Raw genomic sequence first — 57671 nt, 5'->3', positions numbered from 1 at the left:
GTCGTAAAAACGCAATAGTAGCGCTTCTTGTTGGCGTTTGGGAAGCAATGCAATTTGCTGGGCAAGCTGGTGTTGCTGATGCCGGTCTATTTCCTGCGATACGATGAACAGTTCTGCCGATTCAACGTATTCATGAAGGTATTCCTGATTATCGGTGAGTTCGGTATGGCGTGCTTGCCGGTTCAAGTATTTTAACAGCTTAGTTTTGAGCGATTTGAATAGATAAAACTGAATATTAGACGTTTCTACGTCGCTCAATGTAGCGCGGTAATTCCAAATATCTTCAAAAACATCGTGAATCGCGTCCGTTAGCAGTTCATCATCTTGACAGTGGCGTTTGCCAAATTTGTAAAGTAGCTGAACATAGGCGTCGTACAATTCACCCAACGCGTAGCTGTCACCGGCTTTTAGCCGTGCCCATGCCGTAGCGGTTATTTTTGGGTGTTGTTCAGCGTGCATTTTGGTACTAGCTTACGGGTGAGTGTTTTCTTTGGAAAACAAAACTAGAATATATAAACAATAGATTAAATTTGTTTTTAAAAATTTTATAATATTGCTAAAAAAGTACAAAATAATCTAAACAAATGAAAAATAATAAAGCGGCCGCTTGGGGAGCGGCCGCCTGAGGGGAATGAATGGATAAATAGGTTTATTTTAAGCCCAATAAAAACCCGATGGTAAAGTTGGCGTCCCAATCAAAAACGAATTGCTTACAACCCGTAGCATCAGCGATGGCCTTATAAATATTGCCGCCTGCTTTGGCTTTGGCTTTGTCGAGTTTATAGGCTTCGGCTGCTTTCAAAACGGTATATCTTTCTTTGCCATTTCGTACTTCTTTGGCCAAGTCGTAAGGAACGCCCCCGATAATAAAACAGATTTCTCTTTTGGAGGCAGGGACTTGTTTGGCCTTAGCACCCACTTCATCATAAACAGCGTCGTCACTGATGCCTTTTTCGTAATATTTAGCTCCGTAAGATTCTAAGCTTTTAATCCCTGAGTCGGTCGTCCAAGCAATTTTGGTGTTGCCCGAACCGATGTCAGCGAAGAAACCGCGACCGCTAAATGACTGTGGCAAGGCGCATTTCAGGCCCAAGGTGCCTTCTTGCTCGGCGGTTACGGTGTTGACCATGTATCCCATGTCTTTCAATACTTTGATGATTTTTTGGGTTACATCCGCTTTTACGGCTCCCGAACTTACCACAAAGTGAATGTCTTTGCCGCTCACGCCGTGGTCAATCATGTTGCCGATATATTTCTTTAAACCCACCCGGATGTCGTAGTCAGAGGCCATATTTTCGATGACCATGCTGTTGCCAAATTCCGCTTTTTCGAGTTTCCAGTTTTTATCTTTGTCGATATTGACCACAAACGAATTGAAACCACTGGCACCCAATTCGACAACTCCTTTGAGTTTACCGTCAACGGGCTCGGGGGCAGTGTACGAAAAAGCGGAGGTTTCCGAAGCAGCCGTTGATGATTCGCTGCTTGCGGTGTTGTCGTCAGAGGCCACATTGTCATTGGCGGCACTTGCGGGGCCTCCTTCGGGAGTTGTGGAGTTGATGGAGGTTTCATTGGTTGCTTTGTTGGGGTCGGGCCCAAAGAAATAATATCCTGCCCCCAGCGCTCCTGCGATTAGCAGAATCAAGGCTATTTTTCCTGCTCCTGTAAGATTCATAGTGTTTGATTGGTTTTGTTTTAGGTAAAAATAAGAGGTGAATGATTAAGCAATATATTGTTTGATGCCGTTTTCGATGAGCGAAATTTCATTGGCTACGCCCTCTTTGGCGGTTATCGTTGCTTGAATTTTTTGTTCAATTTCGACAAATTTATCATTGAACTTTCCTTCAATGCCGTTCAACGCGGTCAATTTCTCGGCTTGGGCTTTTTCCAAATCGGCGATTTGTTGCTTCAATTTACCGAGTTGCTGCTCAATATTGGCCACTTCGTTGTTCAGCTGTTTTTGCTCGTTGCTTTTTTCGGCGTTGAGGGCTGATTTTTTTTGTTCGCCCGCACTGACCGTGGCTTCAAAAGCCTTTTGGAGTTCGCTTTTATAAAAGTTGGCCGATTCCAACAAAAACTGTTGGTTGCAGTTGGGATTCAACAATTTAGCGCCTTCGTAAGCAGTTTTAAAATGCTCAACGGAAGGGTTTGTGCTGGTACGAAGCAGCATCAACGAAAATTCGTAGAAATCAAAACCTGGCTGATTCTTTTCTTCCAATATTTTCCGAAAACGATTTCGTAAATCATCCACAAAATCGCTCGAAGCAGGTGGGGTGGAAGCCAAGGTACTTGTGCTCGTTGCGGGGGCGGTCGTTTTACTTGTCGACGTGGCCGGTTGAGCTGGCGCGGGCGTTGACGCTGGTTTTTCCTCCGTTTTTGTTTCGTCAATGACCACAAAAATGCCCGCTAAATCGCGTAGCCATCCACCCATTTTACTTTTTTGAGGTTCTTCTGCCACAGTTGTGTATGTTTGAAAAGTTAAGAATTGGAGTGTATGTTGCGGAAAGTTATAAAAACCCCCGTAAACATAGTGTAAAGGTAGAGAAGAAATTATTTGCAGGTACGGTAGGACTAGAAGAGCGGTTTAAATTGAGGCCCACCAAGGAGAATTTTAGGATGAACTGTCTTTTAAATACATTGAAGTAAGATGTACCTTTTTTAGCCTGCTTATCCCTATTGCTAAAACATGATTAAATTAAACAAACTCGTTTACGCTTTCGGCGTGCTTGTTCTTTTTACCAAAATGGCATTCAGCCAAGCGGTACGGCCCAATGTCATCATCATCTACGCCGACGATTTGGGTTACGGTGATGTAAGTTGTTACGGAGCCAAAAAAATAGCTACCCCCAACATTGATAAACTCGCCAAAGCAGGCATACGCTTTACCAATGCTCATACGACCTCCGCTACTTGCACACCGTCGCGGTACTCAATGCTGACGGGTGAATACGCTTGGCGCAAGCCGGGCACGGGCGTAGCCACGGGCGACGCCGCCGCGCTGATTCTGCCCGGACGCAGTACGTTGCCGCTGGTTTTTCAGAAAGCAGGTTACAAAACGGGCGTGGTAGGTAAGTGGCATTTGGGCCTCGGACCGCAGGGCGGGCCCGATTGGAACGGCGAAATCAAACCGAGCCCGTTGGATATTGGTTTTGATGAGTCGTTTATTATGGCTGCTACTGGCGACCGCGTGCCGTGTGTCTACGTTGAAAACCGTCGGGTGGTGAATCTTGACCCTGCCGACCCCATTAAAGTAAGTTTTAAGGAGCCCATTGGTAATGAACCCACGGGGCGCGCCAATCCTGAACTACTAAAAATGAAACATTCGCACGGGCATGATTTTACGATTATCAACGGCATCGGCCGGATTGGCTACATGACGGGCGGAAAATCAGCGCGGTGGAAGGATGAAGACATGGCCGATATTTTTACCGAAAAAGCCGTTTCATTCATCGAAAAACACCAAGCCGAGCCTTTCTTTTTGTATTTCTCTACCCAAGATATTCACGTACCGCGCGTACCGCACGAGCGTTTTACGGGCAAAAGTGGCATGGGGCCGCGCGGCGACGTTATTTTGCAATTGGACTGGACGGTGGGCGAAGTCATGAAAACTTTGGACAAACTAAAGCTGACCAATAACACTCTTGTCATTTTTTCTAGCGATAATGGCCCCGTGGTGGACGATGGCTACCAAGACCAAGCCGTAGAGTTGCTCAACGGACATACGCCTGCAGGGCCATTGCGCGGCGGCAAATATAGCGCGTTTGACGCGGGTACGCGCGTGCCGTTCATTGTGCGGTGGCCGGGGCAGGTGAAAGCGGGAGTTTCCAATGCGTTGGTGAGCCAAGTAGACTTATTGGCTTCTTTTGCGGCATTGACGGGGCAAAAATTTGACGCAACCACCGCCCCCGACACCAAAGATTACTTGTCGGCTTTTTTGGGTAAAGACAAGAAAGGACGTGATTATTTGATAGAACACGCGGGTACTTTTTCCTTTATCAAAGGAGACTGGAAATACATTGAGCCGAGTAAAGGCCAAAAAATGAGCGTTCAGACCAATACTGAGCTTGGCAATGACCCGCAGCCGCAGCTATATAATCTGGCCAAAGACATTGGGGAGAAAAATAATCTGGCTGAGGCTAATCCTGAAAAATTGAAGGAATTACAGGTGGAATTGCAGGAAGTGAAGGAGAAGAAGAGATAATTGAATTGGGGAATTTAATCCTCATTTTTTTCAATAAAAGAAGTTATGATTGGATTTTGTGGCAATTTATTGCTCAAAATGGAGGTAAAAAAGGTGTTTTTTATTTACGGGTCAAAAACAGATAAACCAACAAAAGCCGACTTCGAAAGAAGTCGGCTTTTGTTATGGGAAACCTTAGTGATTAAACTTTAATTTAACATTTTTTGGATGATGCGTTCGCTACCGTCAAAAGGATAGGTAATCAGCTTGCTGTTTGAATCTCCCTCAAAAAAGTATCTGTTTTTAACAAGTTGCCCATTGATATTTTCCCATTTTACCGCCCATCCATTTTCTTCTTCGAGTCTTTTAAAACGGCCTTCTACCAGTGCATCTACGGCTTGCAAATAGGCCGCAGATAATTGCGAATTGTACATATACGAACTAGCGAACAGGACCAGTACGCCATCAATGAAAGTGTATTGTGCAGGGATAGAACTTTTTACGAAATAGGAACTTATTTGTTCTTTAATGGCTGATAACTGAACTCTATAACCGTCGGTGGTACGGCCGTAACTCACGAATACAATACCGGTACTGTCGGTAAGAATCTGTTTGAGTTTCGATTCAGCAATGTAATCCTCAAAAAGTTTAAAAAGAACACGGTCTTTGATAGTCACTTGAGGAACAGATTGCGCACAAACAGGGAGGTGGAATAAAACCCCAAAAAAGAATAACAGGTTGAATTTCATGGATTTAAAAAGTTTTGGTGCAGCAGGTAGTATCATTTGATGAAAGTGCCGTTATAGATTCCCCCTTCGATGTAGGTGGTTGCCTCTTTGATGTTTTTGGGCGCAACCACCCGCCGCCCTCTCTTGGGCGTGTAGTACCCTTTGGTGAGCCGAGCAACGGCTTGATGAAACGCCTTGGGATACTGAAAGCTCAACTCAAAGCCCGACCGTATCAGCACCAAGGCCCCGTCGATAAGGGTATAACAAGCGGGGATGAGCTGTTTTTTAAACATAGTGGGGGGGGCTTGGCGGATGGCCATCAGATGCAAGGGCCGGTCATCAAAACGCCCATCGTCAGAAAGCACTACGATGCCCAAGGTATCGGGCAAAAAACCTTTGTTTCGTGACTCCTGAATGTAATGCCGGATTTTTTGTTCGAGTTCGGGATTTTGGAGCGTCACCTGAGGCACGGGCTGAGCAGCTCCCCGCAACACTATCAGCATCAGGAGACTCAAAAAAGCACATTTCATAATAGGATGATTCATTTGAAAATGAGTTATTGACAGTTTACTCTGGGGGGCAACGCATGAAGCGCACCCCGAAAATTCAGAAAGGCCGAATAATTTAAAATTAACTGCCTGAATTTTGGGGTACGCTATCTTGGCTACAACGGGCAAAACAGTAGTAAGTTATCACTCTTGCCAAGTTATTGATATATGGGAAGAGGTTTAGTTTGCTCACTTATGAAAACCTCAGACGGTCGTCAATGGACAATGTTTTTGGTATAATCTCCTCTTTCATGAAATGTCACAATCAGGTCATTGGCACAATTTCCTAAACAATGACGACCCGTGTTGATAATCTTTTTCCCAAATACGGTAATGTACTGTGTTTTGGCAGGTGGCCGAATGTAAAGTTTGTCGTAGGTGACTTCTTCCAAACAGGCCAATAACTCAGGGGTGGGCGTAGTTTGTTTCTTTGCAAAAGAGGTTGGCGTAATACCATCATAGAAAAAAACCAAATCTCCATTGCGCCATGCGTATTCTGTAGGAGGATTGTCTTTGTAGCTGTCGTCGATGACGGCCATCATGTACCAGCATTTTTCTCCCTTTTCGTTGACAAACCGCCTGATTTCCACAATCCCTTTGTTGTTGACAAACCAATGATCCCTGACGCAAGACATAATATATTGGCTGATAATCACTCCTTCCTGTTCATTGAGAGTATATTCCTGACAAGGTTTTTGTGTATATCCGGCAAAAACGATCATAGAAAGCAGAAGGGGAAAAATGATTTTTTTCATGGATAGCGTTTTACCAAAGCAAAGTCTTTGGTATATAGGAAGAAAAGAGATTTTTTTACTTTGAATGAAGTACTCTTGAATAGTAATAATTCCTGGTTAATCCTGCGATATCGTCTTTAACTTTGCCGAAAAATAAATGTGCTCATCGTACATTTTAAATATTCTCCCCAGAGATTTCTCAGCTTCTTTACGCTCTTGAAAGGATAAATTTTGTAGATTTTTTTCATCATTCTGTTTCATTAACAGAACCTTTTCTTCACTCTGGGTAAGCATTACATTTACGCGCTTAAGAGCAGTCTGACTATATTCTCTGATTTTTTGTTCAGACCAAAAACCTTTAAGCTTTGTCAAAGCTAAATAGAGATGTCCTGCATGTACTCCCTGATTACGATGTAAAATGTCGGTATAAAATGCTATTTTCTCCAATGCTTTTACTTCAGTACTGAGTAATAATTTAAAGTCCTTCAAAATGACTTGGGCCATATGTTCTTCCCAAACAAATCGCGTTTGCGGGTCGGTAATAGTAGGATAAACAGCCACAAAAAGCGAATCCATTTGCTGCCAAGTTTTTTTTGCTTTTTCTATTTCAATATCTGACTCCAGCATAGGCAATCCCCTGCTTTTCAAGTCCATTAATGCTCCCACTGAGACAGGTTTACCTTCATGAGGTGGAATAGAATAAGTAAGTAAGTCTATTTCAGAAGCAATACGTGCATTTTTGTTCAGCACTCTTGCATCATTATGAGCTTGCTCATTACATGACACTTGTATATTTGATAAGATAAACAAAAAGAAAAAGTAATATTTCATTGCTTCAAAGTATGTAGTTAAATTTTTGCAAACTTTTTTGAAGGGGATGTTTTTAGCTGAAATATTAGTTAACAAATGAACCTTAAGTTGAAAAACCATAACACATTTCTCTCCTATATCCTCCACTTGTGTATTCCCAACGAGTCATATCACCTATATAATAGTAGGCTACAGTTCAGGGATCCATAACATTATAGAGATAATACCCGGCGTTCAATCAAGATCCGCACCCATAGTACCAAACTGAAGCGGGGCTTTCTCATTTTCTAATTATGCGCAATAGTCAGGGGCAAATCTCTGCAAAATATTTTTATCGCGCCTCCACCCAAAGTTTGATTTTTCTCCACCCTAGGGTTGATTTTTCTTCTCTTTAAAACCAATGTGAGCCATTTTGAGCAAGTAGCGCCGAAAACCGTCTTTTCCATTTAAGCCCAATTTTCGGATGATGTGATTTTTGTGGGTCTTGACAGTAGCGATTGAGCGGCATATCTCTTCGGATATCTCAGCATTTGTTTTGCCGTTTATGGCCGCACCAAGAACTAAAAGTTCTTGGTGCGTAAGGCGTGTATTGTTACGGAGAAGAAATATTTCTAATGCATCTAATTCTTCGAAGTTTTCGGGTTGTTGTTTGGCTGTCATGTATTTGGTTGTTGTTTATAGAATGTTCTTTTAAACACCAAATCAACCATTTGTCAGTCAACTTTATTTATGAATCCGGGGGATGGGATATCATTCTGACAAACAGCTTTTTGGGCTAGGCTGTCAACATTGTTTATCAGAAAGTAGGGTGAGATGCGGAAGCGTCGTATTGTCGGTGCGGTAAGAATACGATACGCCTTAGCATATAGTGTGCCAAATATACAGTTAGCCTGTGGAGAGTTACAAACAATAACCTGAAAAGTTACCAATCGGTTTTGGAGGCGGCAGGGGCTCATTTTACCCCTAAAAAAACAAAAGCCGACCTCTTTCGAAGTCGGCTTGGTGGTTGGAAACCTTATCATTAAACTTTAATCTCAACATCAACACCACTTGGCAATTCGAGTTTCATCAAAGCATCTACGGTTTTGGCGCTTGAAGAGTGAATGTCAATCAGGCGCTTGTAGGTGCAAAGTTGGAACTGCTCACGTGATTTCTTGTTCACGTGGGGTGAGCGAAGTACCGTGTAGATTTGCTTTTCTGTAGGCAATGGAATCGGGCCGCTAACCACAGCACCCGTTGATTTCACCGCCTTTACAATGCGGTCCGCCGATTTGTCCACCAAGTTGTGGTCAAATGACTTCAGTTTGATACGAATTTTTTGATTCATTGTGATAAGGTGGCTCTAATTGTTTTGATAATATCCCGTCGAAAGAGCCATTAACTCCGACAGGAAATATTTTTAGGTTGGCAGTAAACAGAATACAATCTTCAGAACTGCTGACTATAAACTGTTTACTGCTAACCGATTTACTATCCTTTTGATTTTGCGATCACGACTTCAGCCAAGTTGTTTGGCAGGAACTCGTAGTGCGAGAAGGTCAAGTTGGCAGTAGCACGACCCGACGACATGGTGCGTAGGTCGGTTACGTAACCAAACAACTCCGACAAAGGTACATCAGCTTTGATTACCTGTGAACCAGCGCGCGAGTCCATGCCTTTCATGATACCACGACGACGGTTTAAGTCACCCGTGATTGGACCAGTGTATTCTTCAGGAGTCAATACTTCAACGGCCATGATGGGTTCAAGTAATTTTGGACCTGCCTGACGAGCGGCTTCTTTGAAACCAAGTTTTGCGGCCAATTCAAACGAGAGTGAATCGGAGTCAACATCGTGGTAAGAACCGTGGAAGAGACGCACTTTCATGCTTTCCAACTGGTAACCCGCCAAAGGACCGTTTACCATTGCGGCTTCAAATCCTTTTTGAACTGGTTGGATAAATTCGCGTGGAATAGCACCCCCAACGACTTCGTTTACGAATTGTAAACCTTTTTTCACTTCCTGACCTGGCTCGTGGTCGTCGCGTGGCCCGAGTTCAAATACGATGTCGGCAAATTTACCGCGACCACCCGTTTGTTTCTTATAAACTTCACGGTGCTCAACACTCTTGGTGATGGCCTCTTTGTAAGCTACCTGCGGTGCACCTTGGTTTACTTCCACCTTAAACTCACGACGCATACGGTCGATGATGATTTCTAAGTGAAGCTCACCCATCCCTTTGATGATGGTTTGACCAGTTTCTTCGTTTGATTCAACCTGGAGGGTTGGATCTTCTTCGATGAGTTTACCGATGGCTTTCGAGAAGTTGTCCTGATCTGCGGTTTTCTTAGGCTCAATCGCATAACCGATTACTGGCTCAGGGAAAATCATTGATTCAAGGATAATTGGGTTTTTCTCATCAGAAAGGGTATCGCCCGTTTTGATGTCTTTAAAACCTACTACCGCACCGATGTCACCTGCCTCCAAACGCTCGATGGCGTTTTGCTTGTTAGCGTGCATTTGGAAGATACGAGAAATACGCTCTTTGTTTTCTGAACGGTTGTTCAATACATAAGAACCTGCTTCCAATACCCCAGAATAAGCACGGATAAAGCACAAACGACCTACGTAAGGGTCGGTAGCAATTTTGAACGCTAAAGCTGAGAAAGGCTCGGTAACGCTTGGTTTACGAGCGATTTCTTCGCCAGTGTTAGGGTTAGTACCTTTGATGCTTTCTTTATCCAACGGTGAAGGCAACAGCGCCATCACGTAATCAAGCATGGTCTGAACACCTTTGTTTTTGAAAGAAGAACCACAAAGCATTGGAACCACTTTCATGGCAATAACGGCTTCACGCAAAGCTGCCAAAATCTCATCTTCGGTGATAGATGTTGGATCCTCGAAGTATTTTTCCATCAAGGTATCGTCAAACTCCGCAACGGCTTCCAATAGTTTTTCACGCCATTCGGTTGCTTCTTCCAACATATCGTCAGGAATAGGTACTTCTTGGAAAGTCATTCCTTTGTCATGCTCGTTCCATACCATTCCGCGGAAGTTCACCAAGTCAACTACCCCTTTGAAGTTATCTTCAGCACCGATTGGCAATTGCAAAGGCACTGCGTAGCTACCCAGCATTTCCTTTACTTGCTTACAGACGTTCAAAAAGTCAGCTCCTGAGCGGTCCATTTTATTAACGAAGCCCAAACGCGCAACGTTATAATTGTTGGCCAAACGCCAGTTGGTTTCAGATTGAGGTTCAACACCATCAACGGCACTGAACAAAAATACAAGACCATCCAATACGCGAAGTGAGCGGTTTACTTCTACGGTAAAGTCAACGTGGCCTGGCGTATCAATAATGTTGATGTGGTATTTTTCGTTTCTATACGTCCAGTCTACGGTAGTAGCAGCTGAAGTAATGGTGATACCGCGCTCTTGCTCCTGCGCCATCCAGTCCATCGTAGCAGCACCGTCGTGTACTTCACCGATTTTGTGGCTTACCCCTGCGTAATAAAGAATTCGCTCCGTTGTGGTGGTTTTCCCAGCATCAATGTGAGCAGCAATCCCAATGTTTCTTGTGAATTTTAAATCACGTGCCATGGTTTTTGTGATTGTTATTAAATCTGTTAAGTCTAAGTTCCTTGATTTGTGATGATATGCAGAACGCTTTTTGCCTCAATATTAGGCATATACGCACAAATTACGGTACCATTCTGAAAATCAGAGCGCAAAATTAGAAGTTTTACATCGGAAAAGCAAACTTAGATTTATACAAATTTGCAAATTGAAGGCACAGTTTTTAGTAGTTGAGCAAAAGTTTGGGGTTTTTAGCCAAAAAGGTGCGGGGGGCGTTGCTCACAACCCCACGGTAGGCAGTCAGATGGTCTATTTCAAATACCCTAATAATGTAGACTCAAGCACTTGGTTGGGCCGTGTTTTCTTTTCCTGAAAGCGTATGAGTTTCAGGAAGGGGAGTTTTTTAAAAAAATATGATTAGCCTTTTACGTAAGCTAGTTTTTCTGCCACCTTTCCGTTTCGAACTTTAAAAATATCGACTCCTCTCAAATGCCAAGGCTTTCCATCTTTCGTTTTGCGATAAATCCACCTGACCACACAACGGTCATCGTGGGCGAATGTCTCCTCCGCTTCAAAAAAAGCGTCTGGGTTATTAGCAAAAAACTTTCCCCAATACGCCCTCACGGCCTCAGCCCCGACCAATCGGGTACCATCTGGTTGCGGATTGGTATTCTCAAAAATACAGTCTTCTGTCATCGCATTCATCACGGCATCAACATCGTGACGATTAAACGCGGCATTGAACCTTTCCACTGCGGCAAGTGTGAGGTTTGTCGTATTATTTACTGTTTCAGTGCTCATCCCTTTTTGTGTGTCCTTTTTGCTAAAACTGGTTTTACATGAAGTAAAGAGGAAGGATGCCAAGATAAGAAGTTTCAAAATTTGATTCATTTTATGGATAGTTAAAATGTTAAAGAACTTAACAATCACCACTGATTCATGGCTAAATATCCTGAAAAGAGCATCTATACAAAGCTAAAAAAAACAATAATATTTTCCAAATATAAAATGGAGTTAACTGTTTGATAATCAAATGAATTTTATTATTTGGGTAGATTTATAAAATCTCACTTGAAACTTTTCAATAGTAATTAGCACACCTTCGGGATATTTTCAGTAGGGTGTCAGAAAAAAGAAGTCTTTTGGGAAGTTCGGACTTAGAATGAGTGACTTATACGACCCTAGGCTAGGTTTTAGCATTAGAAACAAAACGAAGGTTTTAATAAAATAAGTTAGGGACGATTTGGTATTATTTTTGTTCGTTAGTAGGCTACAAGAAGTATTGTTTACCCTATGATTTTATTGAAGTAATGAAAGACTATTCTTTTTTCGGCCCTTTAGGAAGGGCTGTATGGATTTTGGCATTGTTATTATTAGATAGTCACGCTGCCTGCGGACAGGCCGAAAGTCGCTGGGAGATAGGAGGATGCTTGGGAGCAGTTGGATATTTAGGAGATTTAAATCAACAGGATCTTATGTCAAAAGAATTTAATTTCAGCTATCAAGGATTTGTTCGTAAATACATAAACACAAGTAATTTTGCCTTTCGTTATAATCTTCAAGTTGGTAAATTCAGCGGTCGCGACAGTAATTATCCTAATCGCGCATCCCGAAATCTGAGTATCGACACCCGATTTGTTGAAAATGCTTTTTTGATCGAATGGGATTACTTTGACATCAATCCTATTTATTATCGCCAATATTATGGTTATCAGCCTGTCTATACGCCGTATTTTTTTGCTGGCCCGACGGTTGTCTATACCAATCCCCGTCCCGATTTTACCCAGACCTACTCGCCCTATGCGACCATTTTGGAAGGAATCGAGCATGATAAAAATGCCCGATATGCACACTGGCATTTGGCATTTGCGTTTGGAGGAGGGATGAAATTTGACCTGTCGCCGAGCGTCAATTTGGGAATAGAAGCATCTTTTAGAATTGCCACGAGCGACTACGTCGATGGGATAAGCAAGGCAGGAAATCCAAATAGAAATGATGGCTATCAATTGATTACCATGACTGGAACGTATCGGCTCGGAATTCGTCGAAAGAGCATACGACGAAAATGGCGTTGATGGGTCTTAAGTTATGCTATTTTGTTGTTATACTTGCTGGATGATTATCGTTTTCTATCCTTCCATTTTTATACTTAAAAACTATGCCTTCTTTATTTACGCGTATTGTTAATGGTGAGATACCCTGCCATAAAATTGCCGAAACCGAAGACTTTTTGGCATTTCTTGATGTTTTTCCCTGCGCTCCGGGCCATACCCTCGTGATTCCAAAACAAGAAATAGATTACATTTTTGATTTGGAAGATAGTCTGTATGAAGGTTTAATGAAATTTTCGAAGCAAATTGCCGCTGCCGTTGAGCAAGCTGTTCCTTGCAAGCGCATTGGCGTGGCCGTTATAGGATTAGAAGTGCCTCATGCCCACGTCCACCTGATTCCGCTCAATAGCATGGCAGATATGAACTTCAATAATAAGCTCAAAATGAGTCAGGATGAGTTGGCGGAGATTGCTGCGAAAATACGGGAGAAGTTGTAGGGGATGGATGCTGGGGGAGTTTTTTGCAAAACGCCAATGGGTTTTGAGGGTTAGACAGGTTATTTGTCTGAACGAACATACCTACCACTGTTACCCCCCGTCTCACTGACCAATATCTCTGCGGCTTATTTCCGCTTGAATGCCTTTCAGGTTTTTTGAATAACTGGAACCAATAATCAAAGCAAAAATTAGCAAACCCACCGTGAGGAAAAAACCTCCTTTGTGCGTAGCGGACCAAATAGCGATACCAACTGCAAAGCCGACAAATAAAGCAGTTGGTATTTTTTGCGATTTTATTTTTTTCTCTTCTGACACTAATTCTTCAAGTGTCATTTTAGAATAGTCTTTATTACCGAGCAATTTTCCCATTTTGTTGTTAATGTCAATGTGTCTACGTTCCAACTTGTCATTAGACGCAATATTACTATGTTGTTTTGGGCTGATAATCATTTGGTTGCCCTATGGCATCATTGCATCACAGCGATTCAGATTTAAGTTTACAAGTATCCTTAAATCTTTCGTTCTCTGCAAGAAAAATCAGGTTATTTTACAAAGCAGTCTATTTTTTGAGAGTGGTGTCAGATTCTGATGTAGCAGAAAAAATTACGTTTTAAGTCCTCTCATTTACAATCTGCGTACACAAAAGTTCGGCTGTTGGTTGCTACGCCCGAACCATCTGAAAATCGGGTAAAGGATTGTTCCGTTAACGGAAAGCCGTTTTCATTGTAAGTATACGTATACGTAGTCTCACTGAAGGATTTTCCTGCCACATAGTCAATGCGTTTGCCCGCATTGCCGCTTGCACCTGTTGTAAAAAGTGGAAATTTGATGTAGTCGGCATAGTAGTTCAGTACGCTGAATGACCAGCCTTTAAAGGAATCGTAAACGGATTTTCGGTTGTCGTAGCCGCTCAATTCGATACGGTGGAGTTCTTGGCCAGTTTGAATATTTGTTGTGACTGTTTCCGTAATATTTCCTTTGGCGTCTCGTTTAATCGTCGTTTGTTTCCCCATCGAATCCGTCACTTTGGTGATTCGTAGGTTGGCGTCTGTTTCAAAAGACAGGGTATAATTAACGTAAGCGGGTTCGATGGTCTTGTCTACCGTGAGGCGTGTTAATGCCCCGTTGGGAGCGTATTCCAAGGTTTCTTCGACCGCCCCGTCGACTACTTTCACCAATCGATTGTTTTCGTAGGTATATCGAGCCGTACTTACGGGTTTCAACAGCCCGTCGGCGGTGTTTTTGATGGATACATTCACCCCCTCCGGCAACCCCGATGCGCCGTATATGTATTCCAGTTTATAGGTATTGTTTACCCCAGTTTCACTGCTGATATTGCAAACTGGGGTCGGTACGGGGATGGGAGCAGGCGCTTGATTTTTGCCGCAGGCGAAAACAGTAAATAGTGATAATAGGATAAGTCTCTTCATTGAGCGAATAATTGGCGATGTTGCTAGGCAGTGCATTGGATGAATAACATACGTAACAACGCTGCCGAGTAGTGTTTTCGTTTTCAGGAAAAAAAATATACACAAACGTTCAGTAAGTGTACCTTGGTGTAAAACGTAACACCGAGCCACTAAACTACTTTAAGACAGTTATATTTTTAGAATAGAGAACTCCACGCGTCGGTTTTGTTTACGACTTTCTTCACTGGTATTGGGGGCCACGGGGCGGGTGGGGCCGTAGCCTTTGGTTTGGATGCGTGCGGCGTTGATATTTTTAGTGGTCAAGTACCGTTTTACTTCTTCCACCCGGTCTTTAGACAATTGGACGTTGGCTTCAAAATCACCCACGTTGTCGGTATGGCCTTCGAGCAAAATTTCCATGCTGCTGTTTTCGGTCATCATTTGCGCAATACGGTCTAGTTCAGGCAAGGATGAAGGAAGAAGGTCAAACTTGCTTTGGGCAAAACGTATGGTGTTGAGGGTTACTTTTTGTCCAATTTCGATGGGGGTCAAAGCGATTTCGCGACGGATTTCGCGGTATTGTTTTTCTTTGGTCAAATCTACAATCGTCCCTGCTGCTTGGTAGCCTTTCCGTTGCGCTGTGAGACCATACTGTTTCTGGGTATCCAACACAATTTTAAAATCACCCACCGCGGGGTCATAGTCAATGCGCTGAGGTGGTTGTTTTTGGTCCAAATCCTCCACAATCACTTCGGCGGCCACGGCCTGTTTGGTCTTTTGGTCAATCACGCCGCCTTGAAGCATAACCGTGGGGATAGGCCGCACAGATTCGGGTAGTTTTATGCGAAAAATATCAAATTCCCCCAGCGAGTTTTCGGAAGAACAGAAATAAGCATAGGCTCCCGAGGCAGGAATGGTAAAATGCGCTTCGTAATCAGAAGTATTGAAAGCAGGGCCCAAATTTTCAGGCTCCGACCATTGGGTCCAACTATCGTCTAGCCGGCGGCTTACGTAAATGTCCATCTCTCCGTAGCCACTGCGGCCGTTGGAGGTAAAATATAAACTCTTATTATCGGTGGCCAAAAAGGGCGTAAATTCGTCATCGGCGGTATTAATGCTGGCGCCCATGTTGGTGGGAGCTGACCATGTCCCGTTGGTTTGTAGAAAAGAAACATAGAGGTCGGCACCGCCTTTGGTATTGGCATCTTGCAAAGACAAGACCATCACTTTTCCGTTTGGACTGATATAAAATCCCGAAAAGGGATGCTCATTTACATAACTTTGAAGGCGTACTTCCTGCGGAAAAGTCCACCCGTTTCGGTTTTTACGGCTGACCGATACCCCCTTAGACAACGTACCGTCGGGGCGGTAAATATTCATCAGCAAAGCGGTACGGTCGTCGGGAGAAATATAACAAATGGAGTTTTCGCGAATGTTGTTGACTGGAGTGCCCATGTTACGGGCTTTTTGCCATACCCCGTCTTTTTCTTCGGCAAACCATACATCATAATCTTCGCTATTTTTTAGATTTTCGGGATGGTCGAAGCGGGTAAAATAAATGGTTTTGCCATCGGGAGAAATTACGGGAGCAACCTCATTTGCTTTAGAGTTGACATTGGCTCCGAGGTTTTCTTTTTTCAGTTCTTTTGGAACATTTTTTGCCAAATTAATGGATGCTTCAATGGGGGTTTCTGAGGCTGATATAGCGATGGCATCAATTTCATTCCAATTTTTAACGCGCTTCGTATCGAGTACTATTTTCAGCGAAGCCACCTTGTATTCGGTGAGTTTGGGGAGCCAAACCCGTAACATACCTGCGTTGCGTTGGGTAGTTTCAGGTTTGCTTGTATAGATATTGTATTCTTTGTTTTGAGAATCGTAGGCAAAAATGGTGGTGATGCATCCCGCTCCGAAATTCTCCGCAATGGCAATTTGCCGAATGGAAAGCGGGGTTTCAAAACCTACTTTTATCCATTCCACGCCATTGTCGGGCTGTTCGGGACGCCAGGCAGAGGCCCCTGTTTCGCCCTGGGGCAGTTTATTGGGTTTCCCCAAGACCTGAACGGCACGGTATTGTTGGCCATTGCCAGCTGTATATTCAGACGAAACACCGACTATTTTCGAGGCCCATTGTTCGTTTTGGGCGGATGCCCATAAAGCCATAATTATTAAGAAAAAACACTGAATCAGAATACGCATAGCAACACTTTTTTTTAAGTCTTGCATTATTCGTGCCAATCGATTACCTTATTTAGTTTAATTTTTACAAAGGCAAAGAAGGGACACAAGGGTAAAATGATGGATTAGTATATTTTTGAGAGATTATAAAAGTTCAGTAGAAGGGTCCCAGTAAACGTTTTTGAAATCCCTGATTTTGTCGTTCTCCACCCCGATTCCTTCCTTTTCCAAAAGCTCTTGCATGGCCGTTGGCGACCCAAAAAAAAGTTTCCCTGAGAGAACTCCATTTCGGTTTACGACCCGGTGTGCGGGCACGTCGGGCATTCCGTGGCAGGCGTTCATAGCCCAACCTACCATTCGAGCACTCAATTTAGAGCCCAAAAACTTTGCAATACTGCCATATGATGTCACACGTCCCACGGGGATCTGTCGAACTACGTCGTAGACATCATCAAAGAAGTTTTTAGATTCCAACGGTTTAATTGTCCGATTTTAAAGATGTAAGATTACTGGTTCTCAATTTTATTGACCAATTCGTCGTACCACTCACTGCCGTACTTGGTGATGAGCGGGTCTTTCAGGAACTTATAAATCGGCACGCCTAACTCGCGTCCGTTGTGGCAGGCGGGGTTGCAAATATGCCAACGGTCGTAGTTGAGCGCGTCGAAATGGTCATATTTCGTAATTCGAATAGGATAAAGATAACAAGAAATGGGCTTCCGAAAATTAATTTTTCCGTCCAAGAAAGCCTGTTCAATACCGCATTTAAGGATTCCTTTTTTGTCGTATATGGCGTAGGCGCATTCTTTCCCATTGACCGTGGTCGTGACATAGTCGCCATCTAAATCCTGCTCGTAAAGCCCGTTTTTTTCAATGGCTTCAATGCCTTTTTTGTTCAAATAGGGCTTTACGTGGGGATAAACTTCTTCAAGTAGCGCCAATTCATCCTGCTCAAGGGGAGCGCCCAAATCACCTTCCACACAACAAGCACCTTTGCATTTGGATAATTCACAAACGAAAAAATGGTCAGCTATGTCGTCGCTGATAACGGTATTATCAATTACTATCATTGTTTTTTTATCTTCAGTTGTTGCCCGAGTTTAACTCCTGTATCAGGCAACCCGTTCCATTCTTTGATTTGGTCTACTTTGACTCCGTATTTCTGAGAGATGCTAAACATTGTTTCGCCTTGGGCTACGGTATGATTCGTAAACTCTTCAGCTTTAGGTTGTTGAGTAAGGGTATCACCTACGGGTCGGATGGTTAGCTTTTGGCCGCGGAGTAGCTTTGCATCCTGCGGGAGATTATTCCAATATAAAATATCGTTGACGGTCACGTCATACATCTTTGAGATGCTGTAAAAAGTTTGCCCTGGTTCTACGACGTGTTTAATGACTTTTCCGCTTGCTGCTGGTGCTGAAGGTGGCGTCGTCGTTTTTGGTTTAGGCGTTTCGGTTTTTGTCGTTACAACAGGCTCTTCTTTCACTGTTTCTTTAGGTGTAGAAGGAGACGTTGTATTCTTAACCACTGGTTGCTGTTTTGCGGTGGTTTGCGGTGCGGGTTGGGTAGCAGTAGTTTTGTTGGCTGGTTTGTTGGCCGAAGTTTGTCTTACTGGCTCATCGTCGTTGATAATCACTACCCGGTCGTCATCACTTGGGTTAAAAGAGGGGGCTCTTTTATTGGGCTTTGCTGGTTGTGCCGTGGTTGAGGTGCCCTGTTTAGGCAGATTGGCCGCATCCGTTACTTCTACTCCACCCAATGATGGCTCGTTGGCCGTAGACTTAGTAGGGGGCGGGGTATCGGCCATCTTAGGAGTGTACACTTTGCGCTCTGATGGATTTTGTGGTATTTTATTGGAAGCAGTCGGGGCTGCGCTTTCCCGGGTATTCTCCTGCACGGCGGGACGAGGCTGCGATTTTCCACTGCCCGGAACCCATTCATCCTGCGGCATATCTACGACTTCAACTGGGGTGTTGCGAGGCCGTTTTTTGGTTAGCCAAAGTACTCGGCCCGTTTGTGGCCGTTGATTACGATTGTCGATGCGGTTGTTTTTGACAATGTATTTTAATCGAATTCCGTACACTTGCGAAACTTTCCAAAGAGACTCGCCTTCACGAACAGTGTGGAAAGGAACAACGGCGCGTTTGCCTTTTTTTGCTAGATAATAAACGTCTCCCGGAACAATGGGGTCACGCTCCGACATTTCGTTGTATCGTAAAAAACTGCTGAAACTGATTTTTGCCTTTCGGGCTAAGGATTCAACGTTATCGTTGCCTCCCGCCATAATGCCCGGCAAGCCATTTATTTCGTACAATAATAAGTCATTGCTGTAGCCTTCGGCGCGTACTAAGACTGGAAAACCAATGTCTTTTTGGGTAAAATTATCGCGTTGATTGGGCTTTTGAACCGCCGAGAGGCGAGCACGAGTAGCAGAAAGTTGCTCGTTATTTGCGGGAACAATCAGTGTATAATCTCGGTCAGTCGGAATTTCGTTGGCATTAAGCCAGCGGTTTTCGTTGCGCAATGTGGCTTCGTCGATGCTTAACTCCGAGGCAATATCCCGTAAGGTTCGGCCTTTGGCCTGTGTATATTCTAGCAATACCGTTTGAATAGGAGACCGATAACGGTCAATGGCGGATTCAACGGCGATTTTATGCGCAAAAAAACGCAAAATATAACGGTCTGATTTACCATCTAATGTAACTTCCTTGGCATACGACCATTCGCTGGGGATGTTTTTGCTGATTCCTCCCGCGCCCAAATAATAAGAGTACAACGAAGCAACCCAGTTGTTGAACTGTGTATTGCTTTTTTTGAGATAGCGCGCTGCTGCCCGGGTAGAAGCAGTAATGTTTTTGCGCTCATCAATCATATCGTCGACGCGCAGACCGTAATCAACAGCGGTTTCTTTTTTGAATTGCCAAAATCCAACGGCATTGGAGGCAGAAACGGCATCGGGTTGAAGGCCACTTTCCTGCAAGGCCAAAAATTTGAAATCGGTGGGAATATTTTCGTCAATCAAAATCCCTTCAATGAGGGGAAAATACATCACGCAACGGTCGAGCTTTGACTCCCAATACTTGCGGTTGCCGAGGAGCGCTTTCACGTCTGATTGGATGATGGCGCGAGCATCATCGTCAATCTTAACGTTCATTCCAGCGAAGCCTACGCTGGATGGAACCGTAGGAACGGCAGGTGCCTGCGCCACGATGGCGGAGATGGCAAAGAAAGAAATGAAGGTGATGAGGGTTAAGGTACGTTTCATTGCTTTGGAATCGCTAAAAGTTAATGTTTCCACACGATCATTAGGCCGTCTCGAACTGGCAGTAGCACATTGCTCACCCGCGGGTCGTTGTGGAGTTTCTGATTAAAGTCTAAAAGGGCCTGAGTATCCTTATCTATTCGCTTGTCTGTCTGAACAATTTTTCCGCTCCAAAGGACATTGTCGGCGATGATGACTCCGCCCGGACGGACTTTGTCAAACACCAAATCGTAGTACAAACCGTAATTGAGTTTATCAGCATCAATAAAGACGAGGTCAAAGGTCTCGTTCAAGGTTGGTATAAGCGTGGCGGCATTGGCAATGCGGAAATCAATTTTTTTTCCAAAGGGAGATTGGTCAAAAAAAGACCGTACAAACGATTCGAGCTCTTCGTTGACGTCAATGGTTATCAAAATGCCATCATCGGCCAATCCCTCTGCCAAACATAAGGCTGAATATCCAGTATAGGTGCCGATTTCCAAGATTCGACGCGGTCGAAGCATGGTCGAAAACAACGACAAAAGACGGCCCTGCAAATGTCCCGAAAGCATTCGAGATTGAAGTACTTTTGCGTGGGTTTCCCGGTTGAGTTGCGCCAGTAAGGGGCTTTCGGCTGACGTATGGGCCAGCGAGTATGCTTCTATGGCTGCAGGAATAAAATCCATTCAGTGAGTATTATTTCAACAAATATAAACGAAAAAACGGCTAAAAAGATATATTTGGGCCGTTTTTATCGCTTAAAATGCTTCTTTATAGTGACTTATTTGGAATATATTTTATCGTTGATCTTCTCGTTCGTCACTCACTTTCTGGAACAAAGGTCAGGGTGCTCCATTGACTCTCATCAAACATCTCCTGGGCAATATCTTGCAATTGCGGAGCCGTTACCGCCTCAATCTCGGCAAATATTTCCTGTAATGAATCTACCTTGCCCGTATCCAGAATGCTTTTGGCCATCATCAACATAAAGCTCTGATTACTTTCTTCCGACATGGCTAGTTGGCCCATCAGTTGCTCTTTCAAATTGCGCAATTGAACGGTCGAGAGTGGTTTTTCACGCAGAAGGCGAAGTTCCCGATTTACGAGTTGCATGGCACGCTCTAGGTTGTTAGGCTCCGTACCGAAGAAAACACCCAGAAAACCTGTGTCCAAAAATGGCGCATAATTGGCCTCAATGGAATAAACCAAACCGTATTTCTCGCGCAAAGTCATGTTGAAGCGGGAGTTCATGCCTGGCCCGCCGAGCAGGTTGACAAGCATAAAAAACGGCAGACGCTTCTCGTCCATCAACGCGTAAGCTGGGCGACCCATGGCTACCTGCGCCTGTGTCATGCCACGGGGCGTTTGGATGATTTGAGGTACATAAATTTCGGGCGACGTACGTACTCGCTGCGTGGTGCAATGAGGCAAGTCGTAGAGGTATTTCTCGGCCTGTTTTACGGCTTTCTTAAAAGGTAAATTGCTCACCAATGAAACCACAATGCGCTCAGTATCAAGATTGGCCGCAATAAAAGATTGCAAATCATTGCGGTCAAAAGAGCGTACCGTGTCCGACGTTCCAAGGATATTTTTACCCAGTTGGTGATTTTGAAAAACTACTTCATCAAATTCATCCTGAATGGCATCTTCGGGCGAATCATGATACATGGCCATTTCTTCCAATATCACACCCCGCTCTTTCTCGATTTGTTTTTCGGGAAAAATAGAATGAAACGAAATATCGGAAAGCAACTCAATCGCTTTGTCGCTGTGCGAGGCGAGCAGCGAGGCATGAAAGCAAATTTTCTCCTTGGTCGTGTAGGCATTCAGCTCCCCGCCAACGGTTTCGAGACGATTAATGATGTGGTATGATTTACGTTTTTGGGTGCCTTTAAAGGCCATGTGTTCCCAAAAATGCGCTAAACCTTGCTGATGCGGCAACTCATCGCGGCTACCGATGTCGAGCATGATGCCCCAGTGGGCTATCTGAGTATGAGGTACTTGTTTGTGTACGACACGGATGCCATTGGGCAGCGTGTGTAAGTTATATTCTTCCATTCGTAAGTTTTGTCACTATACAAAGATAACAGTTTTTGGTGGATAGAGGTTTCAGACGTGTATATTCCGACTATTTTTGCGTTCATAAAGGTCTATTTTAATCTGTAAATTTGTAATGATTTCTCCGCGTAAAGTATCAATGGAAGAGCTTAATCGCCTTTCGGCCGATGAATACCTGCTTGCTCCAAAACATTCCTTTGTCTTTGTGTTGGATGATATTCGTAGTTTAAACAATGTAGGCTCAGTGTTTCGAACCTCCGATGCCTTCAGGGCGGAGAAAATCTATCTTTGTGGATTGACAGGAACGCCTCCTCACCGCGATATTACTAAAACGGCCCTGGGGGCAGATAATACGGTGCTGTGGGAACATGTGTTGGATGTGTTGGACTTAGTAGCACGATTGAAGGCGGAAGGCTACAAGGTGGTGGCGATAGAACAAGCAGAAGGAAGTACAAAATTGCAGGATTTTATGCCCGAATTGAACCAAAAATATGCATTTGTGCTTGGTAATGAGGTTTTTGGGGTAAACGAAGAAGTGGTAAGCCAAGCCGATATTTGTTTGGAAATTCCCCAATTTGGCACCAAACACTCCCTCAACGTATCGGTAAGTGCTGGAATCGTGGCGTGGGATTATGTCTCAAAAATGCTAAAATCTTAACATAAAAATAACCTGAAATTTTTGTTTTAACGGAAATTTAGTTATGTATTTGTAGATTTTTTACTTTACAATAAAACACAATATCAAAATCCCCATGAAATCAGAAAAGAAAAAAGCCTCAAGCGAAATTGCCCAAAAAATTGCCGCCGTCGTTGTAGGGGAAACTGTTTCTAAAAAGATAGCTAAAGCGGTGAAGAAAGCCGCGGAAAAACTGGCTAAGAAATTAGATAAAATTAAGAAAAAGGAGGCGAAAGCAAAAGAAGAAGAGGCAAAAGACGCAGCAAAAAAAGTAAAAAAAGCTGCCGAAAAACTGGCAAAAGACGCTGAAAAAGCTGCTAAAAAAGCAGACAAAGGCAAGAAGTCAGATAAAGATAAAAAAGCCGATAAGGACAAGAAGTCTGATAAAGACAAGAAGTCTGATAAGGACAAGAAGGCCGATAAGGACAAGAAGTCTGATAAGGATAAAAAAAGTGAAAAAAAGGATAAAGGTGACAAAAAAGATAAGTCATCAAAAAAAACGCCTCATGAAGTAAAAGAGGTGTCGGCACCTGAAGCGGTTGAAGCCCCTGTTGAAGTGAAACCAGCGCCTAAGCCAAAAGCACCCGTTAAAAAGACTGTAGCGGCTCCTGCCAAGAGAACTTACGTTCGTAAGCCAAAAGCTGAGTCGACCGATACGCCAACTCCTCCCGATACTATCGGCGCTTAATTTACTCTTCCTTTTTTGGCCTCATGGTAGGCTTAAATATCGGTTTAGGCTTGGGTTTTATCCCGTCTGAATCGATATTTTTAATTTCTGGGGTTTCTTCTGATTCTGAAATTTCGGGCGCTACGCTCTCTTCCGCAGATGGAGCCGTAGGTTTTTTCGGCACAAAAACGGGCTTAGGTTTGGAGGGAGCAACGTCGTTTGCTGGTGTACTGTCTACGGTGGTCTGCGCCTGTGAACCCTCGACTACTGGTTTTTTGGGCTTAAAAACAGGTTTTGGCTTTGCCTCGGGCGCACCGCTGACTTCTTCTTTTGGTTCATTATTTGCAGCTTTTTCAATAGCAGGCTCCTGATTTTCTACGGTAGAAGTAACCGGTTTTTTTGGCGTAAAAACAGGTTTAGGTCTAGCAATAGGCTCACTGTTTTCAGTGGACGCCGCATTTTCAGCGGTAGCTGTAGAATCGTCAACAAGAGGTTTTTTTGGTTTAAAAACGGGTTTTGGTTTCGGCGCTACTTCGCTGTTTTCGGCCGAAGTTGAGCTTTCGATAACGGGCTTTTTAGGGGCAAAAACGGGTTTTGGCTTGGGCGCTACTTCGCTGTTTTCGGCCGAAGCTGAGCTTTCGATAACGGGCTTTTTGGGTGCAAAAACGGGCTTCGGCTTGGGGGCTATTTCGCTGTTTTCAGCACTTTCCACCTCTACCTGTGGACTTTCAGGAACGGGCTTTTTGGGGGCAAAAGCGGGTTTGGGCTTGGTTGCAGGGGGGGCAGGTGCTTCAGCGGGTAGGGGAGTGGCTTTTTGTTTTTTTAACTCTTCTTTTTCGAGCAAGAATTGTTCATAAAGTGACTTTTTCTCAGCGGCCAGTTCGGGAGTTAGATTCGAATAGTGATAGTTCATGTCCCGCACGTCAAATTCGCTGTAATCAAACGTTTTGGTCATGGTCAGGCACTCCGTAGGGCAAACCGTGGTGCAAAGTCCGCAGTAACAGCACTTGGCCATGTCGATGTCAAATACCGCCGCATAAAGACGAATAGGCGAGCCGTCAGAGGCTTTTCCTACTTCCTCAGTGGCCTTAATCGGCTCAATGTCAATACAATCTACTGGGCAAACTTTGGCGCATTTGTCACAAACGATGCAGTCATCCATCTCGTTGTGGAGACGGTACCGGCCATTGTCGGGGATGGGCATGGTTTCAAATGGGTACTGAAGCGTCACCATTCCAGTTTGTTCCTGAAAGTAGTCATTTTCTCGGATACTGTGATTGCCGCGCCGCTTGCGCGCATCCCATAAGTGTTTGAGCGTGAGCTTCATCCCCGCAAGGGTGGTGCGGATGCCTTCGTTGATATGTTGGAAGTAGGCGTTCACTTTTATTTTGTTAGCCTTCAAATAATAATCAAAATTCTAAATGTCAATTGGTGAGGTTTATTTACCAAATCGTTTAAACCACTCCAACAGCCGGTCTACATCGGCGCGCAAAAAAAGCTGGGTGCCCTCGTTCATGGTTGCTGCCGAGCCGCACGCCACGCCCCAGCGTAACATTTCGGGATACGAAAGTCCTTGCGTGAGTGCCCACGTCATGCCCGCCACCATGCTGTCGCCTGCACCGACGGTACTGCGCTTCTGCACGGGTGGGGCGGGGACGTGTTCGCAAAGGTCTTTGGTCACTAAAATCGCCCCTTTGGGCCCCATTGAGACAATGACCACTTCGCATTTGCCGTCGCCGATGAGCGTGCGGGCGGCATCATCTACGTCGTCCATTTGGAGGTTGGTGGTTCCGACCAGCGCTTCAAGTTCGCCGATATTGGGTTTGAGCAAAAACACACCTTCGTCGCACGCGGCACGGAGCGGCTCACCCGACGTGTCGAGCACGAGCCGAGCACCGATTTTGTTGGAAATAGCCGCTACCTTTTCATAAAAATTGACGTCCATTTTAGGTGGCAAACTGCCGCTGGCTACTACATAGTTAGCCCCAGAATGTTCTAAAGCATCCAAAATTGCCTGTGTTTCGGCTTCCGTGAGTGCGGCCCCCGGCATTCCAAAGCGGTATTGGGCGTTGGTAGATGTTTCGGCAACAACGAAGTTTTCCCGGGTCCATTCGTTGGTTTCGATGATTTTGGCGTCAATTTGCTCTTGTTTTACCAAATCTGCCAACAATTGCCCCGACGCACCGCCCGCCGTAAAGATGGCCAATGATTTACCGCCCAGGCGTCTGATGGCTTTGGACACATTGATGCCGCCGCCGCCTGCATCAAAACGAGGAGGGTCACACCGAAGTTTTTGTTCGGGTATCAGACGGTCAATGACCGTACTTTTGTCGATGGCAGGGTTGACGGTGAGGGTAGTTATGTTCATTTTTTTAGCTGATTCCATTCATCAATTTGTTTCAAAACATCCAAGCGTCCCTGTTTCGACACCGATGAGGTTACAAAAAATAACGGTAGTTCGTCCCAAGTTTCTAGTAACTTCTTTTTATAATCAGACAGGTGATTTTGCAGTTGAGTGGCAGTTAATTTATCTGTTTTAGTAAAAATAAGGGCAAAAGGTACGCCATTGCTACCGAGTTTTTCCATGAACTCCAAGTCCACTTTTTGGGGTTCAATGCGGCTGTCGATGAGGACAAAGGTACAAATCAGATTTTCGCGTTGGAACAAATAATTATTAATCATTTCGCCCCAGATTTTGCGGTCAGTCTGGGAAACCTTGGCGTATCCATACCCAGGCAAATCAACCAGATACCAAGAGTCGTTGATTAGAAAGTGGTTGATTACTTGGGTTTTACCAGGCTTAGAGGAGGTTTTGGCAAGGTCGCGTCGTTCGGTGAGGGCGTTGATTAACGACGATTTGCCCACGTTAGAACGTCCAATGAACGCATACTCCGGACGGTCGGGTTTGGGACATTGCTCGTTGTTGGCCGAGCTTTTGACGAAAACGGACGTTTTGATTTTCATGCTACAAAATTACGAAGAAACTGGGCGGTATTGCTCAAATTTCGTAAAACTCAATCGGTAAATCATCGGGGTCGGCAATAAAAAAGAATTTCTTTTGGGTCAGCTCATCCACTCGAATGGCTTCACAAGCCACGTTTTTTTGTTCTAAATAGGCGTGGGTTTGGTCAATATCCAATACACTAAACGCCAAATGCCGCAACCCCGCTGCTTCGGGCCGTGATGGACGCGCTGGTGGATTCGGAAACGAAAACAGCTCAATCTGATACAAGCCATTGACGGCCAAATCTAATTTGTACGAATCGCGTGCTTCGCGGTAGGTTTCAGCTATGACCGTTAGGCCGAGAATTTGGGTGTAAAAATGTTTTGAACGCGTATAATCACGACAAATAATGGCGACGTGATGGATATTTTGAAGTGATAGCATAAACAAAAAGGTATAAACCGATGGTTTTGTAAAGTAAACTACTTTTGTTCAATGCTCAAAGGGTTGGATAAAAGGGGGGACGCTAAGAAATAAAATTTGGTACTTGTTCAAAAAAAACTCTTCGTGTTTTCGTTAAATCTATCCCTGATAGGCGTAGTTTTGACGTATTGAAAATAACATATCATTTACCTCCATGCCCAAACGCATTATTTATTGGTTTCGAAACGATTTGCGCCTGCACGATAACGAAGGCTTTTTGAAAGCCATTCAGGACGCCGACGAAGTGATTCCGATGTACGTTTTTGATACGCGTCAGTTTGAACAGATAGATCCGCTCGGTATTCCTAAAACAGGTACTTTTCGGGCGAAATTTTTGCTTGAATCAGTCCAAAATCTTCGCGATAACCTTCGCAAAAAAGGTGCAAATCTGGTCATCAGAATGGGTAAACCCGAAGTAGTCATTAGCGAATTTGCGCGTGATTTGGACGTGACGGCCATCTATACCGCTAAAGAAGCAACGCAGGAAGAAACCGACGTAGAAACCTCCCTTTCAAAAAAACTCAAGGTGGATAATATTGATTTTGAGGTTTTTTGGGGCTCTACGCTCTATCACCCACGTGATTTACCCTTTTGGGTGTCTCGTTTGCCCACGGTGTTTACTGATTTCAGAAAAGCGGTGGAAGGACAATCCGTGATTCGTCCGATTTTTCATGAACCCGTGGCGCTGCGTATCCCCGAAGGATTGGAGTTTGGTAAGATGCCTGAAATCTACGAGTTGATTTTGTTTTCGCAGCTCCCCGAAATTGACCAACGGGCGGCGTTGGCGTTTAAAGGAGGAGAAACGGAAGCTCTTCATCGTCTTCATCATTACCTGTGGGAAACTGGCCTGATAAAATCCTACAAAGAAACCCGGAATGGCCTTTTGGGGGCTGATTACTCATCAAAATTTTCGCCTTGGCTGGCTTTGGGGTGTTTGTCGCCCCGCCAGATTTATGAAGAAATAAAGAAGTATGAAGCCAAAAATGGGGCGAACGAGTCGACCTACTGGCTCATTTTTGAGTTAATTTGGCGCGATTATTTTCGCTTTGTGGCCCTAAGGTACGGCACTCGCCTTTTTAAAACCTCAGGGATTCAATACAATCTCGAATTGCGGTGGAATCATCGTCGTGAGCTGTTTGATAAATGGGTTAACGGTCAAACGGGTGTTCCATTTATCGACGCCAACATGCGTGAACTCAAACGGACGGGATTTATGTCAAATCGTGGACGGCAAAATGTGGCGAGTTTTTTGGCCAAAGATTTAATGGTCGATTGGACGTGGGGGGCGGCTTATTTTGAAAGCCAACTGATTGACTACGATGTGTGTAGCAATTGGGGGAACTGGAATTATGTGGCGGGGGTGGGAAATGACCCGCGCGAAAACCGTTATTTTAATATCCTAACGCAGGCTAATAAATACGATAGTAAAGGGGCGTACGTAAAAACGTGGTTGCCCGAATTGGCTGCCGTTCCGGCTGAGTCGGTTCATAAAGTGTGGACGTTGACGCCCGAAGCGCAGAGCCAGTACAATGTCCAACTGGGAGAAAAATATCCGCTACCGATTGTGGAAACTAATAAGTGGTTGCGGAAATAAAAAAGAACGTCGGCGAGCAGCTCCACTGTGGGTGCCAAACCTCGCCGACGTTGTAGATTCCCTATACACTCAAAATTACCTCTTCAATCAAGTCACATGCCTCGTGGAGTTGAGCTTCGGTGATAACGAGGGGAGGTGCAAAACGAATTTTGTTGCCGTGGGTCTGCTTGCAGAGTAGGCCTTTTTCTTTTAATCGAAGGCAGATTTGCCACGCCAGCGGGCTTTCTTCGTCAGTATTGATAACCACCGCGTTTAGTAGACCTTTGCCGCGTACTTCCTGAATCAAATCTGTTTTATGTTGTAATTCTCGCATCCTTTCGCGGAAAACTTCGCCTAATCGCTCGGCATTTTCGGCTAAATGCTCGTCTTTAAGTACCGAGAGGGCCGCTACTGTCACCGCAGCTGCGAGTGGGTTGCCGCCGTAGGTCGAGCCGTGCTGGCCAGGTTTGATGGTCAACATGATTTCGTCGCTTGCCAGTACGCAAGAAACTGGGTACACACCGCCCGAAAGCGCTTTTCCCAAAATTAAAATGTCGGGTTTTACATCTTCGTGGTCGCAGGCGAGGCGTTTCCCCGTGCGGCCGAGTCCCGTTTGTACCTCATCGGCAATAAAAAGTACATTGTATTTTGTACAAAGTTCACGCACACCACGCAGATAGCCCTCGTCGGGCACTACCACGCCCGCTTCGCCCTGAATCGGCTCCACCATAAAACCCGCAATGTTGGGGTCAGCCTGAAAGGTTTGTTCCAACGCCGCCAAATCATTGTACGGAATAATGATGTAGCCTGGCAAAAACGGACCGTAATCGTCGGTGCTGTCGGAGTCGGTAGAGGATGAAATAGCGGCCATTGTACGCCCCCAAAAGTTGCCAGCGGCATACACGGTTTTGGCTTCGTTTTGGGGAATGCCTTTGACCAGATACCCCCATTTGCGGGTGAGTTTGAGGGCAGTTTCTCCGCCTTCTGCGCCTGAATTCATCATCAGGACTTTATCGTAACCAAAATAGTCGCACAAGAATTTTTCACATTCACCGAGGACTGAGTTGTAAAACGCCCGCGACGTGAGCGTGAGTTTTTGGGCTTGGGTCACGAGGGCTTCCACAATGCGCGGATGGCAATGCCCCTGATTGACGGCGCTGTAGGCCGACAAAAAATCGAAATACCGTTTGCCGTCGATGTCCCACACAAAAATACCTTCTCCGCGCTCAATCACGACTGGAACAGGTTTATAATTGTGCGCTCCGTAGCGTTTTTCGAGGCCAATTAAATAGTCTGATTGGGTGATTTCTGCCGTCATGGGAGTCGATTGGTTTTGTATTTTTGACAATTTTCAAATTTGTCAAAAGTAAAATATAACTTATTTTCAATCAGAAATAGGTCATATTTATTTAAAACAGTAAAAATTAAAAGCAATTTTCATAAAACATTGCGGCTTTTTTTCTTGTTTTGACACTTGAATATTTTCAAAAAACCACTTACCAAAAACCTGACGAGTAAAACGTCAATCAACAAATCTACAACCATGCTTAAATACCTGACATTTCTGTCTTCTTTTGTGGCGTTGACGGCCATTGCGCAAGACCGAAGACCTACCACACCCACCACACCTACTACTCCTGCATCTCCGCCTCCCGCTGCGGCTCCCGCACCAGCTAAGCCTGGCCCTAAAGCCTACAAAGAAGTAATCACAGACAAAAGCAAAACCACGAAGGGATTATTTATCGTCCATAAAATTGATGAAAAATACTTTTTTGAATTGCCTGATTCCCTGTTGGGCAAAGAAATGATGGCCGTAACGCGCTTGTCGCAGTCGAGTACTACGCCTGGTTCGGTGGGCTTGCCAGCCTACGGCGGTGAACTTCTTAATCGTCAAGTAGTGCGGTTTGAGAAGGGGCCTGAAAACAAAATTTTCATGCGTGCTGTGGCGTATATTAACGTAAGTGAAGACGCTAACTCGCCCATTTATAAGGCCGTACGCAACTCCAACGTTGACCCGATTGCGATGGCGTTTGACATCAAGGCTGTTCGCAAAGATACCTCAGTGGTGATTGAAGTAACAGATTTCTTCAAAGGTGAAAACGCCGTAATTTCTATGTCGCCCGTGGTGAAGCAGGCGTACAAACTAACCACCATTCAGACCGACCGTACCTACATTCAGAGCATCAAGTCGTTTCCGCTCAATACAGAGATTAAAGTGGTAAAAACCTACGGAGCCATTCCGCCGATGCCTACACCTGCTTCGCCCGTTCCGAGCCCGATACCTTCGGTCAATTTGCCCGCTTCTTCCATTGCGGGGGCTGTCACGATGGAGTTGAACACTTCGTTTATTGCGCTTCCTGCCGTGCCGATGAAGCAGCGTTTGTTTGACATTCGGGTAGGTTATTTTGCCAACGGCTACCGCGTATACGGTGAAAACTCGCAGCGTACGGAAGACAAAACGTTTGTGGTGCGGTGGCGTTTGGAACCCAAAAATAAAGAAGACGAAGCGCGTCAGCGTCGGGGAGAATTGATTGAACCTAAAAAGCCAATCATCTATTATATTGATTCTGCAACGCCCGAAAAATGGCGTAAATACCTCAAAATGGGCGTTGATGACTGGAATGTAGCGTTTGAAAAAGCAGGTTGGAAAAACGCCATTCAGGGTGTGATATTGGACGAAAAAGACACGACCATCAGCTTAGAAGATGCCCGAAATTCAGCCATTCGTTATTTTGCTTCCGATATTGAAAATGCCTACGGACCCAACGTTCACGACCCGCGTACGGGCGAAATCTTGGAAAGCCACATCGGTTGGTACCACAACGTCATGAAACTCCTGAAAAAATGGTACATGACCCAAGCCGCCGCCGCTGACCCACGCGCCCGCAAAAATAAATTTGATGATGAGTTGATGGGACAATTGATTCGGTTTGTGTCGTCGCACGAAGTAGGACATACGCTTGGCCTGCGCCACAACTACGGCGCTTCGACCGCGACGCCCGTAGAAAAACTGCGTGATAAAGAGTTTACAAGTAAAAACGGACACACTTCTTCCATCATGGATTACGCCCGTTTTAACTACGTAGCCCAACCCGAAGACGGCGTAACAGATTTCTTCCCTCGCATAGGTGATTACGATATTTGGGCCATTGAATGGGCCTACAAGCCTATTTACGATACCAAAACGCCCGAAGAAGACAAGGTTGTTTTGAACAAATGGTACAAAGAAAAAGCCCTGCCGAACCGTCGTTTGTGGTTTTTGACCGAAACCAACCCTTACGACCCGCGCGCTCAAAACGAAGACGTGGGCGATAACGCGATGCTTTCCAGTGATTACGGTATCAAAAACCTGAAACGCATCGTGCCAAACTTGGTGACATGGACTTCCGAAGAAGCTGAAGACTACGAAATGCTCGAAGAAGGCTACAACGAAGTGGTGACGCAATACCGTCGTTATCTGGGCCACGTGACCAAGTACGTAGGGGGAATCTACGAAACGCCGAAAACCATGGACCAAGAAGGAGTGATTTATGAGGTTACGCCTAAAAAACTCCAGAAAGACGCGGTCACGTTTCTGAACCAGCAACTGTTTACCACGCCAACGTGGTTGTTGGATGCCAACATCATGCGCCGTATTCGTCCAGATATGGGCGTAGATTTTGTATCAAAAATTCAGGAAGCAACTTTGACAAGCCTCTTTGCGGCAGACCGCCTGCAACGTATCATCGAAGCCACCGAAAAAACGACGGGTGCGTATACGTTAGACGAATTGTTTACTGATGTTCGTTCGGGTATTTGGTCCGAACTCAAAACGCGTAAAGCTGCTGATACCCACCGCCGAAACCTCCAAAAAATCTTTGTAGAGCGGATGGTTGCAACGTTGAACTTGCCAAGTGTGCCGTCGTTTGGCGGAACGGGTACGGCCAAAGTATTCGGTGCCGTTTTGCCACCTTCGGCCGACCCGCGCAAAGGAGATATTCAGACCATGGTGCGGGCGCATTTGACCCTGCTGCGTGGTGAGATTCAGGCGGCGATTCCTGCCACTACCGATAAAATGACCAAATACCACCTTCAAGATTGTCTTTTCCGCATCACGAAGGCATTAGACCCTAAATAATCGTCGTTAACGTTGCTTTTTGGAGGAGTATTTCTTCCAAAAAGCAACGATTATTTATAACCCATGGAAGAGCCCTTAGACGAATACGACCGACTTATTTTACAGCAACTCGAACGAGATGCGCGTAAAGCCTACTCGGCCATTGCCGACGACTTGGGTATTTCTAACACAATGGTGCACCAGCGGGTTGGAAAACTCAAACGCATTGGTATTCTGAAAAGTACTACCGTCGTGCTCGACGAGCGTAAATTGGGGTTTGAGTGGGGAGCTTTTACGGGCATAATGCTCAAAGAAGACTCCGATTCTGAAAAAATAATTGAAGCGCTCAAGCAAATTCCAGAAGTGACGGAGTGTTATTATATTACGGGTAAATATACGTTGTACATCCGGATTGTGGCGCGCAGCAATGAGCACATGCGGCGCGTACTTTACGAGAAAATAGACCACATTCCGGGGGTACTGAAAACCGAATCATTGATTGATTTCGGGGCCGCTTTCAAACGAAATGTCCCCATTGAGGAGTGAGCTTTTTACCATTTACTAAACCTTACCTCTGTGCAAAGTACTTGGATTGGAGTAGACATCGGCACCACCAATGTCAAAGCCGTGGCTTTTGACGAAAACGGGAGCGTGGTGGCCCACGCCACGGGAACTTGCGTGACGTACCATCCCCGAAATCGTTTTGTTGAACAAAATCCTGACGAGATATACCGACTTTTTGTCCATGTACTTCGGCAGGTAACGGAGCAGTTGCGGCACAAAAATGCCACGGTAGAGGCCATAAGTTTGTGCTCAGCCATGCACAGCGTCATTCCACTGGATGCCCACAATCATCGTCTTACGCGGTCGGTACTTTGGGCAGACAATCGCAGCGAAGCCCAAGCCGACGTCCTTAAACAAGCCGATATTTTCCCCAAATTGTATTCGCATACGGGCATTCCTGCCCATCCGTACGCCCCCCTGACGAAGATGGTTTGGTTTCGCCAAACCCAGCCCCAACTTTTTAAGCGTATTCAACGGTTTGTATCCCAAAAGGAATACATTTGGTTTAACCTTTTTGGGAAGTTTCAAATTGACTATTCGATGGCTTCGGGTACGTCGCTTTTGAACAACCGCCGCCTAAAATGGAGTGAAATGGCATTGGCTTATACGGGTATCAAGGCCACGCAATTGTCGGAAGCGGTGCCCACGTACCATATCGAAAAACTGACGAATCCCTCGCTTTGCCGCAGACTTGGATTGCGCTCCGGAACTCCCTTTGTCATTGGCGCGGGCGATGCTTGTTTGGCCAATTTGGGCTCGGGGGCTTTGGCCAAAGGTGTTTCTACCTTGACCATCGGTACCAGCGGAGCCATCCGTCAAACGGCCGCTACGCCAGCCCGTGATGAGAAAAGACGACTTTTTACGTACGTGCTCGACGAGACCCATTTTGTATCGGGCGGGCCGACCAATAACGGCGGTAATGTGTTGGAGTGGCTTTCAAAACACCTTTTACTGAAAGACCCGAGCGAGCTGCTTGCTTTGGCCGAAAATGCTCCTCCTGGGGCCGAAGACTTACTTTTTGTGCCTTACCTGTTGGGAGAAAGAGCGCCCGTTTGGGATGCCCATGCCCGAGGGAGCTATCGAAATTTAAGTTGGCAACATACCCAAGCGCATCTGGTGCGCGCCACGATTGAAGGCATTGTACTCAACTTGAATCAAACGCGCCAAATCATTGATAACCAACTTTCTAAAACCCAGATACTCCACGCCAATGGAGGATTTACGCAATCCAAATTTTGGGTGCAATTGCTGGCTGATATTTTTGGGATAGCGGTAAAAGTCAACCAAAGTGGTGAAAGCGGGTGTTTGGGGGCTATTATGTTGGCAATGAAAGCGTTAGAAAAAATAGAAAGTCTTGAGAAAGGCGTTCAGAACTGTGTTCATTTTGCCGAAACTTACCATCCTGACCCCTCTAATCGACTGATTTATCGGAAAGTAAACAAAAATTTCGGGAAGCTGATTACCCAGACAAAAGCTTGAAAAAATTAGAAATATATTGACAGGATAAGAATTTCGTTGTACGATTGGCGCGGTATTTGAGAGAACCAAATAAAATTCAAAACCGTTACTAATCAGTACTTAATCATTTCTAAAAACCATGAAAAAAGCAGTATTAGTTACCCTATCGGCGGCACTTTTGGTAAGTCTGATGGCGCTAAAACCCCAAAATCCCCCCGTAGAAGAAGCCAAAATAAAATGGGTAACCTTAGAAGAAGCCTATAAACTTAACCAAAAACAGCCCCGAAAAGTGTTCATTGACCTTTACACGGATTGGTGTGGATGGTGCAAGGTAATGGATAAAAATACCTTCAAAAATGCCGAAGTAATCGACTTTGTCAACAAGAAATACTATGCCGTAAAGTTCAATCCCGAGAAAGACGGTGATGTGATGTTGGGCAAAGTTTCTTTTAAAAACATGCTCAACGGCAAAGTTACGGGCTATCCTACGACCGTATTTATGAATGAAAAAATGGCGCTCATTCAGCCAGTTTCGGGATACTTGGAGCCGCGTATGTTTCATCAGGTGCTGACGTATTTTGGGGATAACAACCACGAAAAAGAACCTTTCGACCAATTTAAAGAAAAAACGTATCCCGGAAAATACACGGCGAAAGCACAGTAATTATCATTGTATACCATTGTTTTCTGTAGATTGGCATGGGGTGGAGAGGTTCTTTTTCTAAAAGAAGATTTTTGAAGAAAAACGAACCTGTCCACCTTTGCAAATGTTTAGAGATTTTACCAACGCTATGAATATGGAACTTCCTATATATCAGCTTGATGCATTTACCAGTCAAGTTTTTGGGGGCAACCCCGCCGCCGTTGTACCGCTTACATCTTGGCTACCTGATGCAACATTGCAGGCCATTGCTGCTGAAAATAACCTCGCCGAAACCGCTTTTTATGTTCCAACTGACCACGGATTTCATATTCGTTGGTTTACGCCTACGGTCGAAGTAGACCTATGCGGTCACGCTACCCTTGCCACTGCTTACGTTTTGTTTTCGATTGAGAATTACGCCCAAGAGCAAATCCACTTTGATTCTCGAAGTGGCGTTTTGACGGTTCGACAGGAAGAAGATTGGCTTATTCTGGATTTTCCAGTTGATACACTTCATAAACAACTGGTGTCACCTCCCGCTTTGTTGGAAGCCTTGGGGGACGTCGTACCCGTAGAAATAATCCGGGGGAAAACCGACTTTATGGCCGTATTGGAGAATGAAGAGCAGGTAAGAAACCTCAATCCTGACGTAATATTGCTTTCTACCTTACCCGTTAGAGGCGTGATTATTACTGCCAAAGGCCAAGACGTTGATTTTGTCTCTCGCTTTTTTGCCCCTCAGTCTGGCATCGCCGAAGACCCCGTAACTGGCTCAGCCCATACTACGCTCACACCTTATTGGGCCGAAAAACTCGGAAAAACGGAGTTCAGCGCCTTGCAGGTTTCAAAGCGGGGAGGAGTGCTGAAGACCAAGCTGATTGGAGAGCGGGTAGAAATAGCAGGTCAGGTACGATTATACTTGAAAGGTACGATTGTTACTGGCTGAAATACGCCTCACTACTTCTTTTAACCTAACAATTTCGTACTTACGAAGCAAGCCAGCGCTTTCGCTGACCATAAATAATGCTTGTTAGTGGCGCAGATAAATATATACGATTAGATGAAGTAAAATTCTTTCTTATTGGTTTTAGAAGGAATGGACCATTTTAAAGTGCCTAATCAGCTATTTTAAAACATACTTCCTCAGTAGGTATATTCTCAAGAAAATATACCCATTTAACAACAGAAAATACTAAAACATATCTTATATTCGCATTTCTACAATAAAATGAGGATAAAACAACTCGCTTTTCGGAATAGTGCTTGGAACCCTATATCTGAAACCCCAGCTTTTGCTGCTTCGCAAGCCCAATTGGTATTGGCTTTTGGTGAGAGGAAGTGTTTAGAAGACCTTCAACCTTATGACTATTTGAGGGAGCTATTTCCTGCCGCAGAAATTGTCATTAATTCTACATCGGGAGAAATATACCAAAATTCGGTCCATGAAGGAACCGTCATTGTCACTGCGATTGAATTTGATAAAACACTTGTCAAAACGACTAAAATTGACATCGAAAACCATTTTCAAAGTGCTGAGTCAGGAAAAAAAATAGCGCAAAATTTATTGGCCGACGACCTGACGGCGATATTTGTCATCTCTGACGGTGGGCGGGTCAACGGCAGCGAGTTGATAGCGGCCCTCAATGAACATACGGGCGATAAAATCCTCATTTCAGGTGGCTTGGCGGGCGACGAAGCCCGGTTTGAAAAAACACTCGTAGGCCTGAACGAAAACCCCAAAGAAGGAAAAATCGTAGGAATTGGCTTTTACGGAACGCAATTGACCGTAGGCCACGGAACTATGGGTGGATGGGATGTATTCGGCCCAGAGAGAGAAGTGACTGAGTCTGAGTACAATGTGCTCTATAAAATCGGCGAAAAAAAGGCCCTTGACCTTTATAAAGAATATTTGGGCAAATACGCCGATGAACTGCCCGGAGCGGCATTGTTGTTTCCGCTTTCGATGAGAGCGACCGCCGATGCTAAGCCCATCGTTCGGACCATTCTTTCCATTGATGAAACCAACCGAAGCATGACTTTCGCGGGCGAGCTACCCAAAGGCGCTTTGGTGCGGTTTATGAAAGCAAATTTTGACCGCTTGATTGATGCTTCTGCCAGTGCCGCCCAAAACTCAATGAGCTTTTTTGACAGCCCGCCTGAACTGGCCATTTTGGTGAGTTGCGTGGGGCGAAAATTAGTGCTAGGCTCCCGCACCGAAGAAGAAGTGGAGGCCGCTAGGGAGATATTCGGAGAACAACCAATTATGACCGGTTTTTACTCTTACGGGGAGATTTCGCCCCTAAACCCCAATGCACGTTGTGAGTTACACAATCAAACCATGACGATTACTACTTTCTCCGAAAAATGAGCGCGATTGATACCACAAAATTCCACCGCTTACTGAAAAAGCAAATCAATAAGTTCTTGACCGAGGATTGTTTGAAACATGAGCACTTTGGCCATTTTATCAAAGCGGTGAATGATTCCTACCTCAATTTTGACCGCGATAAAGAATTGCTCGAACATTCGGCGCAGCTGAATGACAAAGAGTACGCAGAAATCAACCATAAGCTCAAAGAAGAAATTTCGCAACGTAAAATATCGGTTGAAAAACTGATTGAGGCGATTCACTCGCTAGAAATTCAGGAAGGGATTCAACCGAGGGCTTTTGATTCCAATAATCTACTGGGATTGGTGGACTTTCTTCAGGTACAAATTGAAAACCGTAAATTGATTGAAGCAGAACTACGCCAGGCCAAAGAAGCGGCGGAGAGCGCCACCGATGCCAAATCGGAATTTCTTTCGATGATGAGCCACGAGATCCGTACCCCGTTGAACAGCATTGTGGGCCTTACGTATTTGATGCAGCAGGAAGATGTGTCGCCGGTCATGGCCGAAAATCTCAAAATTCTTCAATTCTCGACCGATAATCTTTACGTACTCATCAACGATATACTGGATTTTAGCAAGATTGAGGCGGGCAAAGTGGAACTGGAAAAAGTTCCGTTTGATATTAAACAACTGATTTCCAACATTAAAAAAGCCAACCAAGTCAAGGCCGAAGAAAAAGGCAACAAAATCAAATTGATGATTGACGATGACGTGCCCGATGTGGTTATCGGTGATTCGCTTCGGCTCGGTCAGGTTATTTCAAACTTGGTGTCGAATGCCGTTAAGTTTACGGCCAACGGCAGTATCACCGTCGAGTTGTCTTTTGTTAAGAAAGTTGGAAATAAGGCCGTGATGGACATTTCGGTCATAGATACGGGCATCGGTATTGCCGAAAATAAACAGGCGTCGATTTTTGAGAAATTTACCCAAGCCAATTCCGAAACAACCCGCCAATTTGGGGGCACGGGGCTGGGGCTGGTCATTACCAAAAAGCTGCTATATCTTCATAACAGCGATATTCATATTGAGAGCCAATTAGGCAAAGGTTCGAAATTCTTCTTCACGATAGAGCTGGAGATCGGAACTGCACTCAAGAATAAAGTAGTGGAAGCAAACAATGAACTTCTGAACGAAAGCACCTTAAAAGGCGTAAAAATTCTGTTGGTGGAAGATTACCCCATGAATGTAAAAGTGGCCACTAAATTTCTGGAGAGGTGGCAGATTGTATTGGATGTAGCCGAAAACGGCCAAATAGCCGTTGACAAGTACGCCGCTGGCAAGTACGACGTGATTCTGATGGATATTCAAATGCCACAAATGGACGGGTATACTGCCACGCAGAAAATCAGAGAAATGGATATTAATATTCCCATCATTGCCCTAACGGCCTCGGCCACGTTGAGCAATCAAGACCGGGCGTTTTTGGTAGGAATGAACGATTACGTCACAAAACCTTTCAATCCCAAAGAGTTATTTCAGAAAATAGCGAAGTATAGTAGCCGAATCTAGCATAACTTGCTGATTATAAATCCCTCCATGAAAAGCGCATCGAATTTCGGTGCGCTTTTCATGGTTTAAGGGCGCCTGCGTGGGTAGTACTTATGCAATGATTTTGCGTAAGCAGGTATGTATAGGATAGTATTTAAGACACTTTTTAGAAATATTTGAATATAGTTTTGGCTCTTATTGAGAAGTACGACAATTGCATTCAAAGCCTATAACAATCCAAAAATACGAAATACATAAACCTTTCAACCACCAATTCAAATGATAAAAAAACACAGTTTCAACTATTTACATCTAGGATTAATTCTTTCCGTATTGGTATGGTCAAGTTGTAAAGTATCGACCACGGGTCAAGGAAAAAAAGCGGAAGGCCGCTCCGATGGATTTGTTCAGATATTTGACGGCAAAACACTGAACGGTTGGGAGGGAGACCCTACCTATTGGCGCGTTGAAAACGGAAATTTAGTGGGAGAAATCACCCCGACTACTTTGCTTAAAACCAATTCTTTTATCATCTGGAAAGGTGGTGAGCCTGCCGATTTTGAATTGAAAGGTGAATTTAACATCACCAAGGCGGGTAATTCAGGCATTAACTACCGCAGCGACCGCCTAACGGATATCCCTTTTGCGTTGCGCGGGTATCAGGCCGACATCGACGGTAACAACCGCTATACTGGCCAAAATTATGAAGAGCGTAAAAGAACAACGCTGGCCTATCGCGGACAAAAAACATCTATTAATCCCCAAACGGGTACTTTCACTCCCGAAGCCGTACGCGCTAAAGTAAAAAGTAACGCATGGACCGATTTGAGCGTAACGGGCTCGCTCGGAAGTTCAGATTCGTTGAAGACCTTGATTAAAAGCGAAGACTGGAATGAGTTCCACCTGATTGTCAAAGGAAACCGCCTCCAACATTATATAAATGGCGTTTTAATGAGTGAGGTCGTGGACAATGATGCAGTAAATGGTAAGTCAAAGGGACTTCTAGGGGTACAAGTACACGTGGGTCCTCCCATGAAAGTACAGTATCGGAATCTTCGTTTAAAGCAACTCTAGTATCCCATGAATAAAATTGGATTTAATGTGCTGGCTTGGTCGGCAGGAATGTCAGAAGAATTATTCCCCATTATTGAGCGTTTAAAAGAAATTGGTTACGACGGGGTGGAGTTTTTTGTGGGCTCTCCCGAAGAAAGTGCGTATAAGCAGGTAGGTGATTTTACCCGTGGCTTAGGTTTGGAAACAACCACCGTCACCGTTGTAAGCCCTGACATGAATCCCATAAGCGACTCGGCTATGGTGCGTGCCAAGGGACTTGACCGTATCAAATGGGCGATCGACCGTTCGCATGATTTGAATTCACGCGTTTTATGCGGGCCTTTTCACTCGGCTCACGCCCATTTTGCGGCGCATGAGCCGTATGAGCAAGAATATGGATGGGCGGCCGAAGTGCTGCACGCAGCGGGCGAACATGCCGCCCAGGCCGATGTGGTGCTGGCGCTGGAAGCCCTCAACCGTTTTGAGTGCTATTTGTGCAACACCATGTCGCAGTTGAGTAAGTTGGTTACGTTGGCCGATCATTCACACGTACGGGCCATGTTTGACACGCACCACGCCAACGTAGAAGAAAAGAAATACGGTCAGGCACTCCAAACCATCTCGCCCGTGTTGAGTCACGTCCACATCAGTGAAAACGACCGAGGTACGCCCGGCGACGGACACATCCCTTGGGATGATGCCTTTGCGGGATTGGCGGCGATTAACTACAAGGGGTGGCTTACGATTGAGGCGTTTTCCCGCAATGACCCTGGTTTTGCCAACGCCATCAACGTGTGGAGAGAATACAACGACCCTTGGCACATCGCCGAGCATGGTCTGAAGTTTATTCAACAAATGTGTATCAAACACAATCTGTGATTTTGATGAGCATCTGACCCTTATTTCTACACTTTTATGAAAAACAGAAAGCATTTAATACTGTTGTGCAGTATTGTTTTTTTTACTGTCGGGTTTACGCCCGTCAAAAAAACAGCATCTCAGGAAGATGTAAACAAATATCGCATTGTTTACAAAGGCGAAAAAGGGCCTGGACGCGGAAAAAACATCGTTTTTATTACGTCTGATCACGAATACCGGAGCGAAGAATCTTTGCCAGCACTGGCCCGAATTTTGGCCAAACGCTACGGGTTTACGTGTACGGTGGTTTTTGGCCTCGACGACAACGGTTTTATTTTGCCGGGCAGTTCCAACCTGAAAGGACTGGATGTATTGGATAAAGCGGATTTGATGGTGTTGTTTACCCGCTTCTCCAACTTCGGGGACGAAGAAATGCAACACTTCGATAAATACATCCGGCGAGGTGGTCCTATTGTTGCTTTTCGTACCGCCACGCATGCTTTTAGCAATAAAGGAAATGCCAAATGGGGGCATTATTCGTGGGATTATAAAGGCGAAAAAAGTGAGTGGAAAGATGGTTTTGGTGAGTTAGTATTGGGTGAAACTTGGGTTTCGCACTACGGCACCAACCACAAACAGGCCTCGAAACTAATTCCCGAAGAAGCACAAAAAGAACACCCGATTTTGCGGGGTGTGAAAGACATGCTGGCGCAATCGGGAGGCTATACGGCTTACCCGAAAAACGCCACGGTGATTGCACGCGGACAGGTTCTGAACGGCATGACGGCCGATGCGGAGCCAGACAAAACCAAAGAGCTCCTGCCTGTGGCGTGGATACGTACCTATTCCATCGACTCAGGACCATCGGGGCGGGTTTTTGCCACTACCCACGGTGCTTCGGAAGACTTACTGAGCGAAGGTTTTCGCCGTATGGCCCTGAATGCTGCTTTTTGGGCGCTAGGTATGGAAAAACAAATCAAAGCCAACAATAATATTGATTTTGTAGGGCCGTACAAGCCAACCACGTTCAATTTCAATGGGTATAAAGCCAACGTCAAGCCTGCCGATTTGGCGGGCTGGGATTCGTTGATTATGCCTGGCGAAGTCGTAAAGAAGAAATAAAATCACATCATTTAGTTACTAAAGTATTACAACAAATATGTCAGAAAAACTTCCTTTTCGCTTTGGCTCAGAGGTTTATACCTGGTTTATGAGCGGCAATGGCACTACGCATCAGGGGCGTTTGGGCCACATGATTGAAATCATTGCCCAGGCGGGCTTTACGGGGATTCAGCCCATTTTTACGTGGATGGGCGAGCTAGTTGACCCCGACCGCTTGGAAGCTAAATTGAAAGAACAGGGCATCGAATTGGCTGCCGTAGCCTTGGCGCTGGAATGGAACGGAACCGAAGAAACCCACAACGAACGTCTGATTGCCAACAATGCCATCAGTTTGTTGGAGCGTTTTCCGGGAGCAATACTCAACACCGTCCAAATCCCTACGGGTCGGCATGATTTGGAAGCGCGTCGTCGCAGTTTGGTCAATATTGTAAATACGGTTTCGGCCCGAGCCAAAGAGAAAGGCGTGCCTTGTAGTTTTCACCCAAATTCTCCGCATACTTCTATTATTCGTACCGAAGAAGATTATAAAGTGGTACTGGAGTCGTTGGATACGACCGTGACGGGCTGGACGCCCGACGTGGGCCACATCATCAACGGCGGTATGGACCCGCTCGAAAAGATGAAAGAGTATGCATCCTTAATCAATCACGTGCATTACAAAGATTGGGATGGCAATCCAGAATTTGCGTTGATGGGCAAAGGAAAAGTAGACCTGTTATCCATTACCCAATGGTTGAAAGATACCAATTACGGCGGTTGGATAATCTGCGAAGACGAGGGCGTTGAGGCGCTGGAAGATCCCGATTTTGTGACTTTACACGATGGACGTTGGATTCAGAATGAATTAATTCCAGGCTTAAAATAAGTAATGCGGTCCACGGTATTTAGGTAATAGTTTTTGGGTTTCAACCGCCTGGACGGTTTCACATTTTTCGGTTTAATGTTTATCAGTTCCTCTTATGCCTTTTGTTCAGACCAACGGAATCAATTTTTACTATGAAGAACGCGGCCTAAGTTCGGCCGAGCCGCTGCTGCTCATCATGGGAATCACGGCACCTGGCGGCGTGTGGGAACCTCATGCGTCGTATTGGCAAAATGATTTTCGGTGCATTATTGGTGATAATCGAGGTGTGGGCCAGTCGGATAAGCCTGTGGGACCCTATTCTACCGAGCAGATGGCCGATGATTATGCCGGGCTATTGGATGCCCTTCAACTGGAAAATGTTCGAGTTGTGGGTTGCTCTATGGGTAGCACCATTGCGCAACAGTTGGCAATTCGTCACCCTAAAAAAGTACGCTCGTTGGTGTTGATGTGTCCTTGGGCGCGTTGCGACAATGCCGCCAAAGCGATTTTTCAACACATGATGCACTGCAAAGCACGATTTAGGCCCGAAGAATTCAGCTTATACATCCAACAATTGATTTATTCCAAAGACTCTTGGGACAATGAGCAAACAGCGGCTGAACTGGAAGCAGGCCGCAATCAAGCCGCAATCGACCCGTTTCCTCAGCCCCTTCATGGGTTGGAAGGACAGGCGGCGGCGTGTATTGCTCACAACGCCTTAGCGGAGCTACCTAGCCTAACCCAGCCAGCGCTCATCATTGGGGGCAAGGAAGATATTTTTACGCCCGTATGGATGGCCAACGAAGTGGCGGGTGCTATTCCAAACTCCGATTTATTTCTGTACGAAAGGGCTGGCCATATTTTCCATTTTGAGCAATTGGAAGACTTTAATCCAAGGGTTAAAAATTGGTTGTTGGCCCACTGATTGGATAAATAAATGCATAATTTTTAAGCAAAAAATACATTAAAAATAGGTTTTAAGGGGCTTTTGCCTTTTTTGACCGACGATGTGACTGACAATTGATTTTTATGGACGGTAAAGAAATAACGACTCAGCCCTGGACGAATAAACTATCGAATGCGGCACAATTGGGAGGGATTGAGACGTCCATCATCGACAATGGTCTGGGTAGAGGAACGCGCATTGCGTGGATAAATACAGGTACCGGACTGCGCTACAAAGTCGTCATTGACCGCGCCATGGACATTGCTGATGCATTCTATAATCAGCATAGTTTGGCATGGTTGAGCCATGCAGGGGTCATGCCCCCGCAGCCCTTTTCGGGCAAGGGGATTGACTGGATTCGGACTTTTGGTGGGGGATTGATAACAACCTGTGGACTATCGCACGTGGGTGGGCCTGAGTCAGATGTATACGGTGAACGAGGATTACACGGCTTGGTGAGTAACATTCCCGCCGAAATTGAATCCATCATCCAGCCCGACCCTGTTGCTGGCAAAATGGAGATGAGTATTACGGGAATTATCAAGCAAACGCAGGTCTTTGGGCCTATTTTGGAACTACGGAGAACCATTTCGGGAACCCTCGGCGAGGCCAAAATTCGCATCCATGATGAAGTGATTAACCGCGCCAATACCACCACCCCGCACATGATGCTGTACCACTGCAATTTGGGCTGGCCGCTGGTAGATGAAGGTGCCGAAATTGTGTGGGAAGGCGCGTGGAAATCGCGTGATGGTGACCCCAACAACCCGATTTTCAGAGAAGGAAATGATTTTAAAACCTGCCCTGCTCCGCTGGAAGCGCACAATGGAGGAGGAGAAGAAGCAGCCTTTATTGATATTGACGCCGATGATGCGGGTCGGTGCCATTGTGGAATACGTAACGCTTCCCTAGGTATTGAATTAGCGATACGTTTTCAGAAAAATCAACTGCCCTGGATGACCAATTGGCAGCATTGGGGTAAAGGCGAATACGTGACTGGTATCGAGCCAGGCACCAACCCGCCCATCGGACAGGCAACGGCCAGAGCACAAAATACGCTCATTCAGTTGGCTCCTGGCGAACGCCGCACGTATGATTTGGAAATAGAGGTTTTGACATTGTAACCTGTTTCTGCAAATAAAATAATAACGAACAACAATCAACTATTAAATTGTGCACGAGCACTTTATACAGAAAATGGCAAATGTAAGTTTAGCAGCAAAAGCCTTAGAACAAGGAAAAGGGATTTTACGCTTAGCCCCTACATGGGTACCGCGCTCTTTTTGCGTACCCGGACGAAGAATTAAATTACACCCCGACGATTATTATGTGTTGGGTGGTGTGCGCGGCGGTATCGACGAGCGTTGGCTGTCGTCAACCACGCCAGCTAAAAACGGTCCGTTGACGGGCGAGCACGAAGGCTTGAGCAAAGTGGTTTTTCAGGACGGAGATACAACCGAACAATTGTTATTGAAAGACGTTATCGACGAGCTGAAAGGCGAAATCATCGGTGACCGTCTGTGGGATGAGTACAAAAGCTGGCCCATGTATTCTAAGTTTTTTGACAACATGGGCCCCCTGCCGCACCACATTCACCATAACGATGAAAAGGCGGCTTTGGTAGGGCAAAATGGAAAACCCGAAGCCTATTATTTCCCTCCCCAACTCAACAACCACGGTGGTGATTTCCCCTATACATTCTTCGGAATTACTCCGGGTACAACCAAAGAACAAATCAAGCAATGCTTGATGGACTTCAACAAAGGTGACAACAAAATTACCAATTTTTCGTCAGCTTATAAATTAGAACCAGGCACAGGCTGGGACGTGCCCCCAGGTATTTTGCACGCGCCAGGCAGCTTGTGCACCTACGAGCCACAAAAAGCATCCGATATTTTTGCAATGTATCAAAGCCTTGTCAATGAGGCAATTGTGCCAGAAGAGTTGCTTTGGAATGGCACGCCACAAGACAAGGTAGGTGATTATGACGAGTTGGTTTCGGTGATTGACTGGGAAGCCAATGTTGACCCCAATTTTGCCGCCAACCACTTTATGATGCCTAAGCCCGTACGGCCGTTGGAAGATATGCAAGCACAAGGATACGTAGAAAACTGGATTTGTTATAAATCCGCTGCATACAGTGCCAAAGAACTCACCGTCATGCCCGGCGCCACCGTGACCATCAAAGACGCGGCAGCGTATGGTATGATTGTGATGCAAGGCCACGGCAAATTTGGCGTGTGGGACATCGAAACTCCCGCGTTGATTCGGTACGGACAATTGACCAACGATGAGTTTTTTGTGAGCGAAGCAGCGGCAAAAGAAGGGGTTGTAATCAGCAATCCGTCGGCTAACGACCCAATCGTGATTCTAAAACACTTTGGTCCCAACAACCCTGATTTAGTACTCTAATCCTAACCACGGCAAGGACTAAACAGACCTTGCCGTGGTTGACAGATATTCAGACAACACTTAACTATTAACCTTTAATACTTTTATCAACATGCCCGAAAATAATTATCCTAAACTCCACAATGCCACTTGGCCGGGTATTGTAGGAAAAGGCCCCGATTCCGAACCGCCGATTTCACTTGATACCATGCTGGAAATGACCGCTGCGGCGGAAGTGGGCGGTGTTAAATTTGATGGAGTTGACCTTGGACTTTTTGATCCTCATTACGACCTTGATATTTCGGACGATGGCATCAAACGGTTGGCCGAAAAAGTAGCCGCACACGGCCTCGAAATCGGTAGTTTGGTGGCTCCTATTTGGGGCGGCCCTGCCATGGGTACCAAAGAGCAACGTGCCGAATTTGTAGAAATGGTGCGTAAAAGCTGTCACATCGGCCAAAAACTGCGCGAAATGGGCATTCGTCCCAACGGTATCGTCCGTATCGACTCGGCAAGCAGTCCCCACGACTGGGCCGCTGACCCTGCGGGCAACACCAAACTCATTGCCCAAACATTTCGCGAAGCGGCCGACGTAGCCGCCGACTTTGGCGAGCGTTTGGCCGCCGAAGGTGAAATCTGCTGGGGCGGAATGCACAGCTGGAAATACATGCTCGAAACCCTCGAAGCCGTAGACCGTAAAAATATCGGTTTCCAAGCTGATATGTCGCACACCACGTTATATCTGTTGGGCTACAATGCCCCCGAACACCGCATCCTGCCCGAAGATTTTCAGTGGGGCGACCGCCAAACATTCTTAGACGGGTTGAAGAAATTGACCGCAGCGCTTCGTCCTTGGACGATTGATTTCCACGTGGCTCAAAACGACGGAACCGTACACGGAACAGGCTCACACGATAAAACGGGTCGCCACTGCTTGGCCACTGACCCCAACGGAAAATTGGACGTAGTGCATGACGCTGGACTTTGGCTCCGCGACGAAAGTGGTGAGCTTACCAAAGCCTTCAAGCACATTTGCTGGGATGGCTGTATGTTTGCCAACGAGGTGATGACCAAGCAACAAACTTGGAATGACATTCTGGCTACGATGATCAACGTGCGTAAGGCACACGGCTGGTACGAAGCATAAGAAATTTATAGACGTGGGAAGTTTCAAAAACTTTCCACGTCTTCTTTCGAAGTGTAGCTTTGTAATTTGTTAACCCTTAACAACTTAAAGAAAAATGGCACAAAAAAAACAAATACGCATTGGATTGGTAGGAACGGGTTTGATGGGCCGTACGCACTCCAATGGATATAACCGAATTGCAAATTTTTTTCCTGAATTAGAATATCATCCCGTATTGAAGGCGGTTTGCTCGCGCAACGCCGAGAAGGTAAAGGCGTTTGCCGAACAATGGGGCTTCGAATCTTACGAAACGGATTGGAAAGCACTCGTGGCCCGCGATGATATTGACGCCATCGACATCTGTACGCCCAACGACAGCCACGCCGAAATCGCTTTGGCCGCTGCCGCTGCGGGTAAGATGATTCTGTGCGAAAAACCACTGGCGCGCACCCTGGCCGAAGGTGAAACGATGGTGGAAGCCGCCGAAAAAGCGGGCGTGAAAACCACCGTTTGGTACAACTACCGCCGCATACCCGCCGTGACTTTGGCGAAGCAAATCGTGGATTCGGGCAAGCTGGGCAAGATATTTCACTACCGCGCCAACTTCCTCCAAGACTGGACCATCAACGCCGACCTGCCGCAGGGCGGAACGGGCCTGTGGCGCATGGATGTAGATTCGGCTGGTTCGGGCGTAACGGGCGACTTATTGGCGCACTGTATTGATACCGCCATGTGGCTCAATGGTGCCATTACCGACGTATCGGCCATGACCGAAACCTTCGTGAAAGAGCGTATGCACCAAATCACGGGTAAAGTACAGCCCGTGGGTATCGACGATGCCTGCCTTTTCCATTGCCATTTTGCCAACGGTTCACTGGGGCTTTTTGAGTCTACGCGCTATGCTCGTGGCCACAAAGCCCTCTATACCTTTGAAATCAACGGTGAGCACGCGTCTATCCGCTGGGATCTGCACGACCTGAACCGCCTCGAATATTTTGACCACAGCGACGAATCTATCGTGCGCGGCTGGCGCTCTATCCACGTGACCGACGGCGACCAACCGTACATGAACCGTTGGTGGATTCCGGGCTGCGGCATCGGCTACGAGCACAGCTTCATTCACCAAGTGGCCGATTTCCTCAAAAGCCTCGAAACGGGCGAGCCTTGCGGCCCCACGTTCAGAGACGCGCTCCAAACCCAAAAAGTATGCGAAGCGGTCATTGAATCAGCCAATTCGCGAAGCTGGAAAGATACGGGTGCTGAGGCGATTGGGTAGTTTCATTTCCTCTTTATACACGAAGCGCGGGGTTTTGCCTCGCGCTTTTATTGTTTGGGGGGGGCGCTGGATAAGTTTTTCGATAACCGCTTGACAGTACTACAAAATATATGCTATTTACAGTGTCACTAATAAAGCAAGGCAGAAAACGATAAGTCCCTTAGTTGACTTAACTATTTAGCGACATGCAGATGTTAGGCACAAGTAAACAATAAAAAAATCGAAATATATGAGTATTACACCGAGAGGAATGAGTATTCAAGAAGCGTATAGAAATTATACGGAAGGAATATTTTTGGTCAATAGAAAATATCAGAGGAAACTTGTTTGGACTGTTGATGAAAAAGCATTTTTAATTGACAGTATCTTAAATGGTTTGCCTATACCTTTAATTCTTCTTGCTCAAACAAAGGAAGGAAAATTAGAGATTATTGATGGATTACAAAGGCTCAATGCAATCTTCTCTTATATAGAAAATAGGTTTGCTGTAAATGAATTGTATTTTGACATAGAACAATCTGCAAGGGCTAAGCAACAATTTGAAAACGATATTTTTGAAGCACAAACAGATGTAACTTTACTTTTAGCAGCAGATAAATGTGCAAATATTTTAGATTATCAATTAGCAGTAACAATCTATCCTTCGGCGGAAGAAGAAAAGATTACTGACATATTTGGAAGGATTAATTCAGGAGGAAAACAACTTAGTCCTCAAGAAAAAAGACAAGCTGGAGTTACAGATAATTTTGCAGATTTAATTAGAAAAATTTCATCGGAAATCAGAGGTGATTCATCAAAAGATATTTTAGAACTTTCTGAGATGCCTCAAATAAGCATTGATTCTAACCGTGAAAACATAGGATATGGGTTGACGGCTGAAGATATATTTTGGTGTTCACATGGAATAGTTTGGAAATCTCAACTAAGAGATAGTGAAGATGAAGAGATGATTGCAGATATCGTATCAAGTATTCTAAAAGAAGAGCCTCTGCCAATTAGTCGGGAACTTTTTAATTCAATGTATGACGAGAATGCAGATGAAAATAGAGAACTGAATACTTTATTAACTCATTACGGGGCTGAAAGGATGATGCATGAAATAAAAGTTACTTTTTCTATAGTTAAGAAAATTTTTGAAAGCCAAGGAACCACTGTCAAGAATGTTGTTAATCCTGGCTCTCGTAATCCAGTAAAAGGTTCATTTTATGCAATCTTCATGGCAGTTTTTTATTTAGTTGTTAAGAAAGAGAAATCACCCGATCAAGATAAGAAAATTGTTGCAGCATTAGTTGGTTTACAGGCCAAAATGAAATATACCGCAAAAACAGCAGTTACTCAAGATCGAATAAATAATATAAACCAAACTATTGGTCTGATTCAGAATTATTTTGTAAAGAAAGACCCTCCAGTTTTAAGACATGGCTCAGGACTTTCACTTGATTTTGAAAACTCGATTCGGAGATCGAAAGTTGAAACTAGTAGATATGAATGCAAGCAAGGTTATTACGACTTATCAAATCAAAGAAAATTAAATGCGCAATTATATATTGACTTAATCAATACTATGTGCGGAATAGCCAACTGTGGTCCTGATTCAGATGGTTTTATTTTTATAGGTGTAGCTGACAAAAAGCAAGATGCTGATAGAGTGAATGTACTTGACGGAATTGAACCAAACCAAATAAATACAAGGTATGTCGTAGGAATAGATAGAGAACTTGCAATTGAAGGAATAGATATTGACACATACATCAACAGAATCCTTACATCAATTAGAGGATCAGTTCTTACTGAACCTCTAAAATCTCAAATTTTATCTTCAATTGATTTAATAGACTATAAAGGAAAAAATGTGATTAGAATCAGAATTCCAAAGCAAAAAGCCATATCATTTGTTGGCAATCATAGTTATGTAAGAGAAGGATCAAACACAATATTGTTAGAAGGACCGAAGTTACTTGCAATCAGTAAATTATTTGAATAAACTAAACTGTGTCCCTGCAGTTGCTCGCGTCCCGGGAGGTACGGCTATCACAAGGCTTACAGCCGTACCTCCGTTGGTCCCCCGTTGTGCGGTGTCCTCCGAAGGAATACTCCGCACAAAAAATAAACAGAGTGTTTGTAACACGGTAAGTGCCCAAATATCCCCGCATCCGCTCGCGTCCCGCGACGTGGCGGCCCGAGCCGTGATGCCTATTACAAGGCTTCCAGCCGTTTTGCCTATATACATTTGCTTCTTTCCCCATGAGCTGCGTTCCACAGTACTTTCATTTTAGAGAAAAAAAATTAGATACCTACGGCCTGAAAAAGTGAGTACTTGCAACATGATGCGTGCCGCGAAGTAGCTACTAATCACTGAAAGCTGTGAGCTACGGCTGAGAGGATAGGGTCTTTTCCCAAATAGGTTCCGGCGGTGGCAATGGCACTAAATCGGGCAAACAATTCCTCGCGGTACCAATGCTGCTGCCGCGTTTTTTTGATCACTTCTTTATGAAACCCGCTTTGGTAAGCAAACTTTCGGATGGCTTCTGCATTCTCCCAAATACTTAATGTCGCCTGTTGTACAATCGGAACTTCCCCTACACCCACCGCCATAATGAGCCCTTCCGCTGCCTGCATGGCTCGGTAAGTAGATGGAACATGACGCCAGAATGAGAGCAGTTGGCTGATGCGTAAGCTGGCCCGCGTCAGTACCACAATCGGGCCCAAAGACGCAGTGGGGGGCGTGGCGGCAAAGGGGTTTTGTCCGCCCCAAAGGCCGTGCGATTGAATCGGAGCCAACTGCATGGTATAGGATTCTTTGGCGCGTTCCAAGTACATTTTTGTTTTTTCTGACGAAAAGAATTGGTTTGCCTCCTCTTCGGTTTTCCATTGCGCGATAAGCGCATACTGCGAAAAATCGGGCAGCAGGCTAAATCCGGCGCGTCCGCAGCCCATCATTTTACCGAAAGTAAGTCCATGGGGCAGCGGATTCAGCAGCGATTTTAGCCCCATTTGGGTAAAAGCCCACCATTGTTGAGGCGATGGAAAGCGGAACAGCGAAACTGTGGTAATAGGGCAATGAGCCGACGTTGGCATAAGGGGATGAAACAGCATGGCGTGATGATACGTAAATGAGAAAACCTCATTTATCTACTAAAAAATTGCGCCACGGCCTTTTAAAGAGGAGTTGATAGCCCAAATAGGGGTTTCTGGCCTGGGAAATCTACATTGTTCCTCAGTATGGGGTTTTTAGAAAAACCTACCCATTACAGCCCCGTTGGTCGAAGTCTTCCGAAGGGTGACTTCGACCTTTCCATAAACAAAGTGTTTGTAACACGGGGAGCGCCGGGAACGCTGTTTTTGTCCAGCAAGTTGAATTGAGTACTCTCTTACTTATTCTTTATCTGCTCTCTGAAAATAGCGATGGCTTCTTCAAAATCGATGTAATATTCATTGGCATCACTTACCAAAATAGACATATAGGTATCATCCACTTTTAACGTATGGACGGTTAGTTGCAGGCCGAACAACGCTTTGGGGTCTTTTTCGCGTAACCATGCGTTGAATAATTTATTTCGTGCTGCTGATTGCCTGTCTCCACCCGATGAGCAGATGTACAACAATGCCATATCCTTATCACCCTGTAATATCTTTCGCAGAATGTCTATGATGGTATCTTTGACTCTTTTGTCAATTCCGGCTCTTGGGGCTGCTGGTAGAGGAGTAGATTGTTCAACCGATGGACCGAATCCAAAGGTGTACGTCTGATTGTCTAAATGAGGGTGTGCAGGAAAATCGCCCTGAGAATGAATGAAATAAACCTGGTATTTGATTCCAACGTCAGTAACAAAAGTATAATCTAGGGCATTCGTACCAATTTTCCCTTCGTACTTATAGGGGTTGTACGAACTTAATTCCTCTCGCATACAATTCTTCTAAGGTGATTTCTCCCCGGTAATACTTGTCAATAGCTTCCTTATCCTCCAACTTACGTTTCATTATATCGAAGATGGACGGTGAGGCGTTTTTAGCTATTTTTTTCTTATGTTTTGCGGATACTGCGTTCATGGCGATGCCTCTGTTTTGCATTATTCATACAAATATGTCAATATATGCTGACTTTTGTTCATTGATTAATGAATATTTTAATCCCCCCCCGCAGTCGCTCGCGTCCCGCGATGGGTAGCCCGAACCGTGACGACTATCACAAGGCCTCCAGCATGACAAATCAGGATTAGGTCTTTGAGCCAACGCCGGTTCTCTTGTCTGCCTTTTTGTGAATATACTTTAGGGAAATTGTACGCTTTTGGTGAATTTTAGCATTGTTGTTCTTTTGAAATGGGAAAAACAGCAATTTTGGTCTCCTTCATTAAATCAATAAAACCATGAACCATCACCCATTAATTGAACGTAATCCTGCTGTGTTGTTGGGTAAGCCTGTATTGAAAGGAACTCGAATTTCTGTGGAGCTAATCATTAGAAAACTTTCTGGAGGACATACCATAGAACAATTGTTGGAAGATTATCCTCACTTGCGCTATGAGCAAATTTTAGCGGCACTCGCTTACGCAGCTGATGTGATTGCTAACGAAGACTTCATATTGGCCGCATGATTGTATGTGACGAAAATCTTTCGTAGCGATGGATTAACTCGCTTAAAGAGAGTGGATACGAGACTTTTTCAGTAAGAGAGCATTTCGCAGGTATTACTGACATAGAGGTCACAAAGATAGCTATTGATAAAAATGCGTTAATTGTAACGGAAGATAAAGATTTCGGCGATATCGTGTTTGCTCAAAATATTAAAAACGTTTCCGTTATTCTGCTTCGTTACGATCAACCTGACTATGAAACGATTGCTAACTTACTACTGAGTACATTACAGCAACATTTTAAAACTGAGGAGCATTGTTTTTATACTATTACTAAGCAACAGGTAAGAAGAAGAAGGCTATAAAAGTCCTTTTCCTCCCCCGTTGGTCGAAGCCTCATAAAGGGTGACTTCGACCTTTCCAAAAAGAGAGTGTTTGTAACACGGGGAGCGCTGGGAATCTATTCTATGATTGCTATTCACCAAATTAGCGCTAATCAGGCTAATACATTCGCTCAATTAACGTTAATTTGGAGAATAGAGTTAGAACGATCATTGTCTTTCAAGGGAGTGAAAAACGTAATTACACCAATATTTTAACCTACAACTGCCGCAAATAGCTGATCTTGGCAATGAGATGGTCTTCTTGACTGCGTGTATCGAGGCGCGTGGTGGATTGGAACTCGCGCTTGTTGAATACGATGTAAATAAACGACAGCGGTTGATACTCCCACGACAAACGGATGTTGTAGTTGTTGGCTTTGGTGTCGGTGTTGCGTTGGTAAAAACCGATGAGCTGAAGGCGCGGGTTGGCCGCAAAACGCCCCTCTACCGACAATAAATCTATATTTTTGGTGGTATTGTTCACGCCCACATTTCTAAAATTATTCCGATTAAACCGCCCCGTGATGGAAATATGCGGAATCGGCGCAACCAATACGCTCAGGTTGGTGGTATTGAGCTTGCCGTCGTAATACGTCCCGTATTCGCCATTCCACGTAAAACTCAGTTTTTTAGAGCCATCACTTCCCCAATACACCGTATGACGTGTGTAATTGTAGGCCCCCGCCGCAATTTTCACCCCCAGCGGACTGAAAGGTTCGGTGAGGTACTGGTACGTGGGCGTCATGACATGCCCCATAAACCCACCCGACTGAAGCATGATCCAGAAAGGACTCAAGCCGTATGAGCGCTCAATGAGCCGGCCTGTACTGGCTTGATTGTAAAACTCGACCAACAAACTCGGCTCAAACGAACGAATGATTTTTTTGAAGGGCAGGTGTTTGCCCCGATAAAACCAAAAGATGCCTGGCGTAGTGCCGATGACGTCAGTACGGGAAATAAAACCTACGGCAGGGTTGAACGATTTTGAAGTCAACGATTGCGTCCACCAAATTTTCCATTGGTTGGTGGCGTAGTAGTACTGCGCCGCTCCTGCCACACCCGTTACGTTGCCTTTGGAATCGTGGCTCAGGTTAAACATCCAGTTGAGCGAATGGGCTTCGTTAAATCGCACAAAACCATCCAGATTCCCCACGATATTGGTATTGCCGGTGTCACTTTTGACCGTTACCAAGGCCCCCAGACGGCTTTGTTTTCCCAAGTTTTCGGAATAGCGCCCCACAAAATAGTTTGTCAACGGCGAAGAGTTGGTGCCGCGTTGGCGAATATACATGGCACCGTAATTGGTCTTGGCCGAACGGCTCACAAAACGGGCACCGGCATCAATCGGGATGGGATTTCCGCCTCCGTCCAAGCCAATCTGCCGGCTAAAAAAGGGCTGAATCCGCATCGAACCGCCCGAAAGGTCAGAAGCTGGGCCAACGCCAATCCCGAACAGCGAGGCATTTTCTAAGAAAAACTGCCGGCGCTCGGGGAAAAGCACCGAAAAGCGCGTTACGTTGTTGACCTGCCGGTCGGCGTCGGCTTGTGCAAAGTCGGTATTAAAGGTCAAATCCAACACGGCTCGGGAGTTGATGGCCCATTTCACTTCACCCCCCAATTTCACGGCGGCATCGTGGGGTTTGCGCCCGTCCATGTTGCGGTAGCGGTCGTACGAAGTCAAAAAGAACGGCTGTATGCGTACGTTGGCCGTCGGCGGGGGCGGTTGCAGTCCTTTGATGATGCCCGCGTAGTCCATGCGTAACACATTGAATGAACGGGGAAACGGCGAAAACGCATAATTTTCGTTGGTCATGCGTCGGCTGCGGTTGAGGTTAAAACCCCAACTTTGAAAAGCTGAGTCCGACTTGGCATAGCGGAGAGTTTTCCAAGGAATGGCAAACTCTGCCACCCAACCCGAATCTGAGCGGGCGGTACGTACGCGCCAAAGGCCGTCCCAATCTAAGTCAATGTAGTTGGCATCAAAAGCCAAAAAGTCGCGCTGAACGCCGTGCGGATTGGTCGTAAACACCATGGCATTGCGGCGGTCGTTGAAGCCGTCGATGGTCATGCCCACAAAATCAGAAGTGCGGGTGTTGAAGTCCCGCTTAAAATCAATGACGCGGATGGATTTTTTGCCCAGCGTATCGTAATTAAACACGCCGATGTACAAATAGTGTTGGTTGTACAGCGCCCGCATTTCGGTACGGTGGCGCGGAATTTTTCCCTGATGGGGGTCTATTTCGATAAAATCACTTTTGGGTTTGGCCAGCTGCCATTCTTTATCATTGAGCAATCCGTCTATTTTTAGGTTGTTGGAAACCTGGACGGCCTCAAATTCTTTACGGACAGAATCGGGTTTAAACAGAAGTACATCTTGCGAAAAACAAAGAAACGGTAACAAGCAAAGGGCCAGCGCAAACTTATAGTTCATACGAGGAGTGGAATGTGATATGAATAGGGCCGCAAGTTAGTATTCCTTTCTTAAATCACTCTCCCCCAAAAGATGGGAAAACGTAGTCCTAGTGTGATTTCTTGTGGACTATTGCGGCGTTTTTGGCCCCGAAGACTTTGTGACACGCCACTTTCGTTTACTCAAACGAGTAAAAAAGAGCCTTAAAATGATTTTGTCATTGTTTCCGAATAATGCTACCCAGCACGCCCCGTCACGATTCATATTCCTCAATAAGTCAGCTCAATGAAAAGTAAGAACTTGGTATTTTTTTTGGTAAGCCTAACGGCCTTGATTTATGCCTGTAAAGTGCAGATGACCACCACCTCTTCGTCTGCTCCGTCGGCCGCGCCGGTGGTCATTACCCAGGCCGAGGAACAGGCCAGTCTGAACTTGCCAGTGGAGACGGTCCCTGCCATGGTGCCGCTGAGTCCGGCGCAAAGTCAGCAGGCATTTCGCGTGCCTAAAGGCTACCACATAGAACTCGTGGCCAGTGAACCCATGATTACGGAGCCTGTGGCGCTGGCGTGGGACGGCAATGCCAAAATGTACGTGGCGCAGATGGAAACCTATACCCAAGACGCCGACGGCACAGGCACCAAAGAGAAAATCAGTCGAGTGATGCTGTTGGAAGATACTGATAATGACGGAAAAATGGACAAGAGCTCCGTTTTTATCAAAGACCTGATGCTACCCCGGATGCTGCTTTGCGTCAACCACGAGTTGTTGGTCAATGAAACGGATACCTACGATATATACAGCTACAAAGACACCAACGGCGACGGTGTGGCGGACGTAAAAAAGCCCGTTTATATCGTGGGAAAAGTAGCGCCTGGCAATTTAGAGCATCAGCGTAGTGGATTGGTATGGAACCTCGACAATTATATTTATCAGACCGTAGACCCCGTCCGTTTTCGGTATACCAACGGCGTTTTGAAGGCCGATTCCTTGCCCAGCGGCTCCAACGGCCAATGGGGATTGACGCACGATAACTACGGACGCTTGTTTTTCAGTAGAGGCGGGGGCGAAAATGCGGGTTCGGGCTTCCAAATCAATCCCAAATACGGCGCGTTGGAATTTCCTGATGCATACAGTGAAGAAACCTTCAGCCCCGTGTGGTCGAGCATTTCCAACCCCGACGTGCAGGGCGGGCCTAAGCGGCTGCGTTCCGACAGTACCCTGAACCACTTTACATCGGCCAATGGTCAATCCATTTTTCGGGGCGACCGTCTCCCCGCCGATTTGGTGGGAGATTACTTAATTACCGAGCCAGTTGCCCGCATTATCAGACGCGCCAACGTCGTGAATCGAGAAGGAAAAACCTATCTCGAAAATGTGTACCAAAACAAAGAGTTTATTTCCAGTACTGATTTCTTTTTCCGACCCGTCAATACTTACACTGGCCCCGATGGCTGTGTGTACATCATAGACATGAACCGGGGAATTATTCAGGAATCTAACTGGACGCCCAAAGGAAGTTTTTTGCGCGACCAAATTGAGCGCTATAAGTTGGACAAAGTGAATCAACGGGGCCGCATCTGGCGACTGGTCCATGACGGATATACCCGAGGCCCCCAACCCAAAATGTTGGATGTGCCTGCGAGCAATCTGATTCCGTATTTGGACCATCCGAATGGCTGGTGGCGGGATAATGCCCAGAAACAGATTGTTGTTTTG

General features: G+C 45.4%; 54 protein-coding genes (2 of these 54 running past the window's edge). 26 read left to right on the top strand and 28 right to left on the bottom strand.

What is annotated here, in order from left to right; genetic code table 11:
• From GVN20_RS21020 to GVN20_RS21010, 3 genes are all read right to left on the bottom strand, one after another.
• Window positions 1-459: the 5' portion of an RNA polymerase sigma factor gene (locus tag GVN20_RS21020; RefSeq protein ID WP_166560239.1), read on the bottom strand. 150 nt of this gene lie to the left of the window's left edge; the window shows 459 of its 609 coding nt (coding positions 1-459); the start codon lies at window positions 457-459; the stop codon falls past the left edge of the window.
• 190 nt (window positions 460-649) lie between these two features.
• The gene (locus GVN20_RS21015; RefSeq protein ID WP_166560238.1) at window positions 650-1675 is read right to left on the bottom strand and encodes a hypothetical protein; all 1026 of its coding nucleotides are present in this window, start codon (window positions 1673-1675) and stop codon (window positions 650-652) included.
• Window positions 1676-1720: 45 nt separating this feature from the next.
• A complete protein-coding gene (locus GVN20_RS21010; RefSeq protein ID WP_166560237.1) occupies window positions 1721-2458 on the bottom strand; it encodes a hypothetical protein in 738 nt (245 codons plus the stop codon).
• A gap of 228 nt (window positions 2459-2686) precedes the next feature.
• On the opposite strand from GVN20_RS21010, the gene GVN20_RS21005 reads away from it, so the two are divergent.
• The gene (locus tag GVN20_RS21005) at window positions 2687-4201 is read left to right on the top strand and encodes an arylsulfatase (protein WP_166560236.1); all 1515 of its coding nucleotides are present in this window, start codon (window positions 2687-2689) and stop codon (window positions 4199-4201) included.
• A gap of 188 nt (window positions 4202-4389) precedes the next feature.
• Here GVN20_RS21005 and GVN20_RS21000 read toward each other — a convergent pair whose 3' ends face one another.
• The 8 genes from GVN20_RS21000 to GVN20_RS20965 all read right to left on the bottom strand — a co-directional run bounded on the left by GVN20_RS21000 (window position 4390) and on the right by GVN20_RS20965 (window position 11446).
• A complete protein-coding gene (locus GVN20_RS21000; protein WP_166560235.1) occupies window positions 4390-4929 on the bottom strand; it encodes a hypothetical protein in 540 nt (179 codons plus the stop codon).
• Between the two features lie 32 nt (window positions 4930-4961).
• The gene (locus tag GVN20_RS20995; RefSeq protein ID WP_166560234.1) at window positions 4962-5453 is read right to left on the bottom strand and encodes a hypothetical protein; all 492 of its coding nucleotides are present in this window, start codon (window positions 5451-5453) and stop codon (window positions 4962-4964) included.
• A gap of 218 nt (window positions 5454-5671) precedes the next feature.
• The gene (locus GVN20_RS20990) at window positions 5672-6211 is read right to left on the bottom strand and encodes a hypothetical protein (protein WP_166560233.1); all 540 of its coding nucleotides are present in this window, start codon (window positions 6209-6211) and stop codon (window positions 5672-5674) included.
• Window positions 6212-6307: 96 nt separating this feature from the next.
• Window positions 6308-7147 (bottom strand): hypothetical protein, encoded by an 840-nt coding sequence (locus tag GVN20_RS20985; RefSeq protein ID WP_166560232.1) that lies wholly within the window; start codon window positions 7145-7147, stop codon window positions 6308-6310.
• Window positions 7148-7369: 222 nt separating this feature from the next.
• Window positions 7370-7660 carry a helix-turn-helix transcriptional regulator gene (locus GVN20_RS20980; protein WP_166560231.1) on the bottom strand — a complete coding sequence of 97 codons (291 nt, stop codon included), beginning with the start codon at window positions 7658-7660 and terminating at the stop codon, window positions 7370-7372.
• Between the two features lie 361 nt (window positions 7661-8021).
• Window positions 8022-8327, bottom strand: coding sequence for a 30S ribosomal protein S10 (gene rpsJ, locus GVN20_RS20975; protein WP_028522456.1), 306 nt, complete (start codon window positions 8325-8327; stop codon window positions 8022-8024).
• A gap of 143 nt (window positions 8328-8470) precedes the next feature.
• Window positions 8471-10579: an elongation factor G gene (gene fusA, locus GVN20_RS20970; RefSeq protein WP_166560230.1), complete on the bottom strand. Its 2109-nt coding sequence runs from the start codon at window positions 10577-10579 to the stop codon at window positions 8471-8473.
• Window positions 10580-10972: 393 nt separating this feature from the next.
• Complete coding sequence (locus GVN20_RS20965; RefSeq protein ID WP_206023337.1) at window positions 10973-11446, bottom strand: nuclear transport factor 2 family protein; 474 nt, start codon at window positions 11444-11446, stop codon at window positions 10973-10975.
• A gap of 419 nt (window positions 11447-11865) precedes the next feature.
• Between GVN20_RS20965 and GVN20_RS20960 the strand changes: the two genes are divergently transcribed.
• The gene (locus GVN20_RS20960; protein ID WP_166560228.1) at window positions 11866-12630 is read left to right on the top strand and encodes a DUF6089 family protein; all 765 of its coding nucleotides are present in this window, start codon (window positions 11866-11868) and stop codon (window positions 12628-12630) included.
• 83 nt (window positions 12631-12713) lie between these two features.
• Window positions 12714-13103 carry an HIT family protein gene (locus GVN20_RS20955; RefSeq protein ID WP_166560227.1) on the top strand — a complete coding sequence of 130 codons (390 nt, stop codon included), beginning with the start codon at window positions 12714-12716 and terminating at the stop codon, window positions 13101-13103.
• A gap of 102 nt (window positions 13104-13205) precedes the next feature.
• Here GVN20_RS20955 and GVN20_RS20950 read toward each other — a convergent pair whose 3' ends face one another.
• The 8 genes from GVN20_RS20950 to GVN20_RS20915 form a co-directional block, all read right to left on the bottom strand.
• A complete protein-coding gene (locus GVN20_RS20950) occupies window positions 13206-13472 on the bottom strand; it encodes a hypothetical protein (RefSeq protein ID WP_310586840.1) in 267 nt (88 codons plus the stop codon).
• 251 nt (window positions 13473-13723) lie between these two features.
• The gene (locus GVN20_RS20945) at window positions 13724-14533 is read right to left on the bottom strand and encodes a hypothetical protein (RefSeq protein ID WP_166560226.1); all 810 of its coding nucleotides are present in this window, start codon (window positions 14531-14533) and stop codon (window positions 13724-13726) included.
• A 168-nt stretch (window positions 14534-14701) separates the two neighbouring features.
• Window positions 14702-16675 (bottom strand): OmpA family protein, encoded by a 1974-nt coding sequence (locus tag GVN20_RS20940; RefSeq protein ID WP_166560225.1) that lies wholly within the window; start codon window positions 16673-16675, stop codon window positions 14702-14704.
• A 159-nt stretch (window positions 16676-16834) separates the two neighbouring features.
• On the bottom strand, window positions 16835-17164 hold the full coding sequence (locus tag GVN20_RS20935; RefSeq protein WP_166560224.1) for an MGMT family protein: 330 nt from the start codon (window positions 17162-17164) through the stop codon (window positions 16835-16837).
• A gap of 32 nt (window positions 17165-17196) precedes the next feature.
• Window positions 17197-17760 (bottom strand): DUF3109 family protein, encoded by a 564-nt coding sequence (locus tag GVN20_RS20930; RefSeq protein WP_166560223.1) that lies wholly within the window; start codon window positions 17758-17760, stop codon window positions 17197-17199.
• Window positions 17757-19955 (bottom strand): LysM peptidoglycan-binding domain-containing protein, encoded by a 2199-nt coding sequence (locus tag GVN20_RS20925; protein WP_166560222.1) that lies wholly within the window; start codon window positions 19953-19955, stop codon window positions 17757-17759. The genes GVN20_RS20930 and GVN20_RS20925 overlap by 4 nt, the downstream gene beginning before the upstream one ends.
• A gap of 20 nt (window positions 19956-19975) precedes the next feature.
• Window positions 19976-20617 (bottom strand): O-methyltransferase, encoded by a 642-nt coding sequence (locus tag GVN20_RS20920; protein ID WP_166560221.1) that lies wholly within the window; start codon window positions 20615-20617, stop codon window positions 19976-19978.
• Window positions 20618-20750: 133 nt separating this feature from the next.
• Window positions 20751-21989: a pitrilysin family protein gene (locus tag GVN20_RS20915; protein WP_166560220.1), complete on the bottom strand. Its 1239-nt coding sequence runs from the start codon at window positions 21987-21989 to the stop codon at window positions 20751-20753.
• 115 nt (window positions 21990-22104) lie between these two features.
• On the opposite strand from GVN20_RS20915, the gene GVN20_RS20910 reads away from it, so the two are divergent.
• Both GVN20_RS20910 and GVN20_RS20905 read left to right on the top strand, forming a co-directional pair.
• The gene (locus GVN20_RS20910) at window positions 22105-22647 is read left to right on the top strand and encodes an RNA methyltransferase (protein ID WP_166560219.1); all 543 of its coding nucleotides are present in this window, start codon (window positions 22105-22107) and stop codon (window positions 22645-22647) included.
• Window positions 22648-22741: 94 nt separating this feature from the next.
• On the top strand, window positions 22742-23353 hold the full coding sequence (locus GVN20_RS20905; protein ID WP_166560218.1) for a hypothetical protein: 612 nt from the start codon (window positions 22742-22744) through the stop codon (window positions 23351-23353).
• Between the two features lies 1 nt (window position 23354).
• Here the strand turns inward: GVN20_RS20905 and GVN20_RS20900 are convergent, their stop codons facing one another.
• From GVN20_RS20900 to GVN20_RS20885, 4 genes are read right to left on the bottom strand one after another with little or no spacing between them, the layout of a single operon-like run.
• Window positions 23355-24713: a 4Fe-4S binding protein gene (locus tag GVN20_RS20900; RefSeq protein WP_310586839.1), complete on the bottom strand. Its 1359-nt coding sequence runs from the start codon at window positions 24711-24713 to the stop codon at window positions 23355-23357.
• A gap of 57 nt (window positions 24714-24770) precedes the next feature.
• Window positions 24771-25700 (bottom strand): 1-phosphofructokinase family hexose kinase, encoded by a 930-nt coding sequence (locus tag GVN20_RS20895; protein ID WP_166560259.1) that lies wholly within the window; start codon window positions 25698-25700, stop codon window positions 24771-24773.
• Complete coding sequence (gene yihA / locus GVN20_RS20890) at window positions 25697-26296, bottom strand: ribosome biogenesis GTP-binding protein YihA/YsxC (protein WP_166560217.1); 600 nt, start codon at window positions 26294-26296, stop codon at window positions 25697-25699. Before yihA ends, GVN20_RS20895 begins: the two co-directional genes overlap by 4 nt.
• Window positions 26297-26330: 34 nt before the next feature.
• On the bottom strand, window positions 26331-26720 hold the full coding sequence (locus GVN20_RS20885) for a VOC family protein (protein WP_166560216.1): 390 nt from the start codon (window positions 26718-26720) through the stop codon (window positions 26331-26333).
• Between the two features lie 193 nt (window positions 26721-26913).
• On the opposite strand from GVN20_RS20885, the gene GVN20_RS20880 reads away from it, so the two are divergent.
• Window positions 26914-28353: a DASH family cryptochrome gene (locus GVN20_RS20880; RefSeq protein WP_166560215.1), complete on the top strand. Its 1440-nt coding sequence runs from the start codon at window positions 26914-26916 to the stop codon at window positions 28351-28353.
• 61 nt (window positions 28354-28414) lie between these two features.
• Here the strand turns inward: GVN20_RS20880 and rocD are convergent, their stop codons facing one another.
• A complete protein-coding gene (gene rocD / locus GVN20_RS20875) occupies window positions 28415-29650 on the bottom strand; it encodes an ornithine--oxo-acid transaminase (protein WP_166560214.1) in 1236 nt (411 codons plus the stop codon).
• Window positions 29651-29875: 225 nt separating this feature from the next.
• Here rocD and GVN20_RS20870 point away from each other — a divergent pair, with 225 nt between their 5' ends.
• The 17 genes from GVN20_RS20870 to GVN20_RS20790 all read left to right on the top strand — a co-directional run bounded on the left by GVN20_RS20870 (window position 29876) and on the right by GVN20_RS20790 (window position 50572).
• Window positions 29876-32449 carry a zinc-dependent metalloprotease gene (locus tag GVN20_RS20870; protein WP_166560213.1) on the top strand — a complete coding sequence of 858 codons (2574 nt, stop codon included), beginning with the start codon at window positions 29876-29878 and terminating at the stop codon, window positions 32447-32449.
• A gap of 63 nt (window positions 32450-32512) precedes the next feature.
• Window positions 32513-32974, top strand: coding sequence for an Lrp/AsnC family transcriptional regulator (locus tag GVN20_RS20865; protein WP_114069031.1), 462 nt, complete (start codon window positions 32513-32515; stop codon window positions 32972-32974).
• Between the two features lie 30 nt (window positions 32975-33004).
• The gene (locus tag GVN20_RS30040; RefSeq protein WP_166560212.1) at window positions 33005-34471 is read left to right on the top strand and encodes a gluconokinase; all 1467 of its coding nucleotides are present in this window, start codon (window positions 33005-33007) and stop codon (window positions 34469-34471) included.
• Between the two features lie 118 nt (window positions 34472-34589).
• Complete coding sequence (locus GVN20_RS20855; protein WP_166560211.1) at window positions 34590-35114, top strand: DUF255 domain-containing protein; 525 nt, start codon at window positions 34590-34592, stop codon at window positions 35112-35114.
• A 133-nt stretch (window positions 35115-35247) separates the two neighbouring features.
• The gene (locus tag GVN20_RS20850; RefSeq protein WP_166560210.1) at window positions 35248-36039 is read left to right on the top strand and encodes a PhzF family phenazine biosynthesis protein; all 792 of its coding nucleotides are present in this window, start codon (window positions 35248-35250) and stop codon (window positions 36037-36039) included.
• Between the two features lie 282 nt (window positions 36040-36321).
• Window positions 36322-37461 carry an FIST signal transduction protein gene (locus GVN20_RS20845; protein WP_166560209.1) on the top strand — a complete coding sequence of 380 codons (1140 nt, stop codon included), beginning with the start codon at window positions 36322-36324 and terminating at the stop codon, window positions 37459-37461.
• The gene (locus GVN20_RS20840; RefSeq protein WP_166560208.1) at window positions 37458-38993 is read left to right on the top strand and encodes a response regulator; all 1536 of its coding nucleotides are present in this window, start codon (window positions 37458-37460) and stop codon (window positions 38991-38993) included. Before GVN20_RS20845 ends, GVN20_RS20840 begins: the two co-directional genes overlap by 4 nt.
• 258 nt (window positions 38994-39251) lie before the next feature.
• On the top strand, window positions 39252-40046 hold the full coding sequence (locus tag GVN20_RS20835) for a DUF1080 domain-containing protein (protein ID WP_166560207.1): 795 nt from the start codon (window positions 39252-39254) through the stop codon (window positions 40044-40046).
• 6 nt (window positions 40047-40052) lie between these two features.
• Entirely contained in the window at window positions 40053-40904 is an 852-nt protein-coding gene (locus tag GVN20_RS20830) for a sugar phosphate isomerase/epimerase (protein ID WP_166560206.1), read from the top strand.
• A 36-nt stretch (window positions 40905-40940) separates the two neighbouring features.
• Window positions 40941-42005, top strand: a complete 1065-nt coding sequence (locus GVN20_RS20825) for a ThuA domain-containing protein (protein ID WP_166560205.1) — start codon at window positions 40941-40943, stop codon at window positions 42003-42005.
• Between the two features lie 37 nt (window positions 42006-42042).
• Complete coding sequence (locus GVN20_RS20820) at window positions 42043-42870, top strand: sugar phosphate isomerase/epimerase (protein WP_166560204.1); 828 nt, start codon at window positions 42043-42045, stop codon at window positions 42868-42870.
• Between the two features lie 94 nt (window positions 42871-42964).
• Window positions 42965-43774: an alpha/beta fold hydrolase gene (locus tag GVN20_RS20815; protein ID WP_166560203.1), complete on the top strand. Its 810-nt coding sequence runs from the start codon at window positions 42965-42967 to the stop codon at window positions 43772-43774.
• Window positions 43775-43878: 104 nt separating this feature from the next.
• Window positions 43879-44919: an aldose 1-epimerase family protein gene (locus tag GVN20_RS20810; RefSeq protein ID WP_166560202.1), complete on the top strand. Its 1041-nt coding sequence runs from the start codon at window positions 43879-43881 to the stop codon at window positions 44917-44919.
• A 73-nt stretch (window positions 44920-44992) separates the two neighbouring features.
• The gene (locus tag GVN20_RS20805) at window positions 44993-46207 is read left to right on the top strand and encodes a hypothetical protein (RefSeq protein WP_166560201.1); all 1215 of its coding nucleotides are present in this window, start codon (window positions 44993-44995) and stop codon (window positions 46205-46207) included.
• 91 nt (window positions 46208-46298) lie between these two features.
• Window positions 46299-47333 carry a sugar phosphate isomerase/epimerase gene (locus GVN20_RS20800; RefSeq protein WP_166560200.1) on the top strand — a complete coding sequence of 345 codons (1035 nt, stop codon included), beginning with the start codon at window positions 46299-46301 and terminating at the stop codon, window positions 47331-47333.
• 94 nt (window positions 47334-47427) lie between these two features.
• On the top strand, window positions 47428-48588 hold the full coding sequence (locus GVN20_RS20795) for a Gfo/Idh/MocA family protein (RefSeq protein WP_166560199.1): 1161 nt from the start codon (window positions 47428-47430) through the stop codon (window positions 48586-48588).
• A 229-nt stretch (window positions 48589-48817) separates the two neighbouring features.
• Window positions 48818-50572, top strand: a complete 1755-nt coding sequence (locus tag GVN20_RS20790) for a DUF262 domain-containing protein (RefSeq protein ID WP_166560198.1) — start codon at window positions 48818-48820, stop codon at window positions 50570-50572.
• Here the strand turns inward: GVN20_RS20790 and GVN20_RS20785 are convergent.
• The 3 genes from GVN20_RS20785 to GVN20_RS20775 form a co-directional block, all read right to left on the bottom strand.
• Window positions 50561-50848 (bottom strand): hypothetical protein, encoded by a 288-nt coding sequence (locus GVN20_RS20785; RefSeq protein ID WP_166560197.1) that lies wholly within the window; start codon window positions 50846-50848, stop codon window positions 50561-50563. The two genes, GVN20_RS20790 and GVN20_RS20785, sit on opposite strands and share 12 nt — an antisense overlap.
• A 92-nt stretch (window positions 50849-50940) precedes the next feature.
• A complete protein-coding gene (locus GVN20_RS20780; protein WP_166560196.1) occupies window positions 50941-51684 on the bottom strand; it encodes a hypothetical protein in 744 nt (247 codons plus the stop codon).
• A gap of 275 nt (window positions 51685-51959) precedes the next feature.
• Window positions 51960-52496, bottom strand: a complete 537-nt coding sequence (locus GVN20_RS20775; protein ID WP_166560195.1) for a DUF6169 family protein — start codon at window positions 52494-52496, stop codon at window positions 51960-51962.
• Between the two features lie 459 nt (window positions 52497-52955).
• Here GVN20_RS20775 and GVN20_RS20770 point away from each other — a divergent pair, with 459 nt between their 5' ends.
• Together GVN20_RS20770 and GVN20_RS30155 are read left to right on the top strand one after the other, a co-directional pair.
• Entirely contained in the window at window positions 52956-53183 is a 228-nt protein-coding gene (locus GVN20_RS20770) for a DUF433 domain-containing protein (RefSeq protein WP_166560194.1), read from the top strand.
• Window positions 53184-53215: 32 nt separating this feature from the next.
• Window positions 53216-53527, top strand: coding sequence for a DUF5615 family PIN-like protein (locus tag GVN20_RS30155; protein WP_166560258.1), 312 nt, complete (start codon window positions 53216-53218; stop codon window positions 53525-53527).
• A gap of 235 nt (window positions 53528-53762) precedes the next feature.
• Here GVN20_RS30155 and GVN20_RS20760 read toward each other — a convergent pair whose 3' ends face one another.
• Entirely contained in the window at window positions 53763-55976 is a 2214-nt protein-coding gene (locus GVN20_RS20760) for a carbohydrate binding family 9 domain-containing protein (RefSeq protein ID WP_166560193.1), read from the bottom strand.
• A 264-nt stretch (window positions 55977-56240) separates the two neighbouring features.
• Here GVN20_RS20760 and GVN20_RS20755 point away from each other — a divergent pair, with 264 nt between their 5' ends.
• A protein-coding gene (locus GVN20_RS20755) for a HEAT repeat domain-containing protein (protein WP_166560192.1) crosses the window boundary here: on the top strand, window positions 56241-57671 show its 5' portion. The gene runs 882 nt beyond the window's last position; the window shows 1431 of its 2313 coding nt (coding positions 1-1431); the start codon lies at window positions 56241-56243; the stop codon falls past the right edge of the window.

The organism is Runella sp. CRIBMP (genome assembly GCF_009905605.1).
Lineage (GTDB): Bacteria > Bacteroidota > Bacteroidia > Cytophagales > Spirosomataceae > Runella.
This window is presented reverse-complemented; position numbering and strand designations above follow the sequence as displayed.

Bases quoted from the DNA above. Each gene is read 5' to 3' on its own strand.
- GVN20_RS20845 (WP_166560209.1), top strand. From the start codon at position 36,322: ATGAGGATAAAACAACTCGCTTTTCGGAATAGTGCTTGGAACCCTATA.
- GVN20_RS20915 (WP_166560220.1), bottom strand. From the start codon at position 21,989: ATGGAAGAATATAACTTACACACGCTGCCCAATGGCATCCGTGTCGTA.
- GVN20_RS20790 (WP_166560198.1), top strand. From the start codon at position 48,818: ATGAGTATTACACCGAGAGGAATGAGTATTCAAGAAGCGTATAGAAAT.
- GVN20_RS20945 (WP_166560226.1), bottom strand. From the start codon at position 14,533: ATGAAGAGACTTATCCTATTATCACTATTTACTGTTTTCGCCTGCGGC.
- GVN20_RS20930 (WP_166560223.1), bottom strand. From the start codon at position 17,760: ATGATAGTAATTGATAATACCGTTATCAGCGACGACATAGCTGACCAT.
- GVN20_RS20940 (WP_166560225.1), bottom strand. From the start codon at position 16,675: ATGGCTTTATGGGCATCCGCCCAAAACGAACAATGGGCCTCGAAAATA.
- GVN20_RS20965 (WP_206023337.1), bottom strand. From the start codon at position 11,446: ATGAATCAAATTTTGAAACTTCTTATCTTGGCATCCTTCCTCTTTACT.
- GVN20_RS20830 (WP_166560206.1), top strand. From the start codon at position 40,053: ATGAATAAAATTGGATTTAATGTGCTGGCTTGGTCGGCAGGAATGTCA.
- GVN20_RS20920 (WP_166560221.1), bottom strand. From the start codon at position 20,617: ATGGATTTTATTCCTGCAGCCATAGAAGCATACTCGCTGGCCCATACG.
- GVN20_RS20885 (WP_166560216.1), bottom strand. From the start codon at position 26,720: ATGCTATCACTTCAAAATATCCATCACGTCGCCATTATTTGTCGTGAT.
- GVN20_RS20825 (WP_166560205.1), top strand. From the start codon at position 40,941: ATGAAAAACAGAAAGCATTTAATACTGTTGTGCAGTATTGTTTTTTTT.
- GVN20_RS20850 (WP_166560210.1), top strand. From the start codon at position 35,248: ATGGAACTTCCTATATATCAGCTTGATGCATTTACCAGTCAAGTTTTT.
- GVN20_RS20820 (WP_166560204.1), top strand. From the start codon at position 42,043: ATGTCAGAAAAACTTCCTTTTCGCTTTGGCTCAGAGGTTTATACCTGG.
- GVN20_RS21005 (WP_166560236.1), top strand. From the start codon at position 2,687: ATGATTAAATTAAACAAACTCGTTTACGCTTTCGGCGTGCTTGTTCTT.
- GVN20_RS20910 (WP_166560219.1), top strand. From the start codon at position 22,105: ATGATTTCTCCGCGTAAAGTATCAATGGAAGAGCTTAATCGCCTTTCG.
- GVN20_RS20925 (WP_166560222.1), bottom strand. From the start codon at position 19,955: ATGAAACGTACCTTAACCCTCATCACCTTCATTTCTTTCTTTGCCATC.
- GVN20_RS20805 (WP_166560201.1), top strand. From the start codon at position 44,993: ATGGCAAATGTAAGTTTAGCAGCAAAAGCCTTAGAACAAGGAAAAGGG.
- GVN20_RS20760 (WP_166560193.1), bottom strand. From the start codon at position 55,976: ATGAACTATAAGTTTGCGCTGGCCCTTTGCTTGTTACCGTTTCTTTGT.
- GVN20_RS20870 (WP_166560213.1), top strand. From the start codon at position 29,876: ATGCTTAAATACCTGACATTTCTGTCTTCTTTTGTGGCGTTGACGGCC.
- GVN20_RS20950 (WP_310586840.1), bottom strand. From the start codon at position 13,472: ATGGGAAAATTGCTCGGTAATAAAGACTATTCTAAAATGACACTTGAA.
- GVN20_RS20955 (WP_166560227.1), top strand. From the start codon at position 12,714: ATGCCTTCTTTATTTACGCGTATTGTTAATGGTGAGATACCCTGCCAT.
- GVN20_RS20990 (WP_166560233.1), bottom strand. From the start codon at position 6,211: ATGAAAAAAATCATTTTTCCCCTTCTGCTTTCTATGATCGTTTTTGCC.
- rocD (WP_166560214.1), bottom strand. From the start codon at position 29,650: ATGACGGCAGAAATCACCCAATCAGACTATTTAATTGGCCTCGAAAAA.
- GVN20_RS20855 (WP_166560211.1), top strand. From the start codon at position 34,590: ATGAAAAAAGCAGTATTAGTTACCCTATCGGCGGCACTTTTGGTAAGT.
- GVN20_RS20895 (WP_166560259.1), bottom strand. From the start codon at position 25,700: ATGAACATAACTACCCTCACCGTCAACCCTGCCATCGACAAAAGTACG.
- GVN20_RS20795 (WP_166560199.1), top strand. From the start codon at position 47,428: ATGGCACAAAAAAAACAAATACGCATTGGATTGGTAGGAACGGGTTTG.
- rpsJ (WP_028522456.1), bottom strand. From the start codon at position 8,327: ATGAATCAAAAAATTCGTATCAAACTGAAGTCATTTGACCACAACTTG.
- GVN20_RS20840 (WP_166560208.1), top strand. From the start codon at position 37,458: ATGAGCGCGATTGATACCACAAAATTCCACCGCTTACTGAAAAAGCAA.
- GVN20_RS20880 (WP_166560215.1), top strand. From the start codon at position 26,914: ATGCCCAAACGCATTATTTATTGGTTTCGAAACGATTTGCGCCTGCAC.
- GVN20_RS20865 (WP_114069031.1), top strand. From the start codon at position 32,513: ATGGAAGAGCCCTTAGACGAATACGACCGACTTATTTTACAGCAACTC.
- fusA (WP_166560230.1), bottom strand. From the start codon at position 10,579: ATGGCACGTGATTTAAAATTCACAAGAAACATTGGGATTGCTGCTCAC.
- GVN20_RS20960 (WP_166560228.1), top strand. From the start codon at position 11,866: ATGAAAGACTATTCTTTTTTCGGCCCTTTAGGAAGGGCTGTATGGATT.
- yihA (WP_166560217.1), bottom strand. From the start codon at position 26,296: ATGAAAATCAAAACGTCCGTTTTCGTCAAAAGCTCGGCCAACAACGAG.
- GVN20_RS20810 (WP_166560202.1), top strand. From the start codon at position 43,879: ATGGACGGTAAAGAAATAACGACTCAGCCCTGGACGAATAAACTATCG.
- GVN20_RS20980 (WP_166560231.1), bottom strand. From the start codon at position 7,660: ATGACAGCCAAACAACAACCCGAAAACTTCGAAGAATTAGATGCATTA.
- GVN20_RS20815 (WP_166560203.1), top strand. From the start codon at position 42,965: ATGCCTTTTGTTCAGACCAACGGAATCAATTTTTACTATGAAGAACGC.
- GVN20_RS21015 (WP_166560238.1), bottom strand. From the start codon at position 1,675: ATGAATCTTACAGGAGCAGGAAAAATAGCCTTGATTCTGCTAATCGCA.
- GVN20_RS20775 (WP_166560195.1), bottom strand. From the start codon at position 52,496: ATGCGAGAGGAATTAAGTTCGTACAACCCCTATAAGTACGAAGGGAAA.
- GVN20_RS20770 (WP_166560194.1), top strand. From the start codon at position 52,956: ATGAACCATCACCCATTAATTGAACGTAATCCTGCTGTGTTGTTGGGT.
- GVN20_RS21000 (WP_166560235.1), bottom strand. From the start codon at position 4,929: ATGAAATTCAACCTGTTATTCTTTTTTGGGGTTTTATTCCACCTCCCT.
- GVN20_RS20995 (WP_166560234.1), bottom strand. From the start codon at position 5,453: ATGAATCATCCTATTATGAAATGTGCTTTTTTGAGTCTCCTGATGCTG.
- GVN20_RS20800 (WP_166560200.1), top strand. From the start codon at position 46,299: ATGCCCGAAAATAATTATCCTAAACTCCACAATGCCACTTGGCCGGGT.
- GVN20_RS20780 (WP_166560196.1), bottom strand. From the start codon at position 51,684: ATGCTGTTTCATCCCCTTATGCCAACGTCGGCTCATTGCCCTATTACC.
- GVN20_RS20835 (WP_166560207.1), top strand. From the start codon at position 39,252: ATGATAAAAAAACACAGTTTCAACTATTTACATCTAGGATTAATTCTT.
- GVN20_RS20905 (WP_166560218.1), top strand. From the start codon at position 22,742: ATGAAATCAGAAAAGAAAAAAGCCTCAAGCGAAATTGCCCAAAAAATT.